The 54972-nt window shown below is 70.6% G+C and carries 54 protein-coding genes and 2 pseudogenes (2 of these 56 only partly in view); 27 read left to right on the plus strand and 29 right to left on the minus strand.

Features of this window, described 5'->3' with window-relative positions; translation table 11 throughout:
- The 4 genes from ACFYOB_RS00305 to ACFYOB_RS00320 all read right to left on the minus strand — a co-directional run.
- On the minus strand, positions 1 to 456 hold the 5' portion of the coding sequence (locus ACFYOB_RS00305) for a potassium channel family protein (protein ID WP_388552302.1). It extends 57 nt beyond the left edge of the window; the window shows 456 of its 513 coding nt (coding positions 1-456); it begins with the start codon at positions 454 to 456; its stop codon lies off the left edge, out of view.
- Between the two features lie 259 nt (positions 457 to 715).
- Entirely contained in the window at positions 716 to 1666 is a 951-nt protein-coding gene (locus ACFYOB_RS00310; protein ID WP_388552305.1) for a DUF4344 domain-containing metallopeptidase, read from the minus strand.
- 328 nt (positions 1667 to 1994) lie between these two features.
- Positions 1995 to 2561, minus strand: coding sequence for a hypothetical protein (locus ACFYOB_RS00315; protein WP_388552308.1), 567 nt, complete (start codon positions 2559 to 2561; stop codon positions 1995 to 1997).
- A 269-nt stretch (positions 2562 to 2830) separates the two neighbouring features.
- A complete protein-coding gene (locus ACFYOB_RS00320; RefSeq protein ID WP_388552311.1) occupies positions 2831 to 3403 on the minus strand; it encodes a TetR/AcrR family transcriptional regulator in 573 nt (190 codons plus the stop codon).
- 141 nt (positions 3404 to 3544) lie between these two features.
- Here ACFYOB_RS00320 and ACFYOB_RS00325 point away from each other — a divergent pair, with 141 nt between their 5' ends.
- Both ACFYOB_RS00325 and ACFYOB_RS00330 read left to right on the plus strand, forming a co-directional pair.
- On the plus strand, positions 3545 to 4336 hold the full coding sequence (locus tag ACFYOB_RS00325; RefSeq protein WP_388552314.1) for an SDR family NAD(P)-dependent oxidoreductase: 792 nt from the start codon (positions 3545 to 3547) through the stop codon (positions 4334 to 4336).
- A 150-nt stretch (positions 4337 to 4486) separates the two neighbouring features.
- On the plus strand, positions 4487 to 6958 hold the full coding sequence (locus ACFYOB_RS00330) for a CehA/McbA family metallohydrolase (RefSeq protein WP_388552317.1): 2472 nt from the start codon (positions 4487 to 4489) through the stop codon (positions 6956 to 6958).
- A 116-nt stretch (positions 6959 to 7074) separates the two neighbouring features.
- On the opposite strand, the pseudogene ACFYOB_RS00335 reads toward ACFYOB_RS00330, so the two are convergent.
- Positions 7075 to 7236: pseudogene (locus tag ACFYOB_RS00335) on the minus strand (capsule biosynthesis protein CapD); the annotation flags it as partial.
- A gap of 247 nt (positions 7237 to 7483) precedes the next feature.
- On the opposite strand from ACFYOB_RS00335, the gene ACFYOB_RS00340 reads away from it, so the two are divergent.
- On the plus strand, positions 7484 to 9106 hold the full coding sequence (locus ACFYOB_RS00340) for an alpha/beta hydrolase (RefSeq protein ID WP_388553953.1): 1623 nt from the start codon (positions 7484 to 7486) through the stop codon (positions 9104 to 9106).
- A gap of 25 nt (positions 9107 to 9131) precedes the next feature.
- Here the strand turns inward: ACFYOB_RS00340 and ACFYOB_RS00345 are convergent, their stop codons facing one another.
- Positions 9132 to 9941 carry an NAD(P)-dependent oxidoreductase gene (locus tag ACFYOB_RS00345; protein WP_388552320.1) on the minus strand — a complete coding sequence of 270 codons (810 nt, stop codon included), beginning with the start codon at positions 9939 to 9941 and terminating at the stop codon, positions 9132 to 9134.
- Between the two features lie 49 nt (positions 9942 to 9990).
- Between ACFYOB_RS00345 and ACFYOB_RS00350 the strand changes: the two genes are divergently transcribed.
- Positions 9991 to 10899: a LysR family transcriptional regulator gene (locus ACFYOB_RS00350; protein WP_388552323.1), complete on the plus strand. Its 909-nt coding sequence runs from the start codon at positions 9991 to 9993 to the stop codon at positions 10897 to 10899.
- 16 nt (positions 10900 to 10915) lie between these two features.
- Here ACFYOB_RS00350 and ACFYOB_RS00355 read toward each other — a convergent pair whose 3' ends face one another.
- Positions 10916 to 11548, minus strand: a complete 633-nt coding sequence (locus ACFYOB_RS00355; protein ID WP_388552326.1) for a hypothetical protein — start codon at positions 11546 to 11548, stop codon at positions 10916 to 10918.
- A gap of 178 nt (positions 11549 to 11726) precedes the next feature.
- On the opposite strand from ACFYOB_RS00355, the gene ACFYOB_RS00360 reads away from it, so the two are divergent.
- Together ACFYOB_RS00360 and polX are read left to right on the plus strand one after the other, a co-directional pair.
- Entirely contained in the window at positions 11727 to 12029 is a 303-nt protein-coding gene (locus ACFYOB_RS00360) for a hypothetical protein (protein WP_388552329.1), read from the plus strand.
- Between the two features lie 227 nt (positions 12030 to 12256).
- Positions 12257 to 13972, plus strand: a complete 1716-nt coding sequence (gene polX, locus ACFYOB_RS00365; RefSeq protein WP_388552332.1) for a DNA polymerase/3'-5' exonuclease PolX — start codon at positions 12257 to 12259, stop codon at positions 13970 to 13972.
- A gap of 8 nt (positions 13973 to 13980) precedes the next feature.
- Here the strand turns inward: polX and ACFYOB_RS00370 are convergent, their stop codons facing one another.
- Together ACFYOB_RS00370 and ACFYOB_RS00375 are read right to left on the minus strand one after the other, a co-directional pair.
- Positions 13981 to 14442, minus strand: a complete 462-nt coding sequence (locus tag ACFYOB_RS00370; protein WP_388552335.1) for a DoxX family membrane protein — start codon at positions 14440 to 14442, stop codon at positions 13981 to 13983.
- Between the two features lie 151 nt (positions 14443 to 14593).
- Positions 14594 to 14983 (minus strand): VOC family protein, encoded by a 390-nt coding sequence (locus ACFYOB_RS00375; protein WP_388552338.1) that lies wholly within the window; start codon positions 14981 to 14983, stop codon positions 14594 to 14596.
- Positions 14984 to 15087: 104 nt separating this feature from the next.
- Between ACFYOB_RS00375 and ACFYOB_RS00380 the strand changes: the two genes are divergently transcribed.
- On the plus strand, positions 15088 to 16149 hold the full coding sequence (locus tag ACFYOB_RS00380) for an Lrp/AsnC family transcriptional regulator (protein WP_388552341.1): 1062 nt from the start codon (positions 15088 to 15090) through the stop codon (positions 16147 to 16149).
- Between the two features lie 506 nt (positions 16150 to 16655).
- Positions 16656 to 17429 (plus strand): CAP domain-containing protein, encoded by a 774-nt coding sequence (locus ACFYOB_RS00385; RefSeq protein ID WP_388552344.1) that lies wholly within the window; start codon positions 16656 to 16658, stop codon positions 17427 to 17429.
- Between the two features lie 240 nt (positions 17430 to 17669).
- On the opposite strand, the gene ACFYOB_RS00390 is transcribed toward ACFYOB_RS00385, so the two are convergent.
- Positions 17670 to 18107 (minus strand): hypothetical protein, encoded by a 438-nt coding sequence (locus ACFYOB_RS00390; RefSeq protein WP_388552347.1) that lies wholly within the window; start codon positions 18105 to 18107, stop codon positions 17670 to 17672.
- Between the two features lie 398 nt (positions 18108 to 18505).
- Between ACFYOB_RS00390 and ACFYOB_RS00395 the strand changes: the two genes are divergently transcribed.
- On the plus strand, positions 18506 to 19471 hold the full coding sequence (locus tag ACFYOB_RS00395; protein ID WP_388552350.1) for a glycosyltransferase family 2 protein: 966 nt from the start codon (positions 18506 to 18508) through the stop codon (positions 19469 to 19471).
- Between the two features lie 10 nt (positions 19472 to 19481).
- On the opposite strand, the gene ACFYOB_RS00400 is transcribed toward ACFYOB_RS00395, so the two are convergent.
- The gene (locus ACFYOB_RS00400; protein WP_388552353.1) at positions 19482 to 20690 is read right to left on the minus strand and encodes a hypothetical protein; all 1209 of its coding nucleotides are present in this window, start codon (positions 20688 to 20690) and stop codon (positions 19482 to 19484) included.
- Between the two features lie 106 nt (positions 20691 to 20796).
- Positions 20797 to 20934, minus strand: coding sequence for a hypothetical protein (locus ACFYOB_RS00405; protein WP_388552355.1), 138 nt, complete (start codon positions 20932 to 20934; stop codon positions 20797 to 20799).
- Between the two features lie 193 nt (positions 20935 to 21127).
- On the opposite strand from ACFYOB_RS00405, the gene ACFYOB_RS00410 reads away from it, so the two are divergent.
- The 3 genes from ACFYOB_RS00410 to ACFYOB_RS00420 all read left to right on the plus strand — a co-directional run bounded on the left by ACFYOB_RS00410 (position 21128) and on the right by ACFYOB_RS00420 (position 23532).
- Positions 21128 to 21478, plus strand: coding sequence for a hypothetical protein (locus ACFYOB_RS00410; RefSeq protein ID WP_388552358.1), 351 nt, complete (start codon positions 21128 to 21130; stop codon positions 21476 to 21478).
- Between the two features lie 254 nt (positions 21479 to 21732).
- Positions 21733 to 22164, plus strand: a complete 432-nt coding sequence (locus tag ACFYOB_RS00415; protein WP_388552361.1) for a VOC family protein — start codon at positions 21733 to 21735, stop codon at positions 22162 to 22164.
- Between the two features lie 165 nt (positions 22165 to 22329).
- Positions 22330 to 23532: an FAD-dependent oxidoreductase gene (locus ACFYOB_RS00420; protein WP_388552364.1), complete on the plus strand. Its 1203-nt coding sequence runs from the start codon at positions 22330 to 22332 to the stop codon at positions 23530 to 23532.
- A gap of 42 nt (positions 23533 to 23574) precedes the next feature.
- Here ACFYOB_RS00420 and ACFYOB_RS00425 read toward each other — a convergent pair whose 3' ends face one another.
- Together ACFYOB_RS00425 and ACFYOB_RS00430 are read right to left on the minus strand one after the other, a co-directional pair.
- The gene (locus tag ACFYOB_RS00425) at positions 23575 to 24630 is read right to left on the minus strand and encodes a CorA family divalent cation transporter (RefSeq protein WP_388552367.1); all 1056 of its coding nucleotides are present in this window, start codon (positions 24628 to 24630) and stop codon (positions 23575 to 23577) included.
- Between the two features lie 280 nt (positions 24631 to 24910).
- The gene (locus ACFYOB_RS00430) at positions 24911 to 25507 is read right to left on the minus strand and encodes a GNAT family N-acetyltransferase (protein ID WP_388552369.1); all 597 of its coding nucleotides are present in this window, start codon (positions 25505 to 25507) and stop codon (positions 24911 to 24913) included.
- Positions 25508 to 25678: 171 nt separating this feature from the next.
- Between ACFYOB_RS00430 and ACFYOB_RS00435 the strand changes: the two genes are divergently transcribed.
- From ACFYOB_RS00435 to ACFYOB_RS00455, 5 genes and pseudogenes are all read left to right on the plus strand, one after another.
- Positions 25679 to 26530 (plus strand): GNAT family N-acetyltransferase, encoded by an 852-nt coding sequence (locus ACFYOB_RS00435; protein WP_388552372.1) that lies wholly within the window; start codon positions 25679 to 25681, stop codon positions 26528 to 26530.
- Between the two features lie 593 nt (positions 26531 to 27123).
- Positions 27124 to 27486, plus strand: a pseudogene (locus ACFYOB_RS00440) (alpha/beta hydrolase); the annotation flags it as partial.
- Positions 27487 to 27682: 196 nt separating this feature from the next.
- Positions 27683 to 28360, plus strand: coding sequence for an alpha/beta hydrolase (locus tag ACFYOB_RS00445; RefSeq protein ID WP_388552375.1), 678 nt, complete (start codon positions 27683 to 27685; stop codon positions 28358 to 28360).
- A gap of 62 nt (positions 28361 to 28422) precedes the next feature.
- The gene (locus ACFYOB_RS00450) at positions 28423 to 28977 is read left to right on the plus strand and encodes a YbaK/EbsC family protein (RefSeq protein ID WP_388552378.1); all 555 of its coding nucleotides are present in this window, start codon (positions 28423 to 28425) and stop codon (positions 28975 to 28977) included.
- A gap of 53 nt (positions 28978 to 29030) precedes the next feature.
- Positions 29031 to 29381 carry a hypothetical protein gene (locus ACFYOB_RS00455; RefSeq protein WP_388552381.1) on the plus strand — a complete coding sequence of 117 codons (351 nt, stop codon included), beginning with the start codon at positions 29031 to 29033 and terminating at the stop codon, positions 29379 to 29381.
- Here ACFYOB_RS00455 and ACFYOB_RS00460 read toward each other — a convergent pair.
- Positions 29332 to 30201, minus strand: coding sequence for a MurR/RpiR family transcriptional regulator (locus ACFYOB_RS00460; protein ID WP_388552383.1), 870 nt, complete (start codon positions 30199 to 30201; stop codon positions 29332 to 29334). The two genes, ACFYOB_RS00455 and ACFYOB_RS00460, sit on opposite strands and share 50 nt — an antisense overlap.
- Before the next feature lie 179 nt (positions 30202 to 30380).
- On the opposite strand from ACFYOB_RS00460, the gene thrC reads away from it, so the two are divergent.
- Entirely contained in the window at positions 30381 to 31466 is a 1086-nt protein-coding gene (gene thrC, locus ACFYOB_RS00465) for a threonine synthase (RefSeq protein WP_388552386.1), read from the plus strand.
- An 18-nt stretch (positions 31467 to 31484) separates the two neighbouring features.
- On the opposite strand, the gene ACFYOB_RS00470 is transcribed toward thrC, so the two are convergent.
- Positions 31485 to 31835, minus strand: a complete 351-nt coding sequence (locus ACFYOB_RS00470) for a carboxymuconolactone decarboxylase family protein (RefSeq protein ID WP_388552389.1) — start codon at positions 31833 to 31835, stop codon at positions 31485 to 31487.
- Between the two features lie 143 nt (positions 31836 to 31978).
- On the opposite strand from ACFYOB_RS00470, the gene ACFYOB_RS00475 reads away from it, so the two are divergent.
- Positions 31979 to 32926, plus strand: a complete 948-nt coding sequence (locus ACFYOB_RS00475; RefSeq protein ID WP_388552392.1) for a LysR family transcriptional regulator — start codon at positions 31979 to 31981, stop codon at positions 32924 to 32926.
- 45 nt (positions 32927 to 32971) lie between these two features.
- Here ACFYOB_RS00475 and ACFYOB_RS00480 read toward each other — a convergent pair whose 3' ends face one another.
- Both ACFYOB_RS00480 and ACFYOB_RS00485 read right to left on the minus strand, forming a co-directional pair.
- Positions 32972 to 34336 (minus strand): SMI1/KNR4 family protein, encoded by a 1365-nt coding sequence (locus tag ACFYOB_RS00480; RefSeq protein WP_388552395.1) that lies wholly within the window; start codon positions 34334 to 34336, stop codon positions 32972 to 32974.
- A gap of 76 nt (positions 34337 to 34412) precedes the next feature.
- Positions 34413 to 34682, minus strand: a complete 270-nt coding sequence (locus tag ACFYOB_RS00485) for a hypothetical protein (RefSeq protein WP_388552398.1) — start codon at positions 34680 to 34682, stop codon at positions 34413 to 34415.
- 441 nt (positions 34683 to 35123) lie between these two features.
- On the opposite strand from ACFYOB_RS00485, the gene ACFYOB_RS00490 reads away from it, so the two are divergent.
- A complete protein-coding gene (locus tag ACFYOB_RS00490) occupies positions 35124 to 35315 on the plus strand; it encodes an antitoxin (protein ID WP_388552401.1) in 192 nt (63 codons plus the stop codon).
- A 111-nt stretch (positions 35316 to 35426) separates the two neighbouring features.
- Here ACFYOB_RS00490 and ACFYOB_RS00495 read toward each other — a convergent pair whose 3' ends face one another.
- On the minus strand, positions 35427 to 35630 hold the full coding sequence (locus tag ACFYOB_RS00495; RefSeq protein ID WP_328929665.1) for a cold-shock protein: 204 nt from the start codon (positions 35628 to 35630) through the stop codon (positions 35427 to 35429).
- A gap of 251 nt (positions 35631 to 35881) precedes the next feature.
- Complete coding sequence (locus ACFYOB_RS00500) at positions 35882 to 36388, minus strand: GNAT family N-acetyltransferase (RefSeq protein WP_388552404.1); 507 nt, start codon at positions 36386 to 36388, stop codon at positions 35882 to 35884.
- A 73-nt stretch (positions 36389 to 36461) separates the two neighbouring features.
- On the opposite strand from ACFYOB_RS00500, the gene ACFYOB_RS00505 reads away from it, so the two are divergent.
- Positions 36462 to 37088, plus strand: coding sequence for a TetR/AcrR family transcriptional regulator (locus tag ACFYOB_RS00505; protein ID WP_388552407.1), 627 nt, complete (start codon positions 36462 to 36464; stop codon positions 37086 to 37088).
- A gap of 115 nt (positions 37089 to 37203) precedes the next feature.
- A complete protein-coding gene (locus tag ACFYOB_RS00510) occupies positions 37204 to 38016 on the plus strand; it encodes an amidohydrolase family protein (RefSeq protein ID WP_388552409.1) in 813 nt (270 codons plus the stop codon).
- On the opposite strand, the gene ACFYOB_RS00515 is transcribed toward ACFYOB_RS00510, so the two are convergent.
- On the minus strand, positions 37959 to 38393 hold the full coding sequence (locus ACFYOB_RS00515) for a cytidine deaminase family protein (protein WP_388553956.1): 435 nt from the start codon (positions 38391 to 38393) through the stop codon (positions 37959 to 37961). The two genes, ACFYOB_RS00510 and ACFYOB_RS00515, sit on opposite strands and share 58 nt — an antisense overlap.
- 203 nt (positions 38394 to 38596) lie before the next feature.
- Here ACFYOB_RS00515 and ACFYOB_RS00520 point away from each other — a divergent pair, with 203 nt between their 5' ends.
- Together ACFYOB_RS00520 and ACFYOB_RS00525 are read left to right on the plus strand one after the other, a co-directional pair.
- A complete protein-coding gene (locus tag ACFYOB_RS00520) occupies positions 38597 to 39415 on the plus strand; it encodes a class I SAM-dependent methyltransferase (RefSeq protein WP_388552411.1) in 819 nt (272 codons plus the stop codon).
- 168 nt (positions 39416 to 39583) lie between these two features.
- The gene (locus tag ACFYOB_RS00525; protein ID WP_388552413.1) at positions 39584 to 40681 is read left to right on the plus strand and encodes an aromatic acid exporter family protein; all 1098 of its coding nucleotides are present in this window, start codon (positions 39584 to 39586) and stop codon (positions 40679 to 40681) included.
- A 26-nt stretch (positions 40682 to 40707) separates the two neighbouring features.
- Here the strand turns inward: ACFYOB_RS00525 and ACFYOB_RS00530 are convergent, their stop codons facing one another.
- Positions 40708 to 41253, minus strand: coding sequence for a DoxX family protein (locus ACFYOB_RS00530; protein ID WP_388552416.1), 546 nt, complete (start codon positions 41251 to 41253; stop codon positions 40708 to 40710).
- Between the two features lie 231 nt (positions 41254 to 41484).
- Between ACFYOB_RS00530 and ACFYOB_RS00535 the strand changes: the two genes are divergently transcribed.
- The gene (locus ACFYOB_RS00535; protein WP_388552418.1) at positions 41485 to 41724 is read left to right on the plus strand and encodes a hypothetical protein; all 240 of its coding nucleotides are present in this window, start codon (positions 41485 to 41487) and stop codon (positions 41722 to 41724) included.
- Positions 41725 to 41747: 23 nt separating this feature from the next.
- Here ACFYOB_RS00535 and rox read toward each other — a convergent pair whose 3' ends face one another.
- The 4 genes from rox to ACFYOB_RS00555 form a co-directional block, all read right to left on the minus strand.
- Positions 41748 to 43175: a rifampin monooxygenase gene (gene rox, locus ACFYOB_RS00540; protein WP_388552421.1), complete on the minus strand. Its 1428-nt coding sequence runs from the start codon at positions 43173 to 43175 to the stop codon at positions 41748 to 41750.
- A 91-nt stretch (positions 43176 to 43266) separates the two neighbouring features.
- On the minus strand, positions 43267 to 45195 hold the full coding sequence (locus ACFYOB_RS00545; RefSeq protein ID WP_388552424.1) for a glycoside hydrolase family 5 protein: 1929 nt from the start codon (positions 45193 to 45195) through the stop codon (positions 43267 to 43269).
- 72 nt (positions 45196 to 45267) lie between these two features.
- Positions 45268 to 47334 carry a beta-galactosidase gene (locus ACFYOB_RS00550; RefSeq protein ID WP_388552427.1) on the minus strand — a complete coding sequence of 689 codons (2067 nt, stop codon included), beginning with the start codon at positions 47332 to 47334 and terminating at the stop codon, positions 45268 to 45270.
- Between the two features lie 88 nt (positions 47335 to 47422).
- The gene (locus tag ACFYOB_RS00555; RefSeq protein WP_388552430.1) at positions 47423 to 48406 is read right to left on the minus strand and encodes a LacI family DNA-binding transcriptional regulator; all 984 of its coding nucleotides are present in this window, start codon (positions 48404 to 48406) and stop codon (positions 47423 to 47425) included.
- 345 nt (positions 48407 to 48751) lie between these two features.
- Here ACFYOB_RS00555 and ACFYOB_RS00560 point away from each other — a divergent pair, with 345 nt between their 5' ends.
- Complete coding sequence (locus tag ACFYOB_RS00560) at positions 48752 to 49735, plus strand: extracellular solute-binding protein (protein WP_388552432.1); 984 nt, start codon at positions 48752 to 48754, stop codon at positions 49733 to 49735.
- A gap of 163 nt (positions 49736 to 49898) precedes the next feature.
- A complete protein-coding gene (locus tag ACFYOB_RS00565; protein ID WP_388552435.1) occupies positions 49899 to 51371 on the plus strand; it encodes a glycoside hydrolase family 31 protein in 1473 nt (490 codons plus the stop codon).
- A gap of 34 nt (positions 51372 to 51405) precedes the next feature.
- Here ACFYOB_RS00565 and ACFYOB_RS00570 read toward each other — a convergent pair whose 3' ends face one another.
- The 3 genes in view from ACFYOB_RS00570 to ACFYOB_RS00580 are tightly spaced (at most 2 nt apart) and all read right to left on the minus strand, a layout consistent with a single transcriptional unit that may run on beyond the window.
- A complete protein-coding gene (locus ACFYOB_RS00570) occupies positions 51406 to 52419 on the minus strand; it encodes a LacI family DNA-binding transcriptional regulator (protein WP_388552438.1) in 1014 nt (337 codons plus the stop codon).
- Positions 52416 to 54200 carry a glycoside hydrolase family 36 protein gene (locus ACFYOB_RS00575; RefSeq protein WP_388552441.1) on the minus strand — a complete coding sequence of 595 codons (1785 nt, stop codon included), beginning with the start codon at positions 54198 to 54200 and terminating at the stop codon, positions 52416 to 52418. Before ACFYOB_RS00575 ends, ACFYOB_RS00570 begins: the two co-directional genes overlap by 4 nt.
- A gap of 2 nt (positions 54201 to 54202) precedes the next feature.
- On the minus strand, positions 54203 to 54972 hold the 3' portion of the coding sequence (locus tag ACFYOB_RS00580; protein ID WP_388552444.1) for a carbohydrate ABC transporter permease. Its footprint extends 61 nt past the window's final position; the window shows 770 of its 831 coding nt (coding positions 62-831); its start codon lies off the right edge, out of view; it ends in the stop codon at positions 54203 to 54205.

Consider the following 54972-nt stretch of genomic DNA (forward strand, 5'->3'; position numbering starts at 1 on the left):
TTGCCGACCCCGCTCAATCGCGTTGGCCAGGAGCCGGGCCGCCACACTGAGCAGCAGCAGATTCAGCGTGATCTGTCCCGTTGTCAGCAGGCGGGCCGACTCGCTGCGCGCAGTGATGTCCCCGAATCCGACCGTACTGAACACGGTCATCGCGAAGTACAACGCGTCCGTGCGCGACAGAGGTTCGCTGAAACTGCCCGACGCGCTGTGCTCCAGCAGGAAGCATGCCGTGGCGTACAGCAGGACGAAGAGCGGCACCGTGATCGCCATGGCCTCCATGGCCTTCAACCCGGGCCGCGGAGACAGTGTGATCCTGTAGATCTGCCAGGACAGGAGCGCAGCCACGACCACAACGCCGCCGAAGAGCGCGAGGAAGGTCGTAACCGTGAAGGCCGAGTCCATGGGCAGCAGAAAATAGGCGGCCACGAGGAGCGTCGCCGTCACCAGCGAACGCACAGAGGCAAGCAGTACCTGCCGACGATGACCACCCAAGTTCCCGTTCACGACTCCACCCCGACGCAGCGCATGCCCTGACCCCAGCCTCTCCGGTGAAGCGGGTCGCTGCGCGGCAGGCGCACCAGGAAGTCACCGGCATGGTCCCACGCGCGGGTCGCGCCTTCCCGGTCCGGCCGGTCGGGCCTCGCGGCGCAACCGGACACTCTGAGGCCCAACCGGCCGTTCAGGCGTACAGGCCGTGACAGATGGCTCGGGATGCTCATTCCTCGCTGCGGAGCTTGTCGATCTGCTTCTCGATGGCCTTCGTCTCCGCGATGAGGTCGTCGCGCGCGTTCTTCTGCGACTTGTCGCCCTGCTCCTTGAACGCCTCGGTGAAATGTGGCTGAAGCTGGGTCCACCAGCCGTAGTCCAGCATCGACCAGGCCTGCGGACACAGTGGGGCGCGGGACTTCGGCAGGTAACCCGCATCGACCAGGGTCCCGTAGAACTTCTTCGGGTCGCTTCCCTCCAGGTAGCAAAGGTAGTTGAAGACCCTTTGCTGGGTGACGGGGTGATCACTTGCGAACCCCTCCAGCGTCAGCTTGCCCTGCGCGCGGGCGATCTCGTCGAAGAGGATTGCGGTTGCCAGCGTCGGGCCCGGCCCTACCTCGTTGATGGTGTAGAACGACGCGAACCCGTCTGCGGCGTCCTCCTCGAGGCCGAGGTTCGCGAGCAGAAGCTGGCGCTGCAGGGCATGGCCCAGCTCGTGGCCGAAGATGAACTGGGTCGACAGCGCGGTCAGGTCGTCAGCGTTGAACTCGGCCTCGGGCAACAGCGCGGGCCGCTTGACGGTCTTGACCACGTTGGTGAGGGTCTCTTCGATCTGGGTCAGGAACGCCGGAGGCATGAAGATCGTCCTGCCGTCGGGCTGGGTGACCGCATCCGTGACTCCCGGTGGGACCTTGTCAGTGACCTTCACGACCAGGTCATGCGGAAGGTCGACCGACTTGTTCACCCAGTCGGCGGCCTGCTCGAGCACTCGGGACTTCCGGATCACCTCTACGGCATGCCGGTTCTTCGGCTTGATCGCGTCGTCCTCGTAGACGACCGTGACCTCGCCGCTCGCGCCAACCGCGTCGCCGCCGCACGAGACCACGGCGAAGCCGGCAAGGAGCATCGTCCCCGCGAAAACCGCCTTCAGCTTGGCCGAGTACCCACTGCTGCTCAGCACCCCGGCTCCTTTCCTCGGTCAAGGCGTTGCGGCCGGCGGTTGCACCGGCGTGGTCGCCGGAGCCGTTTCCCGATGCCGGAGCAGACCTCGAAGCTGACTCGCGGATTATGATCGACGAGCCCTTTGCCCACAAGAACCCGGTTTGGGCGATTTCATCCCATCAGTCCGGGCGGAAGGGCTGGGCATCGACCAGCGGCGGCCGCCTCCTGGTACGGGAATCTCCGGCTCGCCCTGCGCGCTGCGCGTCACCCAGATCTCGGGAGTCGCTGACGGGGGCGCGTGCCGCCGGAACCGGCCCAGGAGGCGGCCGTCGTGAGGAACGGTCGGATCAGCGGAACAGCATGGACGCGTCCCCGGCCGGGGTGGTGACCGAGCCCGGACACAGGAAGCTGCCCGAGGCCTTGGCGGCGGTGAAGGCCCGGTTGATGTACTTCCGGCTCACCCCGTCGCGGTCCCACACGATGTTCGTCGCCTTGTAGCGACAGGAGATGAAGCTCTGCCTGCCGGTGATGTCGATCAGATCCGTCCGCGCGGTCCCGGCGGCGTCGTCGAAGGTGAAGGCGGGGTTGTTGTTGAGGGTGGCGGCGATGCCGCCACCACAGGCCAGATTGCCTCCGGGGGCGTTGATCGTGGTGCGGTCGACGGTGAGGGCGTCCGGGGCAGCGGCGCTGGTGCTCGCGTTGGTCCAGCTGCAGCTGTTGCCGGCGACCACCATCACGCCGTCGACCTTCTGTTCGGCGGCCGAGACTCCGGAGCCCTGCGCGAGGGCGGTGCCGGTACCGGTGAAGGCCGCGGCGACGACCAGCGTCGCAATGCCGACGACGCGTGAGATGCGGGTACGGCGGGTGCTGTGCCCCGCGTGAATTCCGTGCGTGATGGGCGCGATGTGCCTCATGATTCGCTCCTCCATGCCACGTACTGGTGGGGGTGGGCGAGGCGCTGGGCCTCTCAGAGGGTGCGGAGTGCGTGCCGGGAGCGTCCCACAGCCACCTTGAACTGTCAGGAGCCTGTCAGGGGCATGGCAGGAATTGGCTGGAATTACCGGTCGGTACAACATGGCGCCGGGGGCTGACGGCCGGGCGTCGCACGGCCGCCACCCCGCTGGGATGTCCTCCGCCCCCACATCACGGACCGACGCCCCTGGTCCCGGCGGGCCGCCGACGCCTACGGGGTCTGCGTCGGGGTGAACTTCGTGAGGATCAGCAGGGTGTCGACGAGGTCCTCGGCGGGGGCGCCGGTGGCCAGGCGGCGCAGCTGCTGCCCGAAGACCAGGGCAACGGCCACGCCGGCCAGGCGTTCGGGGTCCGGCACGCCGAGGTGGGTCAGGATCCGGGTGGCCAGCAAGTCGTAGGCGGCGAAGCACTCGGCCGCGGCAGCACGCAGCCGTTCGTCGCGGCCGGCCTGGACGTAGAGCTCGAAGGGCGCGATGTGGCGGCTGTCGAAGGCGTTGCCGCCCGCGACCTGCGCCACCACCTCGGCCGCCTGCCCGATGTCGAAGCGCTCGTCGGAGCACGCGTCGGCGAGCGCCGTGAAGTGCCTGGTCTCCTCGGCCACGAAGTGCAGCAGGCTTTCGCGCAGCAGCTCGTGCTGGGTGGCGAAGTGGTAGGTGACGGAGCCGAGGGAGACTCCGGCCTCCTTGGCGATCCGCCGGTTGGTGACGGCCGCGATGCCGTCCTGCCCGATGATCCGCAGTACGGCGTCGATGATGCTCTGGCGGGTGTCGGAAGCATGGGGCATGTCGACATTCTGCCCCATCGGCCCACGTGGTCGCCCGGGCAGGGCTGGGGAGTTGGGGACAACGGAGGTGTGGACAGGGGGCGGAGCGATCTCTACTGTTCGTTCGAACGAACAGTAGCGGGACGTCGCAGGGGAGTCGTAGTGGACATATCCGGATCGAACGTTGTGCTCACCGGGGCCACCGGAGGTATCGGTTCCGCCCTGGCCGCGCGCCTGACCGCGCAGGGGGCCCGCCTCACGGTCACCGGGCGGCGCGAGGAAGCGCTCAAGGTCACTGCGGACGCGTGTGGCGCCCGCGCCGTGGTCGCCGATCTGGCCGTCCGGTCCGACGTCGTCCGCCTCGCCGAGACCTGCGCCGAGGCGGACATCCTCGTCGCGAACGCAGCCCTGCCCGCCAGCGGCGACCTCCTGGACTACACCGAGGAGCAACTCGACCGCGCCCTCGACGTCAACCTGCGCGCGCCCGTCCTTCTCTCCCAGCTGCTCGCCGCGCACATGGTCGCCCGCGGCCGCGGCCACATCGTGCTGGTCGGTTCCATTTCCGGCAAGGCGGCGACCAAGTCGACCTCCCTGTACAACGCGACGAAGTTCGGGCTGCGCGGATTCGCCCTCGCCCTGCGCCAGGAACTCAGGGGCACGGGGGTGGGGGTGTCCCTGGTCCAGCCCGGCTTCGTCCGCGACGCCGGGATGTTCGCGGCCACCGGCGCCGCCACACCGAACGGCATCAGGACCGTCACGCCCGGCCAGGTCGCCGACGGCGTCGTACGAGCCGTCCGCCGCGACCGGTGCGAGGTCAACGTGGCGCCGCTGGAGCTGCGGCTGCTGAGTGCCATCGCCGGGCAGTTCCCCGGATTCGCCGAGCGGGTCCAGGCCCGGGCGGACGTCGACGGCTCCGTGCGACAGATCGTCGAGTCCCAGCGCTCACGCCGCTAGGGGCGGCGGTCCCGCACTCAGGGCGGGACCACCGCTCGCCCCATCTCCCCACCTTCGTGCGGATCCGTCCGCGCCCGCACCCGCACGCCTTCGTACGTCCTCGCACCTGCACGCCTCCCATGCCACCTCACGTGAACGGAGAGCACCGCTGTGCCGAGTGAACACCTCCCGAACGCCGTGCCCGGCCCCGGCCCCGGCCCCGGCCCCGGTGTCGAGCGCAGGTCCCTGCTCCGATTAGGGGCTCTGCTGGCCGCGGGCGGAGCCGCCGCGCTGGTTCCCGCACCCATCGCGCGAGCCGCGACGAGGCGCCAGGGGACCGACGCGGTGACCACCACCTACCAGGGCCGCTCCCCGTACGGCAACGACCAGTGGGCGTACGTCGCCTTCGACGTCCCCGCCGGGGTGCAGCGGATCTCCGTCTCCACCTCCCACGACGCCGCCGCCGGCATCCTGGACCTCGGCATCTTCGGCCCGTCCGGCTTCCGCGGCTGGTCGGGCGGCGAACGGTCCGGGTTCTCCCTCTCAGCGGCGGACGCCACTCCCGGGTACGTGCCCGGGCCCGTCGAGCCCGGCGGCTGGTCCGTCATCCTGGGGCCGATGGTCGGCGCCGCCGGTGGCATGGCCTGGCAGGTCGACGTCACCCTGCACCACGGAGACCCGCTGCCCCGGACCCCGTACGACAACCTGCCGACCACGGTGGCCGGGCGGGGACCCGGCTGGTACCGGGGCGACCTGCACCTGCACAGCGTGCACTCCGACGGGAAGCGCACGGTGGACGAGATCGTCGCGGCCGCCCGCCAGGAGGGGTTGCACTTCATCGCCACGTCCGACCACAACACCAGCTCGACCGGGGTGACATGGCGCGGCAACGTCCCGACCGACCTGCTCGTCATCAACGCCGAGGAGGTCACCACCCGCCACGGCCACTGGCTGGCCGTCGGCCTGCCCCAGGGTGAATGGGTGGACTGGCGCTACGGCGCCGCGGACCAAGGGGTGTTCGACGGACACGCCCGGCGCGTGCACAGTCTGGGCGGACTCACCATCGCCGCCCATCCGCTCACTCCGGCCGTTGGATCCTTCTGGGAGTTCGGCCTCGACCGCGTGGACGCGCTGGAGGTGTGGAACGGACCGTGGACCCTGGACGACGCGGCCAACATCGCCGCCTGGCACGTCATGCTCTGCCTCGGCAAGCGGGTCGCCGCCGTGGGCAACAGCGACGCCCACAGCCCCGCGGACGCCGTCGGCCGGCCCCACAACGTGGTGCGCGCCACCAGCCTGTCGACGCCCGCGGTGCTGGACGCACTGCGCCTGGGCCGGTCGTACGCCGTCGAATCCGCAGCCGTGACCGTGGACTTCACCGCCCGCAGCGGCGGTGCGGTCGCAGGACCCGGCGAGGAACTGCCCCTCTCGTTCTTCGACACCGTCGACGTGACCTTGGACGTCACGGGCGCCCCGGACAGCATCGCCACGCTGTACACCGAGTGGGGCATCATGGCCGCCACCTGTATCGACGGCAGCGGCAGGGGGCAGCTGCGCTGGCGCGGCTGGGGCAAGGCCTCCCTGTTCGCCCGGGCCGAGGTGCGCAGGCCCAAACCCGCCTCCACGACTCTGGACCAGCTGGTGGCCATCACCAACCCGGTGTGGTTCTACTCCGCGCAACTGCCCCCGTACGACGTCGAGCGGCGCGCGCTCTTCCACACCGAGCGCCGCCCCGACGGGTCGTGGAGCAGCATGCGTCCGCTGCCGGGTGCCGCCGTCGGCGCCGCCTCGTTCGCGGGGGTCCAGAGCTCCGTGGCCGGCATGGCGGACGGCTCCGTCGTGGTGCTGGGCATCGCTCCCGACAACGGTCTGTGGCTGACCGCCGTACGGGGTTCGGCCACGCTCCAGCCCTGGCAGCGCGTCGCGGGACCGGACGGCTCGACCGGGTTCACCGTCCGGGAGGCGGACATCGCCGCCTTCCCCGACGGTACCTGCCAGATCGTGGTGACGGCCATGGACGGAGCCACCTTCCACCAGCAGCGCCGCCCCGACGGCGGACTGCCCGGTTTCCGGGCCCTGCCCGGCTTCGCCGCGAAGGGCCGGTGGGGTGCGACGAAGATATCGATCACCGCCATGCCCGACGGGTCCGCCCAGCTGCTCAGTTACGGCACGGACGGAGCCATGTACCACTGCATTCACGGGCGTGACGGTGCGTGGACGGCCTGGGGGCGCCTGGCCGGCTACAACGGGGCCCCGGCGTTCTCCGGCCCCGCCCTTGCCATCACCGGCATGCCCGACGGTTCCTCCCAGGTCCTCGCGATCGGGCTCGACGGGATGGTGTATCACCAGCAGCGGAGGCCCGACGGCTCCTGGACCGGATTCCGGCCCTCTCGGGGCGTCACCTCCGCCACCATGGGGGCCAGCGCCATCGGCATCGCGGGGACGCCCGACGGCTCCGCCCAGGTCGTGGCGGTCGGGCTCGACGGGCGGATCTGGCACAACGTCAGGAAGCCGGACGGCTCCTGGACGCCGTTCTCGCAGATACCCGGCCCGAACGGGAGGGACCCCTTCCCCGCGGGGCAGGTCCGCATCACCGCCATGCGAGACGGCACCACCCACGTGTCGGCCATCAGCGCCGGCTAATGCTGTGGCCGGAACCTTAATACTGTGCCCGCATAGGTTCGCCGGGAGGTGTCGGGGTACTCCTGAAAGTGCGTACCTGAGTACAAAGAAACATGCTCAGGCCCGGGCGGCTCAACGGAATGTGTTGACGGTGCAACCGTGTCGCGCACCATCAGCAGCTCGTCGTTCACGTCTCCGCCCGTGACGTCGAGCACCGCGTCCGCGGCGTCGGCCCCGAAGACCGCGGACATCTGTGCGCGTGCCTGCCGGCGGCTGATTTCGACGAAGGCAACCTCCCGGCACGCTTCAGGTCAAGGAAACGCCTGGCCGTCCCGGCAGATGGGCACGTTCATCCGTACTCGGCTGGGCACGTCCAGAGATGTACGCCGACGTCACCACACATGCGACCGCCACGACCACCAACTCGGCGAACCTACGCGGTCACAGCGCTAGCCGAAGCCGTCCGGCGGCTGCCCCTGGCGGCGGGCGGCGGGCGGCGGCTACGTTGTCGCCCGTACCCCGACGCCCATGACGGAGGATCGCCACATGCTGACCGGTTTAGCCGATGGCCCTCGCAAGCGGGTGGTGTGGGGGACGACCCTCGTCCTGATCGCGGTCACCGCGCTCCTGGGGACCGCGCGCGGGGCCGCCACGGCGGCCGCCCTCGCCGCCCCACCCGTTCCCGTCCTGTCCTGGGGCCCCTGCGACGGCGCGGGCGCCGACGCCCCGGGGGACGGCTTCGAGTGCGCGACCGCCCAGGTACCGCTGGACTACCGCCGGCCCACCGGGCGTACGATCCCGCTCGCGGTCACCCGGCGGCTCGCGGCCGACCGGGCCCACCGCACCGGTGTCCTGGTGCTGCACCCCGGGGGACCCGGCAACTCCGGCGTGGACTTCGCCCGTAACAGCTACGCCGCGCTCCCCGCCTCCCTCCGTGACGCCTTCGACGTCGTCGGGTACGACATGCGGGGCGTGGCGCGCAGCGGTCAGGTGGAGTGCTGGAACGACAAGGAGTACTCCGCCGCCGTCGACGCCGCACGCGGCGTACCCGGCCCGGGAGCCCTGCAGGGCGCCATCCGTCAGGGCCTCGACTTCGCCGCCGCCTGTCGGCAACGGTCGGCAGATCTCGTGCCCTTCATCGGCACCGGCTCGAACGCCAAGGACATCGACCTGCTCCGCCAGGCCCTCGGCGAGGAGACGCTCACCTTCTACGGCCGTTCCTTCGGCAGCTACGTCGGCACCGTCTACGCCGCACAGTTCCCCCGACGCGTCCGCGCCATGGTCCTGGACGGGGCCTACGATCCGCGGCACTACGCCGACGTGCCGTACGCCTACGACGCCGGGCAGTTCGTCGCCCTGGACGCGGCGGTCGGCCGGTTCCTGGACTGGTGCGCGCAGAACGCCACCACCTGCGGATTCGGCGACGGTCGGCCGCGGCAGGCCTTCGAACAGCTCAAGCGGGCGCTGGACGCCGATCCCGTCATCACCGCGAGCGGACGCCCGGCCACCGGCTACACCCTCGCCTACCGCCTGATGTTCAACATCAACGCGGGCAAGGTGATCTGGCCCGAACTCGGACAGGCCCTGCGGGCGGCCCAGGCGCACCAGGGTTCGTTCCTGCTGAACCCGCCCTCGCCCGCTTCCTTCGACTTCCTCAACGTGAACATGGCCGTCGAATGCGCCGACCGCGTCTATCCGACCAGCCCGCTGCTCCTGGGCGCGCTGGTCAGTGCCGAGGTCTCCGCCGCTCCGCTGCTGGGACCCCCCATCGGCCTCGGGCCGCCCACCTACGACCACAACCACGCGCCCACCTGCGCCCAGTGGCCGGCGGAGCGCCCGAGCCGCTTCGAGGGCTCCTACCGGGCGGCCGGTTCTGCGCCGATCCTGGTCCTCGGCACGACCGGGGACCCGGACACCCCGTACCAGGATGCCGTGGCCCTCGCCGGGACGCTGGACAACGGACGGCTGCTGACCTTCGCCGGCGAAGGACACACCGCGTACAACCGGAGCGCCTGCGTCAGCACCCTGGTCTCGGACTACCTCGCCACCCTGGCGCTGCCCGCACGGGGCACCGTCTGTGCGGACGAGACACCCCCCGAATCGCTCGGACGCCACACTGCCGGCATCGAGGTCGACGAGACGCGCGATGTGATCCCCGCCCTCCGCTGAGCGCCTTTGAGCACCCGTGCCACGTCTAGGGCCTGATGCGGGAGAGGTCCTGGTCCGCGAGGTCCGGTCGGGCGGTGAGCGTGGCGTGCACCGCCTCCAGGATCGGGAGCGGGGCGTGGCCGGTGGCCAGGGCCACGTCCTTCGCGGCCAGGTCGACCGGGAAGTGGGAGGCGTCGGCGTACGTACGGGCCACCGCGCCGGCCAGCGGTCCGCGGGCCAATTCGGCGCGGACCAGCTCCTGCGGCAGGCCCAGGACCTGACCCAGCCTCAGGGCCTCCGCCACCAGTCCGACTCCGCCGACCACCGCGTTGATCAGCACCAGCTTGAGCGCGGCACCGGAGCCCACCGGGCCGCACACGGTGACCTCGCCGAGGGCGTTCAGCAGTTCGCGGACCGGGCCGGGCAGCGGGTCGCCGCCCGCCAGCACCCACAGCTGTCCCGTGGCGGCCCGGTCCACGCTTCCCATCACGGGCGCGTCGGTCAGCGTCACGCCCGCCGGCAGCCGCCCCGCGAGCGCCCGCACCGCGTCCGGCCCGACCGTCGAGGTGTCGATCCAGTGGACGCCGGGCCGCAGGGCCGCCGAGTCCGACAGGATGGGGTCGGAGACGGCCCGCAGGGCCGCCGGATCGGCCAGCATCGTGACGACGAGCTCCGCGTCGCGGACCGCACCGGCGGGCGTGGCGGCGACCTCCGCCCCGGCCGCCACCAGTGCTTCCGCCTTGTCCGGCGTCCGGTTCCACACCGTCAACGCGTGCCCCTGGGCGAGCAGGTGACGGGCCATCGGTGCGCCCATGTGGCCGAGGCCGAGGAATGCGACCTTCTTCGCAGTGTTCATGCGACGACGCTAGGCTCGCGCCCTGGCATGCGACAAGCGAATGTCTAGCATGGCTGCCATGCCCACACCGCATGAGTTGTACGAGGTCTTCCTCCGCGTGGCCCGCCTGGCCTCCTTCACCGCCGCCGCCCGCTCCCTCGGCTACACCCAGTCCGCGGTCTCCCGGCAGATACAGGTCCTGGAGGACGAGTGGGGCGCCCCGCTCTTCGAACGCCTTCCGCGTGGGGTGCGCCTCACCGAGGCCGGCCGGATCCTGCTCCCGCACGCCGAGGCCGTCGGCGAACGGCTGCGTACCGCCCGCGCCGAACTCGACGCCCTGCGCACCCTCGGCGCCGGGCGGCTGCGGATCGGTGCCTTCTCCACCGCCGACGCCGCGCTGCTGCCGCGCGCGCTCGCCGCCTTCCGGACCCGCCACCCCGCCGTCGCCGTCACCCGCACCGAGGGCCCCTCCGCCAAGCACCTGGCCCTCCTCGCCGCCGGGGACCTCGATCTCGCCGTCGTCGCCGACACCTCCGGGCGGCCGCCACAGGGCTGCACCGCTCACCACCTGCTCGACGAGCGGATGTACGTGGCCCTGCCGCCCGGCCACCGGCTCGCCGGGCGCACCGACGTGCGACTGGCCGAACTGGCCGACGAGGAGTGGATCGCGGGCGGCACCCGCCCCGAGGAGACCCTGATGCGCTCCGCGCTGGAGGGGGGCTTCCGGCCCCGGACGGGCTTCGTCGCAGCCGACTGGATCGCCAAGCAGGGCTTCGTCGCGGCCGGGCTCGGCGTCACCCTGATCCCGGCGCTCGCCGCCTCCTCCGTGCGGGCCGACCTCGCTCTCGTCCCTCTGCATCCGGACGACACCCCGCGCCGCCAGGTCTACGCGGCCACCGCGCGCGGGAGCGCCCCCTCCCCAGCAGCCCTGGCCTTCCTGGCCCTCCTGAAGGAGGCCGCGCGCGGGCTGGCGTCCTGAGCCGGGTGAAGACCGCCTAGCGCGGGTAGCGGGCAGCAGCCTCGACGAAACCTGCGGCGTTCCGGGGTACCGAGGCGACAAGGGCGACCCAGGAGCCGTCCGTGAACTCGATGTCCATGCGCCCCTTCTGGAGCACACCCGTCGGGTTGGCGCGCAAGGCGGAGACGGCCGACCGGGGCGCTTCCCAGGACTGCTTCATCACCGGTGTCATCTGCCACAGCTGGGAGACGTCGCTCAGGCCGAACCAGCGCCTGTCCGTGACGGCCAGTACGCCCGTGACCGAGCCGCGCGCGTTGGCCCGGCCGATGACGAAGTGCCCGGCCGCACTCTGCCAGCCGCCCTCCATGCTCTTGCCGTGCATCAGCCGCGTGCCGAGGTTGTCCACCGCGTCCGGCATCCGGTCGATCGCGTCCGCCGCGGCAGCCGGCCTCGACCGGCGGGGGTCGAGCGCGCGGGCCCTGACCAGCTGCCTCAGCGGCCCGGGCAGCCTCCCCTCGATCCGCCGCTGGAGCGCGGACGGCTCCGGCGGGGCGAGCAGCGACTCGGGAGGAGTCGGCACGCCCGGCCCGAGTTCGAAGGAGCACGAGGCGATGAGCCGCTCCCCCGGTCGCAAGAACTCCTGGGCTTGTTCGCGCCCCTCGTCGGTCAACGGACCTGCTCCTGTTCGTCGTTCGGGCCGGCGTGTCCGGCCACCCGGATTCTCCCTCACGTGCCGACCTTCATGATCACCGGGTCGCCGGTCTGACCGGCGCAGGCCCGCTGGTCAAGCCACTTGAGGCGACCACTTATCGTCTGCCGAGGAGTATCGAGACGAGGGGGATCCCGGAATGTTCGCAGTGGTCTATCGATGGCGCCTCCAGGAAGGCAAGGAGCAACTGTTCGTCGATGGTTGGCACCGGGTGACGGCGGCGATCCACTCCCAGTGCGGCAGTTACGGCTCGCGCCTGCACCAGGCGGATGACGGCACGTGGGTGGCCTACGCGCGGTGGCCGGACTCGGAGACCCGCGAACAGTGCGCGATGCCGGATCCGCAGGGAGCGGCCATGATGACCGAGACGATCGCGGAGCGCTTCCCGGAAACCCGGCTGCACATCGTCGACGACATGCTCGCGGAGCCGACCGGCCTCTGAACTCCGCAGGTGATGCAGCGGTCCGCTCGCGCCCGGCGGGACCGGCACGGACCGGAACGTTCAACCCTTTCCGGCATCCGGGAACTACCTGGTCGAGGGCGTGCGGGAGCCCGGCGCCCCTTCCGGATGGCCCCGGTCAGCCTGAAGTGCGTGCACCGGTGCCGTGCTCTAGCGTCAGCGTTCCCGGGTTGCATGCGGCTCTCCGCGGCCGGGGGCACCCTGGAGACATGACCCGGGTCAACGACAAGGTCGAGGCGTTGCTCCAGGAGTACGCCGACCTGATCGCGATCAGCGGCGGGGACGCCTTCAAGGTGCGCGCCTACGAGAAGGCCGCCCGCTCCATCGGGGGCAGTCCACTGGATGTCGCGAAACTCGACGCGAAGGGGCTCAAGGAGATCCCGAACGTCGGCGCGTCGATCGCCGAGAAGGTACTGGACTACCTGCGCACCGGCCGCGTCCCGGCCATCGACGAGGTCAGGGCGGCCGTCCCGGCGGGCGTGCGGGAGCTGACCCGGATCCCGGGGCTCGGCCCGAAGCGCGCCATGCTGCTCCACGAGCGGCTCGGAATTTCCACGGTGGACCAGCTGCTCGACGCGATCCACACGGAGCGGCTGCGCGACCTGCGGGGTTTCGGGGAGAAGAGCGAGGAGAACATCCTCGCCGGCATCTCGCTGATGCAGAAGGCGGGCAGCCGCATCCTCATCGGCGCCGCGACCGAGATGGCGGAGCAGATCACCGGTGAGCTCTCGTCGGTTCCGGGCGTCGTACGGTGCTCGTACGCCGGGTCGCTGCGGCGGATGCGCGAAACCATCGGCGACATCGACGTGCTGGTGGCGTCGGAGCGGCCCGTCCCGGTGATGGAAGCCCTCGTGCGGCTGCCCGGTACGGCGGAGGTCCTGGCGCACGGCGCGAAGAAGACCTCCGTCCGCACGACGAGCGGGCTCCAGGTGGATCTGCGGGTGCTGCCGCCCGAGTCCTGGGGAGCGGGCATGCAGTACTTCACGGGGTCGAAGGCACACAACGTACGCACCCGGGAGCTGGCGGTACGGCACGGGCTCAAGCTCTCCGAGTACGGGCTCTTCGACGCCGAGAGCGGTGACCGGCTGGCCTCCGGGACGGAGGAGGAGATCTACGCCCGGCTCGGCCTGCCGTGGATCGCGCCGACGCTGCGCGAGGACCGGGGGGAGATCGCGGCCGGGCTGCGCGACGAGCTGCCCGTGGTGCTGGAGGAGGGCGACCTGCGGGGTGACCTGCACACGCACACCGACCTCACCGACGGTCTGGCACCGCTCGAGGAGATGGTGGCGGCCGCGGCCGCGCGTGGGTACGCGTACTACGCCGTCACCGACCACGCCCCGAACCTCTTCATGCAGCGGATGACCGACGAGAAGGTCCTCGCCCAGCGGGAGCAGGTGCGCGCTCTGGACGGGGCGCACCACGGCATGCGGTTGCTGCACGGCACGGAGCTCAACATCGGCCCCGACGGGGAGCTGGACTGGCCCGATGCGTTCCTGGCCGGCTTCGACCTGTGCGTGGCCTCGGTGCATTCGCATTTCGGGCTGGACCCGCGCGCGCAGACCCGTCGCCTGGTGCGGGCCTGCGAGAACCCGTACGTGCAGGTCATCGGGCACCCCACCACGCGCCGGATCGGCCGCAGGCCGGGCATCGAGGCCGACTTCGACGAGGTGTTCCGGGCCTGCGCGCGGACCGGCACCGCCCTGGAGGTCAACTCGCACCCGGAGCGGCTCGATCTGTGCGACGAGGACATCCTGCGGGCCAAGCGCTTCGGGGTGCGTTTCGCGGTGGACTCCGACGCGCACTCCCCCACCCACCTGCCGTACGTGCGCTACGGGGTGGGCACCGCCCAGCGCGGCTGGCTGACGAAGGACGACGTCATCAACGCATGGCCGCTGGCCCGGCTGCGCCGGTTCCTGCGCCCCTGACCCTGCGCTCACCCCCGCGCGGTCCCCGCGACCGCCCGGCCGTGGCGGACCAGCACGGTCACGGTGGCCGCGAGGAAGAGGGACTGCATGGCCGTCCGGGGGCCGAGCCGGTCCCACCAGGGCACATCGCCGCCGGAGGCGTAGATGTTGGCGGGGAACATCAGGACCAGCAGCGCGGTGAGTACGGCGGCCGAGGCCCGGGCGGTCCGCGACCACAGCAGCCCCAGCGCGCAGGCGAGTTCGGCGACGCCGGTCAGCGTGACGAGCAGCTCGGGGGCCGGCAGGGCCGGTGGCACCATGGCGATCATCTCCTCGCGCATCCCGACGAAATGCGCAGCCCCGGTGAGCGCGAACATGGCCGCCAGACCGCCCCTGAGGGCGACGGTCGGCCGACGGAACCGGACGGCGCCGAGCGCCCCGGCGAGCAGCAGCAGGCCTGTGACGGTGACGAGTGTGACGAGCGGTTCCATGTCAGGACCTCCCTTGCGTGACGATGACGACGGCGGGTCTCATCGGAAATGCGGGGCGGCCGGGTGCGGCCGGGTACTCCCGGGGCACGGGGCACGCCGTGACGGCCGTGGCAGCCGAGTCCCCGTGCTCTCGGTGTCTGCCGGGCCCCGGTCAGGCGCGGTCGCCGGTCATGGCCTCGGTCGACCGGCGGACGGTGTCCGGGTCGATCTGCTGGATCTGCACGACGACCCCGTCCGGGTCGGTGACCCGGATGCTGCGGCCGAAGTTCTCCTCGACGAGCTCGTACGGGTAGTCGCTCCGCTGGAGCCGCTGCGCGACCTCCTCCAGCGGCTCGTCCGTTGCAAAGCCCAGTTCGGTGGCGCCGGGCGGCCGCCCCTGCGAGACGGCGGCGGCGTGGACGCCGACGGCGCCCGCAGCTGCGGTCAGCCGGACCCAGACGGCCGCGCCGGGCTCCTGCCGGACGGCGAGCCCCAGCCCGGCATAGAAGTCCCGGGACGCCTCGACGTCGGCCACGTACCTGATGGGAAGGACGGTCAACATGGTCTGCCTTTCTCGTTCGGTCGTCATCAGCGTCCTGTCCGGTACTCCCGTGTGCGCTGTACAGTCGCCGCAATGGACGCAATCAGACGCATCGATGCACTGTCATGACGCAATCGGTCACGCTCGACGCGCTGGACCGCCGTTTGATCCATGCTCTGCAGATCGACGGGCGCGCCTCGTTCAGCAGGATCGCCACCGTGCTCGGGGTCCCGGAGCGCACCGTCGCCCGCCGCTACCACCGGCTGCGGTCGGCCCTGGTTGTCCGGGTCGTCGGGCTCGTCGACAGTCGGCGGATCGGCATGCTCGACTGGTTCGTCCGCATCGACTGCACGCCTGACGCCGCCGACGCGCTCACCGCCGCCCTCGCACAGCGGGACGACACCTCGTGGATCGCTCCGCTCGTCGGCGGAACACGGCTGACCTGCATGGTCCGCACTCCGGCCTCGGGTACGGACGGCGGGCGCGCGCTCTTCGACCATCTGCTCCGAACCCCGGGGGTACGGGATGTGGAGGCAGGCTGCGTGCTGCGCCAGGTTGCCGGTGTCGGCGGCTGGGCGGGCCGGACGAGCGCGCTGGAGGCGTTCGAGCAGGCGGCCCTGCTCAGTCCCGCGCCGGAACCACCGGGCGACCAGGGAGCGCCCGATGAAGCGTCGGGCTGGGGCGAGGCGGAGGCACGGCTCGCCGGCGAACTGGCCCGGGACGGCCGGGCGGACGTGGTACGGCTGGCCGCCGTCACCGGTTGGTCTGCCTCGACCGTGCGCCGCCGCGTCGCCGGACTGCGGGCCGCCGGCGTGCTCCACTTCGAGGTGAACGTGGACCCGTCCCACTTCGGCTTCCCCGTGGAGGCGCTGCTGTGGCTGGAGGTGGCGCCGGCCTCGCTGGTCGAGGTGACGCAGGCGCTGTCACGGCATGACGCGGTCGCCTTCGCCGCCGTCACCACGGGCCGGGCGGCGGTCTTCGCCATGGTCCAGTGTCGTGACACCGGTGCCCTCTACGACTACCTGGCCGACGAGTTGGCCGCGCTGCCGGGCATTGGCCGCATGGAGACCGCGCTGGTCCAGCGCCGCGCAAAACGGGCGGGACCGCTCCTCGTGCCGGCGATGGCGGACCGGCCGGAACGGCGCGGCACGGGACGGTACGGTCCGGGACGCGAACAGCGGCACTGACCCGCGGGCCGGCGGCCGGCCGTGGGGGCCGCTACATCACCCTGTTGCGGGCAGCGGTGGGCCGGGCCGCCACCCCTTGGGCCGGGGTGCAGGGCGCGACCCTTGGCAGCACCTCCGGTTCCACACGAAACAGTGACATGCATCACAGCGACTTGGCGGGTCACGGAAGCATTACGTCCACCAAGGGCTCACCGACATGTCGAGATTTGTCCAACCGGGGTCGACATTCCCCCTGTCCACCGTAATGAGCACGTCAGGGAATGGGGCGACCCACTGCAACTTGCCACGTCACAGGTGTTTCTGATGGCCGCTACTTGCTTCACGCAGCCCGCCGAGCGCGCGGCGAGCATGACTGTCCGCCCATTTCAAGTCCGTCGCACGGCGCCGCCGCACGTGCCGGCGGCGAAACTTGCCAGCCCGTTCCAGGGCTTTTAAGAATGGCGGCCCGCCCGGCGTTCGGACAGCTCAGGCGCAGGACGCTTCGCAGAAACCAAGTGAGGCCACGTATGCAGAAGCACCGCAAGAGGAAGCAGTACAAGAAGATATCGATCGCCGCCGTCACCCTGGGCATCGTGGGCATACCCACCGCCGCGATCGCGTGCTGGGACGCCCAGGAGACGGCTACGACGAGGGCCTCCGAGAGGCAGGACGCGCCCGCCTCCCCCATCGCGCCCACGCCCGTCGCGTCGATCCAGAACGAGGCGGCACCCGTGGCCACCCCGACCGTGACGCCCGAGCCGCCCGGGCAGCCGACGGAGGATCCGCAGACGGCGAAGCCCTCCACCGCGGTGACTCAGCCGCCCAGCCAAACGCAGTCCGCCAAGCCTGCCCCGGCTCCGGCCCCGGCCCGGCCGACGCCCCCGGTCGCCACGAAGCCGCCGAGCCCGCCGACCGCTGCGCCCTCCGGCCCGGCCGCCGAGGTGGTGGCCCTCGTGAACAAGGAGCGCGCCAAGGCCGGGTGCTCGGCCCTCACCGTCAATGAGAAGCTGACGGCTGCCGCGCTGAACCACAGCAAGGACATGGCCGCGCACTCCAACATGTCGCACACCGGATCCGACGGCTCGGACCCGGGCGGGCGCATCACCCGCGCCGGCTACGCCTGGATGACCTACGGCGAGAACGTCGCCTACGGCTACAGCACGCCCGAGCAGGTCATGATCGGCTGGATGAACAGCCCTGGGCACAGGCAGAACATCCTCAACTGCGCGTTCAAGGAGATCGGCGTCGGCCTCGCACAGCCGAACTCCTACTGGACCCAGGACTTCGGCGCGGCCCGCTGACATCGACCGCCCGGCCCGAGTGCGGCGACGAACCGGTCGGCGCATCTCGCGGAGACGTGTCCATCGCCTGAGTGCGCCACATGGCGCGGACGGATCACTGGCAGGTGCTCGGCCGAGCCCTGCAACTACCTCGCCCTTCGTACAAGCAGATGCCGGAGAGGCTGTGGGCCTCTCCGGCATCTGCTGCGTGGGGCGGCTCGCCGGGACGGGATCCCGGGGGCTGCGGGGCTGTCAGTGCCCTCACTTACCGAGCTTCGCCTTCAGGTCCTGCTTGATCTGGTTCTTGATGACCTGCTTGTTGACCTTGCTCACGGTGCCGCCCTTGCCGCTGCCGTCACCGCCGACGGACGTGGCGTCGCCCAGGTTGGTGGCGTCGGCGCTGGCGTTGCCGCCGGTGGCGCTGCCGGTGGTGATCACGCACTTGCCCTTGCAGTTGCCGACGCCGGAGTTCGCGGCGCCACCGGTGGCCGTACCACCGACCGTGGTGTTCTCGGCGTTGGATTCACCGCCGGTACCGATGCCGTCGGCGCTGTCGTCGCTGTGGGCGAGGGAGACAACCTGCTGCGGGGCGGCGGCCGTGGCGGCCATCGCGGTTGCCGGCAGGGCGATACCGCCACTCACCAGCGCCAGGGAAGCTCCGGCCAGAACGACACGACGGGTCGAGAAGAGCTCGAACATGGGAATTCTCCATTCGGTGTAAAGAAGAGGGGTTCTGTACCGCCCCGGGGAAACGGGCCGGAATAATATTTCGACCTCATTTCCTCCGGGGATTCCCCGGTGAGGGCGTGCTTCAAATAAACCCTGCCGAGGGATGTGCGTCACGCCACTTGAACACGTGACTAGACGTCCAGAACCGATCTTGGTATAAGGCTGCCGCAGGGCACCGCCGAGAAGACCTCGCCCCGCCGGAGCCGGCACACCGGGCTCATCAGTGCACCCGTGCCGTCCGCGGGCCCCTGCCCGCCCTGCCCTTCACAGGCAGCTCGGCCTCACGATGGTCCCGTCGGCCTTCGCGGCCGCGATGCGGGCGATTTCGCCGGTCTCCCAAAATGCCGGCTTCAGGCGCTTCCCACATCATGAGTGCTGTGTATGACACACGCCGGAGATCGATCGCTCTGTCGATCGTGGTTCCCGTCTTCAACGAGGAAGAGGTCCTGCCCGTTCTGGCGGCCCGGCTCCGGCCGGTCCTGGACGGGTGCGGCGAACCGTACGAGGTCCTCGCCGTCGATGACGGCTCGACCGACAAGACTCCCCGTCTGCTGGAAGATTTGCGCACTGAGTGGGCCCAGCTGCGCGTCGTGACCCTCCGGCGGAACAGCGGCCACCAAGCCGCCCTTACCGCCGGATTGCGCCGTGCCCGCGGCGCCTATGTGATCAGCATCGACGCAGACCTTCAGGATCCGCCGGAAGTCATCCCCGAAATGCTCGCCCTGGCCCGGGCAGATGGTCTGGACATCGTCTATGCCGTCCGCGCCGACCGCTCCACCGACACCGGATTCAAACGCCGAACAGCCGCCGTCTACTACTGGCTCATGCGCCGCCTGGCCGGCTCCTTCGTCCCCGCCGAGGCCGGCGACTTCCGCCTGCTGTCCCGCCCTGTCGTGGAAACCCTCAAAACCCTTCCCGACCAGCAGCAGATCTATCGTCTGCTCATCCCTTCGCTCGGCTTCCCCTCCGGACAGATCACATACCAGCGCGGAGAACGAGCGGCCGGCACCACCAAATATCCCTTGCACAAAATGACCCTATTGGCACTGGACAGCATCACCAGCTTCTCGGCAGCCCCACTGCGCCTGGCCACGGCAATCGGCGCCATCAGCATCCTCGTCTGCCTCGCTTTTCTCACCTGGACCCTCACTGTCTACGCCACGGGCAGCACCCCGCCCGGCTGGACCTCCTTGATTATCACATTCCTGTTCTTCGGTGCTGTTCAGCTCTTCTGCCTGGGAATGCTCGGCGAGTACGTGGCCCGCATCTACACTGCCGTCCAGGCCCGGCCCACCTATTTCGTCGCTCGCGACACGGACGAAGAACAGCAATGAAGATCGCCAGTCACACGAGCACGCCGGCGAAAAACATCGCCCCCAAAAAGACGTACTGGATCGCGCAAAACATCAGCAGCGGCACCTGAATCCATCGGGACATGCGCCTGACCAGCACGAGCCCGACAAACATTTGCGCATGATTGCGATACCATGACATTTCCGCGCCGGCGAAGAACGGCAGCCAGAAGATTTCTACAGTCAAAATCAAGGCGGCCCACTCCGCGACGTCGAGCCGACGGTTCCGGACGAGTCGCACTGCGGCCGTCGCCAGCACGAGCAGCATGAAGGCGATATTCAGCCAGAGCTGGGTCCTGTGCGCGGCCAGACTGTGCTCCACCAGCCACGGCAAGTGCGCTTTGGGCCTGTACCAGTCGCTGAACGGAAAACCGTAGGCCATCCGCATCTCGTCGAAGGGCTGACGCAGGCCACCTTGCCCGTAACTTGATTGCTGGATGGTCTCGTACGCGTCCCAGTGGCTTGTCGCCTGCCACATCAGCCACTTCGCCCAGAGCACGCCGCAGCCGGCGATAGCTGCTGACGACCCGGCCTTCGCGAACCGTATCGGCCGCGTGTCCCTTTGCCACGCGAAGAACGCGCTCAAGATCAGCATGCCGACAGCGACGGCGCCGACAGGATGACAGGAGGTCGCCACGAAACCACCGGCAGCGGCAATTCCCCAGGATCCGCGCCGCAGCCCGACGATACAGACGAGCAGCGCCAGCGTTGCGGTGGCGATCGGGAACATCGCATGCAGATAGATACCACCTGGGAATACCGTACCGATGGCGAGGGTGAGACCGGTGGCCCAGGTGAGCCGGGCGCCGAGCAACCACCACAACACCGCGAACATGCCGAACAGAGACATTTCAGTGACGACAACAGCAGCTGTCTCATAGGAAAGCCCGCTGGCAGAAACCACCCGGACCGACATGGGGTATCCGGGGAACCAGGCAACATTTCCGCACATGACATCGGGAAAGTTCGCGTAGCGATCCCGGCACCAAAACATTTCGTAACCGGTCTTGGCGATGGACAGGTAGTGTCCGGAATCCCAGCGATGGCGAGCAGCTGTGGACCAATAGGCCACTTTGGATCCGTCGCCGGCAACGGATTCTTTCGCGACCAGCCAGGTGACGAGGTTCGCGATCAGCCAGGCGACGGCTGGCGGCAGCAAGCCACGGCGCCAATCGCGACGCTCCGGCCGGTTGGGTTCCACCGGTGCGGCGTCAGGCATCAGGAGCCGTGCCGATCACGGGCGTGTCACCAGAAGTGCTCGCGGGCCCGGCCTCGCTGTCGATACAGGAGCGCACGGACATGGGAATTCACTCATCTCCAGCTCCGCGCTCGTCTCCCCGGACCACAGCCGACGGCAGAGTCCCGATGGCTGCGGGCTTTTCGACGACCTCCGGTACGGTGCCCAGCTTCACGATCAGTTTGGCGAACGCCTCGTGGAGCTGCATCTGGAAGTGCTCCTACGGCCGGGCTGCGGGCCTGCCGACGGAGCCACCGTGGTTCCTCCTGTCCTGGCGCCAGCACACCCGCCTTACCGGACGCGCCCCGGCGTGTCTGCGCGGTTCCGTTCCGGTCGGGCGGTACGGGTGGCGCGCGGGGCTCACCTGGCCCCTGCCGGAGAGACGAAGGCGGGAATGGGCCGTGGCGATGGTCGGACTGTTCTGGGTGGCTCCGGACGCGGCGTACGTGGGATCGCCGCCGACCGCCATCGGGAGCTGCGTCAGGTTGACCGCGGGCGGACTGGAAGCCGTGGACCCCGACGGCTCCCGGACGTGGACCTGGGAAGGACTGCGTTCCGCGGTCGTCGAAGCCGTGCCCGTCGAGAGTCGGCCGGGCCTCGCGTCGAAACTCTTCGGGTCGGTGGTCTCGGCCGCGGCCGGCATCTTCCTCGGGGAGGGGCCGCCCGAGATGACGCTGCGGCTGGAGACGGAGTACGGGCCGGAGGCGGTGACGGTGTACTCGGCGGCGGCCGGAGGGTACGGCGCCGAGTAGGCAGCACTCTCGCAGGACCTGCTCGGGCGCTTCGTGGCGGGAACCGCGAGGCCGCAGGCCCTTGAGGTGTGGGGCCGTGAGCACGGCCTGGAAGGTACACCGAAGCCTCACGTGCGGGAGGCCTTGCTGCGCACTTGGGCGGAGGCGTGAGCCGGCCCAGCGGCGAGGCGACGCAGTCCCCCTCCCTCCCGGCCACGCGGTGAGGCCCCGCCTGCCTGCCGTGCGCGGCCGTGCCCGGCCCTTACGGTGGCACGATGGAACAGCGGATCAGTTTGGTCACCCTGGGCGTCGCGGACCTCACCCGCGCCAAGGGCTTCTACTCGGCGCTGGGGTGGCGCGGCACCGAAGTCGAAGAGACGGTCTTCCACCAGGCGGGCGGTCTGGCCCTGGTGCTGTGGGACCGCCGGAAACTGGCTGCCGACTGCGGTCTTGCCGACGCCAAGGCGACCGGTTTCGGCGGTATCGCCCTGGCTCACAACGTGCGCACGGACGCCGAGGTCGACGCCGTCCTCGACGCTGCCGCCCGGGCCGGCGGCACCGTCACCCGGCCCGCCGCCGTCAACGCGATCGGCTTCTACTCGGGTGTCTTCACCGACCCCGACGGCCACGCCTGGGAGATCGCCCACAACCCCGGCTTCACCCTGGCCGAGGACGGCTCCCTGATCTTGCCCGACTTCGACCGCTAGCGGACAGCGACGCCCGCCGCTCCCGTCGTCTGAGACTGTCGCCCATGCGTCGGTAGCGGGCTGCTTCGGGGTGCGGCGGTCGTCAGGGCGGGGGCCATCTCTACAGTTGTGGAGTGAGGGCGCTTCAGCCGTAGGGATCGCCCGAACCGAACGGAGAGGCGTTCCATGACACAACGTCACGCGGTGGTGGTCGGGGCCGGAATCGGCGGTCTCACGGCCGCCATCGCACTGCACCGGCGCGGCTGGCACGTCACCGTCTGCGAGCGCGCCCCCGAACCCTCCGTCACCGGCGCCGGCATCGGCCTCGCCCCCAACGCCCTGCGCGCACTCGACGCCATAGGCGTCGACGCCGCCCGCGCCGCAGGCAGCGCCGTACCCACAGCGATGGGCGTACGCCGCTCCAACGGCCAGTGGCTCACCCGGACCGACACCGCGGACATGGCGGCCCGCTACGGCATGGCCCCGATCGCCGTCCCCCGCCCGGCGCTCACCGCCGCCCTGGCAGCCACCCTTCCGCCGGAGGCCCTTCGCTACGGCACCGAGGTGACCGCCGTCGACGACGACGCGGGCCGCCCGACCGTCCGTACGGCGGGCGGCCCGGACCTTCCCGCCGATCTGGTCGTCGCCGCCGACGGCATCCACAGCCCGCTGCGCCGCGCGTACTTCCCCGCCCACCCCGGCCTGCACTACATCGGCGAGACGGCCTGGCGAACCATTGTGGATGCCCCGGACCTGCGGATACCTGACATGAGCGAGACATGGGGGCGGGGCGAACGGTTCGGCGTGACACCGCTCTCCGACGGCCGGCTGTACCTCTACGCCACCGCGATCGTCCCGGCCGGCACCCGGTCAGCCGACCCTCGCACCGAACTCCGGCACCGCTTCGGCTCGTGGCACGACCCGATTCCGGCCCTGCTGGACCGTGTCAGTCGCCTCGACCCCGCCGACGTGCTCCGGAACGACCTCTACGACCTGGCTGCCCCGCTCCCACGCCTGCACCACGGCCGGATCGCCTGGCTCGGCGACGCCGCCCACGCCATGGCCCCAAACCTCGGCCAGGGCGGCTGCCAGGCCATCGAGGACGCGGTGGTCCTCGCCCACCTGCTTCCCGCCGGAGACGGCGGAGGAACCGACGGAGGCGACGGGGACGGCACGGACCTCGTCCCGGCCGCCCTCGACGCGTACACCGCCGCCCGCCGCGACCGCACCGACGCCGTGCGCGTCCGGGCCCGCCGGGTCGGCCGCCTGGGCGCCCTCCGCAACCCGCTCGCGGTGGCGGCCCGCGACCTCGCCGTCCGCGCCACCCCCGCCCGCATTGCCCTGCGCGGCATGGACGACCTCTTCAACGGCTTCCGCCTCCCCGGGTAGCAGGGACCCGCTGGGGTCTGCCATCGAAGTGATCGGTCGTCGTCACCTCGTGAAGGCTGCCGGGGCTCTCGGGACGGTGTTACCCACTTCCGGCATCGGCGGTGCGGGCTGGCTGCGCCGTCGGCGCAGCCAGACGTAGAGCATCAGGCACGGCAGCAGCAGTCCGACGACGGTGAGGGTGAGGAACGCCGTGAAGCTGCTGATGTGGCTGGCGAGCCACGCGAAGTTCTGCCCGAAGAAGCCGACCACGAAGGACAGGGGGAGGAACACGCTCGCGAGGATCGTGAGCCTCTCCATCGTGGCGCTCTGCCGAAGGTTGATCTTGTTCTGCTCGACGGAGATCACCGCGATGTTCGCTTCCAGGACAGTGGTCAGAAGGTCGCGTTGGGCGGCGACCTCCTCATTGACCAGCAGCAGATGGTCGTGCACGTCCCGGAAGTACGGCAGGAGCGCGGGCGGTGACTTGCCGGGCTGCAGCCGCCGGGCGAGCACGGCGAGCAGCGGGTGTACGGCGCGGTAGAAGTCCGTGGCCTCGCGGCGCAGGCAGTAGATCCGTTCGGTCTGGGCGATCGCCCCGGAGAACACCGTGGCCTCGATCTGCTCGATGTCGCGTTCGAGTTCGCCGACGACGGGAGCGTAGCTGTCGACGACCTGGTCGAGGATCGCCCACAGCGTGGCGGCACTGCCGGTCTTGAGCAGTTCGGGGCGGCCTTCGAGTCGGCTTCGGGCACCGTGCAGCTCGCTCGCGATGCCCTGGCGGACGGTGATCACGAAGTGTTCGGCGAGGAAGATGCTGATCTCGCCGGTGTCGATCTCCTCGCGCTCGTCGTCGTAGCGTGCCGTGCGCAGGATGATCAGTTCGGTGCCGTCCTCGTACTGCTCGGCCTTCGGCCGCAGGTGGAAGGTACGGGCGTCCTCGACGGCGAGCTCGTGCAGGCCGAAGATTTCACGGACCCGGGCCAGCTCCTCCGGCCCCGGTTCGAAGATGCCCAGCCACACGAATCCGCCCTGCCTGCAGCGGGCGGCGGCCTGCTCCAGCGGCATCGCGCCCTCGTCCTGCCGACGCCCGTCCCGGTAGTGTGCGCAGTCGACGATCATGGCCATCCTCCTCACGGTCGGCCGGGGTGCGCCACTCTTGCCCACCGGCGGCGTAGCGCGCCGTACAGGCCTCACATCACTAGATGCTCCTCCGACTCATCCGGAATGTCCTCGCGTGCGGCCCCATCACCCTCCGGCTCACCGAGAGCCGGGCGGCGTCACCGTCGGTCTCGACAGGTCTCCGGAGAGTAACGCCGCTTCGACGGCGTACGGGTGACACCCGCCGCCCCGCAGTCCTCGTACGAGCGGGCACGCCCTCATCCGCCGCCGACGGCACCCGTCAGAGGTCCCAAGACCTCGGGCGTTCCAATGCCTCCCACTCGGCACGGAGCAGGGACAGGACGGCGACGTCGAGGCGGCGCCCCCGGTGCAGGCAGGCCGAGCGGCGCACTCCCTCGTGGACGAATCCCGCCTTGCCCAGGACGTTGAGCGCGGCTGTGTTGCTGGTGTGGGTGACTGCCTGGAGGCGCTGCATGGGCAGTTCACCGAAGGCGAGGTCGGTCAGGGCGTCCAGGGCGTCGGTGCCGTAGCTCTTCCCGCGGTATTGCGGATCCATCACCTGGAAGACCTCTGCCGTGCCCTCGACGATGTCCTGGTTGGTCAGGGCGATGTGGCCGATCGGCGTAGCGTCGGGCAGCAGGACCATGAAGTCGTCCCGCTCGTGATCATCCCTGTCTCGCTCCATGCGCTCGCGGAGCGAGGACAGGGAGCGTGGCCAGAATCCGATCTCGTGGGCTGCGACCGGGTCGGACCTCCAGCCGTGTATCAGATCGGCGTCTTCGGCGTCGAGTGGTGCGAGGCCGACGGTCCTTCCGCGCCAGCATGTCACTCGTCGGTCCGATGCCCTGGCCGCGTCTTCCAACTCGTTCTCAGTCACGGGCGGATGCTACGGGCCCACGGAGCGGAAGAACCAGCGAATTGAGGCGATCGCCCGTCGCCGTCCGAGGACCCGGCTGAAGCCGGGATCGGGCGCATCATCCCGAGTGGAGGGAGCGTTGACCACCGGAAATGGGGCGGCTCTGTCGGTGCCACTGCCTAGGGTGGGTGGATGAACGAGATACAGATCGTCTCCGGCCACGGTGCGTGGCGAGGTGGGTTCGAGGAGCGGGTGCTGGCCGGGTACCGGGCTGCGGGGTGTTCGGAACCATTGGCCCAGGCCCTGCTGGAGCGGGCGCTGAAGGGAATCGACGACTGGACGGTGGCCACGGACGGCACCGGGTGGATCGCGGTCGGGGTGACGGAGGACAACGGGGCGACCGTGGGCCGGATCCACGACCTGACGGTGCCCCAGGGGCGCGAGTGGGCAGAGCGGTGGTGCGCCGAGCACGGCGCGCAGCGGGTGGAGGTCCGGCTCACCGGCGGAGCGGGAGCGTTCGCCGATTATCCGGTACGGGGACAGAACCGGATGCGTGCCGCGGCCGAGCAGCCCGAGCTGCCACCGGGCCTGACGGTTCGCCGGCTCACCGAGGAGGAGTACCCGGGCTGGTATGCCGGTGAGGAGGCCGCGTACATCGCGGACATCGTCCGGGCCGGAGCTCTGACCCCGGAGCAGGCCAAGGAAAAGTCCGACCGGGACTTCGCGCGCCACCTCCCGCAGGGATACCTGACCCCGGGGCACGCGTTCTACGCGCTGGAGGCCGACGGCCGGGTGGTCGGCACCGGCTGGGTGAACCACGGCTTCCTGCCAGGCGTGACCTTCGGCTTCTCGCTGGAGGTTTACAAGGAGCACCGCGGCAAGGGCTACGGCCGGGCTGCGATGGCCGTCGGCGAGTGGGCAACCCGGCAGGGCGGCGACGAGGCGATGATGTTCAACGTCTTCGGCGGCAACGAGGTCGCGATGAGCCTGTACGACAGCACCGGCTTCGCCGTGTTGGACGAGTTCCGCTCGATCGAGCTCTAGCTCTAGCTCTGGCACGCAGTGCGGAGCCGCCCGGCCCGCACTGCACCCGCCCCCACCAGGTGTTCCGTCTGCCCGTGTGCGCGCGTTCGAGGCGCCCGGTATCGTCCAATAGGTGCGATCCGCCCGAACTACGGCCCCTGCCGGTCGGGCAGCCGTGGTTGCCGGCAGAGGGACGCGATCACACGGCACACCACAGCACCAGACCGAAGGGCAGAAGTCCGGACGACGGCTGGTCATCCGCACCGGAACCGGGGGACCCCGGACGGCGGTCCGTCGGCACGTTCTCCGGGATGAACAGGGCCGCCGCCACAGCTGCCTTGGTCCTCCTGGCGGGGGTCGGCCCGGCACCGAGCAGCACAGCGGCACAGGGTGCCCGCGCAGCCACGGCCTGGAGCGACGAGACGTCCACGGCACGGTTCGTGCCCGGCCCCTGCCCCAAGACGTCCGAGCCGGTCGCCGCACTCGACGACGCACGGTGCGGCTTCCTGGAGGTCCCCGAGAACCGCGCCCGCCCAGCCGGACGCATCGTCCGGCTGGCCGTCGCGGCCCTTCCGGGCACGTCGGCGAAACCGGCCGCGGACCCCGTTGTGTACATGGCAGGTGGTCCCGGAGGCGACGCGTTCGGTGACATCCCCTTCCTCGTCGACGCCGGTCTGAACCACGGCCGTGAGCTGATCATCATGGCCCAGCGCGGGAACCTCCACTCACAGCCGAACCTCGCCTGCCCGGAGATCGACCGGTCCTCCGCGCAGGCTGTCGGCCGCCGCTACGACGATCCGTCCGCCCAGCGGCTCCTGCTGCGCGCGACGAAGGAGTGCCGGGACCGCCTCACGACCGACGGCACCGACCTGAGCGCCTACAACACCGCCGAGAACGCGGCGGACTTCGCCGATCTGCGCACCGCGCTCGATATCCGCGAGTGGAACGTCTACGCGTACTCCTACGGCACCGACCTCGCCCTCACCTACCTGCGTCAGCACCCCCAGAAAATCCGTTCGGTGGCACTCGACTCGGTCACGCCTCCGCAGACCGTGAGCCTGCCGTGGACGTGGATCAGCGCCCGGGAAGCATCGGCACCATCCTGCGGGCGTGCCAGGCGCAGCCGGGCTGCAAGAGCCGCTATCCCGAAGTCGCCCGTACGCTCACGAGCAGGTGCGCCGACTGGAGGCGCGGCCGCTGACGTTCAACGCCGCTCCTCCGGGTGGCGGGAAGCCGGTGAAGGTCGTCCTCGACGGCGCGGCGCTGGTGAACCTGCTGGTCGGCAACGCCGTCCCGGCCGCCGATGTCCCGGCGGCCCTCGACGGGCTCGCCCGCGGACGTCCGGAGCGCTTCGCGCGGGCGCGCGCCGCCGGGGCGAATCCCGTCGTCGGCGAGACCGCGTTCGGCCTGACGCAGTCGGTGGCGTGCAGCGAATGGGTGCCGGGGCACGGAAAGTCCGACGTGTCGGACGCCGGCCGCATGGCCTTCCCCGGCTGGCCGGACACGGTCCTCGCCCAGGCACCGCAGCTCCCCTTCCAGCACGAGGTGTGCCGTGTCCGGAACGTTCCCGACCGGACCGCCTCCCAACGGGTGGCGGCCGTCAGCTCGGTGCCGACGCTCATCGTCTCGGGGACGTTCGACGGGAAGACCGGGGCGAGTTGGGGGGCCCGTACGGCGCGTGACCTGTCCCGCTCGACCGTCGTGCAGATCCCCGGGACCGGGCACTTCGTCGTTCCCCAATCGCCCTGCGCGCAACGCGTGCTGGCCTCGTTCCTAGCCCGCCCCAGCGAGCCCGACACCAGCTGCGCGGCCGATGTCAAGCCGAAATCGTTCACGATCGTCCCGAAGTGACCGGGAGGCCCGATGTCAACGGGACGTGCGGACGGCTCCGCTGACGGTGTTAGCGTGCCGGCATGCGCGCTCCCATCGGTCCATTCGACAACGCCGTGCCCGCCCCCGACTGTCTCGCCGAGCTCAACCCACCCGTGGCGCGAGCGGTCGCCGGCTGGCAGGGAGACGTACCCGCCGGGCAGATCCTTTACGTCGACACCGACCCGGCCATCGCCGACACCGCCGACTTCGTGGCGCACTTCGGGCAGGAGCTGCTGGACCAGTCCGCGAACTGCGTGGTGGTGGCCGCCAAGCGCGGCGGCCAGACCACCCTGGCGGCCTGCCTGGTGCCCTCCGCCGGCCGGGTCGACGTGAACGGCGCCGTCCGGCGTCACCTGGGGGCGCGCAAGGTGTCCTTCGCCCCGATGGAGACGGCCGTGGAGGTGACGGGCATGGAGTACGGCGGCATCACCCCGCTGGGGCTGCCCGACGACTGGCCGCTGCTCGTGGACGCGGCAGTCCGTGACATGCCGTACGTACTGATCGGCAGCGGGCGCCGCCGCGGGAAGCTCATCGCGCCCGGGAAACTGCTCGCGGAGCTCCCCGGCGCCGAACTGCTCGAAGGACTCGCCATCTGACGCGCCGACCGGTGGAGCGGCGAGGTTGCCAGGATCCCTGCGGCTGAGAGCAGATGGCCGACCGCATCGGCAAGCCGGTCGTCGCGGGGCCGAACAGCCCGATCGCGGCCGCACCGACGACGGACGCGTCGCACGCGAGCCACGTGGCGAACGTGCTGACCGCATGCGCCGCCTTCGTCGTCGCGGACGCGTGGCAGTTCCAGGAGGCCGCCGCCGAGCCCGTCGGCCACGGCCTGCGCCGCATCCCGGTCACCGGCCCGACGTCCGTCTGCCCGCTCACTGATCTGGCGCCGCGACAGCGACAGCGACACGGCGGTGAGCAGCACCGCGTCAACGATCAGGCTTGCGCTTCGATCAGGAGCCTGTGCTGCTGCCCCGCGGCTCCGGTGTCAGTTCCGCCGTGAGTTCATCCAGTGCTTCGAGCCGTCGGGCCGAGTCGGCCATGAGCGCGGCCGCCGCGACGAGGATGAGTTCCGTGACGGCGACTTCGTGGGTGAGCGGCGCGATGGGGCCGGCGGCTTCGCGGGGCAACCGGACCAGGACCTCCGCCTGTTCGGCGAGTGGGGACTCCCAGGCATCGGTGACGAGGATCAGCCGGGCACCGCGTGAGCGGGCCGCGTGAACGAACCTGGCCGTGCTGTCCGCGTAGCGGCGGAAGTCATAGGCCACGATCAGGTCCGATGGGCCCAGATCGACGAGCACCCGGGCCCGGGCCGCCGGGGTGTCCGGAACGCGGGCCACGCCTGGACGCAGGGCCGCCAGCTGACGGACCAGGTAGTCGGCCGCCAGTTCGCTGAGCGAGCCACCCAGCCCCCACACCCGTTCGCCGTCGGCCAGGAGACCCGCGATGAGGGAGAGCAGCGGCTCGTTCACCACCGACAGAGCGCTGTCCAGTCCGGCGCGCAGTTCCTCCGCCGCCCGGTTGACGTTCGGCGGCTCGTCCTCCGGTGACGTCGTGACGAACTCTCGCAGCCGCGACCGCTCGTGCTCCCGCGCGTCCGCACGCACCACGGCCTGAAATTCCGCGAACCCGTCGAAACCCAACCGCCGGAACAGCCTGGACGCTGTCGGCGGGCTGACCTGTGCACGGTCCGCCAACGTCCGCAACGGCCCCAGCGCAGCGAAGGGATAGTCCTCCAGCAGGACGCGCACGATGGCCCGCTCGCCGCGGGGCAGCTGCGGATACATCTCGCCGAGACGCACCTTCACCGAGTCAGTCGCCATGGTGACAAATGTTACGCGACACGCCAGATCCGATGGGAACGTTTCATGGCGCGGCCGCACGGCACGACAACAATAACGAGAAGGTAACGAGATGTAATGGCTGTTTCTCTTAGCCAATCTGTGAGAGCTTTGAGCAACGAACGTTTCTTGTGTCACTCTCTGCGGGATCGGTGAAATCTGTGAGCGTCTCGACGTCGGTGCAGTCCAGCCACTGGCAAGGTCTGATCAGCGCGTACCGGTCCTGGCTGCCGGTCAGCGCGACGACTCCCATCGTCTCGTTGCACGAGGGAAACACCCCGCTGCTGCGCGCCGACCATCTGTCCTCCGTCACGGGCTGCGACGTGTGGTTGAAGGTCGAGGGCGCCAACCCCACCGGCTCGTTCAAGGACCGCGGCATGACGGTGGCCATCAGCAAGGCCCTCGAAGCGAACGAGCGCAACACCATCGTGTGCGCGTCGACGGGCAACACCAGTGCCTCGGCCGCGGCCTATGCCGCGAGGGCAGGACTCGCGGCTGCCGTCCTGGTTCCCAAGGGACGCATAGCCCCCGGCAAGCTGGCGCAGGCCATCCGCTACGGAGCTCGGATCATCGAAGTCGCCGGCTCCTTCGACGACTGTCTGCGGATCGCCCGCGAGCTGGCCGAGCATCACCCGGTGACGCTGGTCAATTCGGTCAACGACCACCGGCTCGCAGGCCAGCAAACGGTTGCCTTCGAGATCGTCGACGCCCTGGGGTGGGCCCCGGACATCCACTGCCTGCCCGTCGGCAACGCCGGCAACATCACCGCCACCTGGCGCGGGTACACCGCGTACGCGGCCGCGAAACGGTGCACGGACCGGCCTCGGATATGGGGCTTCCAGGCGGCGGGCGCGGCGCCGCTCGTGCACGGTTCTGTGGTCGCCCGCCCCCGAACAGTGGCCAGCGCCATCGAGATCGGCAACCCTGCGAGCCGGAACGGAGCCCTGTCCGCGCGTGACGACTCCGGCGGCCTCATCTCCGCGGTCACGGACGAACAGATCCTCGACGCCTACCGCCTGCTCGCCATGCGTGAAGGCGTCTTCGTCGAACCCGCTTCGGCAACAGGAGTCGCCGGTCTGCTCGCGGAACACGGCCGAGGACGGCTCGACGCCGGCCAACGAGTCGTCGTCACACTCACCGGAAACGGTCTCAAGGACCACGAGACCTCGATGGCCGGCGGCTACGATTCCATTGAGGCCTCGCCTCACACGGCAGATGTCGCACGCACGATGAAGCTGCTGCCGTGAGAGCGGGCGGCGCGCCGGCTAGCCGTGGGCAGGTGCCGAGGAGTGGGCGTGCTGCTCGTAGAGGCGGTCGGCGAGCAGTGCGTGCGCGAGTGTGCCGCCCGCGCGGACGGAGGCGGTGACGAAGGCGGTCTCGGCGAGCTCCTCGGCGGTGACGCCGTGCCGGCGGGCGGCGGCTGTGTGGACGTCCAGGCAGTAGGAGCACTGGGTGACCAGCGCGACCGCCACCGAGATCAGCTCGCGGTAGCGGCGCGGCACTGCCCCGTCCTCCCGGTCCACGGCCTGCTGGAAGGCGATCCAGGCGGCGAACTCCGCCGGGGCGTTGCCGCCGACCGAGCGGGCGCGGTGGAGGTCTTCGGGGTGTGCGTACATGGGCGGACTCCTGAAGCGGTGCGTGGGAGGCGGGGGCGGCGGGCCTGTTGTCCGGCGCCTGGCACCACCTCACCGCGGGTGCCGCGGTGCCGTCCAAGACCGGTTTCGGGTGTGTGGGTTCGTTCTCGGTATCGTGGCCGGTCATGGACCTGCGGGCATTGCACTGTTTCATCGCCGTGGCCGAGGAGGGCCACTTCGGCCGCGCGGCCGTACGCCTGCATCTGGCCCAGCCGCCGCTGAGCCGCCGGATCCGGGAGCTTGAGGCCGACCTCGGGTGCCGGCTGTTCGACCGGATCCCCACCGGGGCACGGCTCACCCCTGCCGGTGAAGTGCTGCTGGCTGAGGCGCGCGACCTCCTGGAGCGCGCCGAACGCGCCCGCGAGCGGGTCCGCGGCGCGGAGGCCGACCGGGTCCTCGTGCTGGGCACGGTCGCGGGCGCGGGCGTGGAGGTCGGCCCGGCAGCGCTGGCTGCCTTGCGGCGGAACCGCCCCGGAGTGCGGGTGCGGCTGCGCGAAGCGCCGGTCACCGATCCGACTGCCGGCCTGCGCGAGGGCCGGGTGGACCTCGCGCTGACCCGCCTGCCGTTCGACACCACGGGTCTGACGGTTCGACAGCTCGGCGAGGAGCCGGTGGTCGCGGCCGTCCCGGCGGACGATCCACTGGCGGCCCGCCCGAGCCTGCGTGTCGCGGAGCTGGCCGGCCGCCCGCGATTCCGCCTGCCAACGGGCACCGACGGCCGGTGGCGCGCCTACTGGCTGGCCGCCGAGGAGGACGTACCCGGCCCGGTGGTGGCGTCCGTAGAGGAGTGCCTGCACGCTGTTCTGTGGGAGGGCGCGGTCGGCCTCCTCCCGGCAGGGGCCGTGCTGCGGCACGCGCGTCCCGGCATCGCTTTCGTCCCCGTCGACGGCTACCCGCCGAGCCGAGTCGTCACCGCCCGCCGGGCGGCCGTCACCGACCCGCTCGTCGATGCCCTCGCAGACGCCCTCGACGCCGCCGGGGAGGCGCGGGTGCAACAGGGGCGGCGCGCGGGACTCCGGCCCCCGACACCAGTACCCGCAGAACCGGACGTGCCCGGGCCCGACCGCGAGTAGGTGCCGTTGCGGCGGTCAGCGCTTGACTCCCGGGGCCTCACGATGTCATGCCACGGGGCCGAGGTCGCCTTCGAGGAGCGTCTGGATGATCTGGGGCCGGTCCCAGAGGGCCAGGATCTCGTTGGCGACGGCCACGGCGGGCAGGTGGCCCTGGCCGTGCATCTTGATGGCGGCGGCCAACAGGGTGCGTGGGACGGCCCCGGCGTCCAGGAGAACGCGCCATTCCTGCAGGCCGAGTTCCAGGAACTCCGGTCCGGCGAGCTCGGCGATCTCCAGGGGGTCGGCCAGCGTGCCGGGACGGGCCGTGAGGGTGCGCAGGCGGGGCAGTCCGGTGACGGGGGCGAGGCCGAACGGCGTGCCGTCGCACTCGCCGATGGACAGGACTTCCAGGGCGGGGTGGGCGGCGGCCTGGACGGTCTGCAGTCCTCCGCTTCCGACCGAGGCCACGACCGGGAGCTGATCCTCGCGACGGTCACGGCGTTCCTCCCTCACCCGGTTCAGAACCAGGTCGGTGAGGGAGTCGGCCACGAGTTCGGCGCCGATGCTCTGTTCGTGGTCGACCAGGATGACCTGGCCGACGTGTCCGCGCGGCCCAGGTGTCAGGTCGACCGCGATCTCGTCGCCGCCGTTGCTCCCGAAGACGATCCAGCCGGGTGATCCGGCCAAGCCCTGTACTGCGGACTCGGGAGGGGTGATGACCGCCTTCGTAGCCCCGAACTGCCAACGGGGGTGAGGGCTCGCCCCGTCGACGCTGTACAGGTCTTCCAAGGCGGAAAGTTCGTAGCCGACCGCGTCGGCGACACGATCCGCCGCTGCGTAGTCGTCGCCCCGGTCCTCCCGCCGTGCCCGGGTCACCCGGTAGAGGACCTTGAGCTCGTCGGGCAGCGTGACGCCCAGACGCTCTTCCGCCGCGGTGATCTCCTCTTCCGTCGCACCCCTGGCGTCGGGCAACCGTTCGCGGAGCGTCCGCTCCAGCAACTCCAGGTCCGCCGAAGGGGCCGGCACCGCACCGGGCACCGGATCGGGAAGTCGGCGCCAGGGCTCGGGAAGGGAGCCCTCGACCAGGACGAGCACCCCCAGGTCCGGATAACGGATGGCGGCCTGCACGGCCGGGCCGGGCTCGACCAGGCTGAGCGTGGTCCTTCCGGTCGGCTGGATCTCCGCCGTGAACGCGACCTCCTCGGCTCCGCCGCGCGCGAGCGCCCGTTGCACGTGCTCCACCGTGCCCCGCTCTGCCGGCGACATCCGACCCCGCAGCGCCAGACTCCAGCCATGTCGGCCGATGCGTCCTCCCACACGGGCGGGCCGCCCGGCACCCCGATCCGTGTTCCCGGCCAACAGGAGCCGCAGCACGGGCTCCCAGGTGGCGAAGTCGCGCACCGATGACACGTGCGGTCTCTGATCAACCATGCGCAGACGGTACTCGGAACCACTGACGCTCAGGGTTCCGTGCCGCGTGCATCGCTCGCAGGGAGCGTCAGCAAGGCTACTTGGCCACCCGGCAGGCGCTCACCGCGGTCCCGTTGGTCACACCGCCCGCTGTCAGGCCGGACACGCACTTGGCGTGGTCACCGCCCAGCCCGACGGAACACGCCGTCCTCACGTACTCCGGGGCCTCGCCACCTCGTAGCTCCCGCTCGACCTGGTTGATGCAGGCCCTGACGTCCGCGTGGGCGGCGGGGGCCGCGAGGACCGCGCCACCGAGCGCGAGGGTCAGGCCGGTGAGAACACCTGCCGTACGGGTCGTCGTGCGCATGGGACGTACCTGCTCTCGGGATCGTCGCGCGGCCCCGGGCCTGGGTATGCCGGAACCCCGCGGAAACGGCGCCGAGCGCACACGGCCGACGTACGGCCACTGGCCCTGGCCCCCGCACCAGACCGGCTCGGCAGGGCCTCCCCCTCCTTCGACGCTAGAGCAACCCCCTGCCGCGCGCACCCGCTACCCCGCGGGCCATCTGAGGCACTCCCCCCGCCGACCGGAGAGACAGGTGGCCGATCAGCTCATCACACTGCATCACGGCCCCAGGTGACGCTGCGTCACCACGACAGGCATCGGTTGCACGACCGCCGCCTCGCACGGGCGCCGATGAAGCTGCCGGCGGCAGGCAAGGGTGCTCCCGCGACCGGGTCGAGATGCGGATGCCCCGGCGGCGGATCATCCTGGCATGGCCGGAATCCCACGCCGAAGGAGAGAGCCATGTCCGCACTGGACAAGCTCAAGAAGATGCTCAAAGGCCACGAGGAGCAGTCGGGCCAGGCCATCGACAAGGCCGGTGACTTCGTCGACGAGAAGACCCAAAGCAAGTACAGCCCCCAGGTGGACACCGCCCAGGAAGCACTGAAGCGGCAGCTCAGCCAGGACCGGGAGGAACGGCCCCCGCAGACCTGACACAGCCGAGGTGACCGCCGCTCATCGAGCACCGGGCGCCGAAGGCTGGGAAGCGTCGGTCCGTCTCCGCCCCGGAACTCGTGTCCGGGGCGGAGCGGTGTGGGCTGCCGGTCAGGCGGCGGTGATGTTCTCCGCCTGCGGGCCCTTCTGGCCCTGCGTGATGTCGAAGGTCACGGCCTGGCCTTCCTGGAGCTCGCGGTAGCCGGTGGAGTTGATGTTGGAGTAGTGGGCGAAGACGTCCGGTCCGCCGCCGTCCTGCGCGATGAAGCCGAAGCCCTTTTCGGAGTTGAACCACTTCACGGTTCCGCTGGCCATGATCATGCCCTCTCAGTCGATGTCGGATCCGCACCGCGCGGACCCGGAGGTGATCGCCCTGGTCCGGCACTGCACAGCAAAACGCCCACGCCAGGGCGCGGGCAGGAACTGCGAACCACGACAGCTGGAGCTGAAACTACACGCCGAAACGGTCCGTCACCAGAGAGCAACGATCCCAAGGTTGTCATGACGTTCTCCTGGGCCGCTTCCGCGGTGCCCGAAGAGCCCGAAGAAGACGTGTTTGGTGCAGCTCATAGATCGAGGGTCCAGTTCTGGCCGACGAGGTCGTGGCCGAAGCTGTGGTGGGGCTCCTCGTCGGCGAGTGTGAATCCGAGGCCCTGGTAGATCTTGCGCGCGGACACCAAAACGTCGTTGGTCCACAGCGTCACCTGCCGGTAGCGGGCCTGCCGCGCGAAGGCCAGGCATTCTTCGACCAGGCGGGTGCCCAGGCCGAGCCCCCTGGCCTTCGGGGTGACCAGCAGGATGCGCAGCTTGACCACCCCTGGTTCGTCGCCGGCGACGAGGAAGACGCAGCCCGCGCGCTCGTCGTCGACCTCGGCGATCCACGCCGCCTCCGTCGACGGGTCGTGGCCGGTGCCGTAGTCGGCGACGATCTTGGCCACGAGGGCCTCGAAATCGGTGTTCCAGCCGAATTGCCGATCGTAGATCTCACCGTGGGCCATCACCACCCAGCCCAGATCCCCCGGGCGGTCGGCGCGGCGCACGACGACGTGCGGCTTACGTTCCTGCTGTGACATGGCTTTTTCTCCTGGACCGTCGACTGCATCCCGACCACTGACACAACTGTTTCAGTAACGCTAGGCTAGCCCCGTGCCTCAGGAAGCGACAATCCCGTCCGCCCGGCAGGTCGAGCTGCTGGAAGCGGCCTACCGCTATGCGCTCGCCCACGGCCTGGCGGACCTCTCCCTGCGTCCGCTGGCCACGGCCATCGGCTCCAGCCCCCGCGTCCTGATGTTCCTGTTCGGCAATAAGGACGGCCTGGTCAGAGCACTGCTGGCGCGGGCCCGGACCGACGAACTGGCGGTCTTGGAACAACTTGAGCAGGCCGACCAGCCCATCGGCCTGACCCCTGCGACGGAGCAGATCTGGTCCTGGCTCGCCGCCGAGGCGCATCGTCCGCTGCTGCGGCTGTGGGCCGAGGCGTACGCGCGGTCCCTCGTCGAGCCCGACGGCGCCTGGGCCGGCTTCGCCCGCGCCACCGTGAACGACTGGCTCGAAGTACTGGCCACCTGCCAGCCGGAGCCGGAACGCGGCAGCGAGGACGGCGCCACCCGCCGCACCCTGGCCCTGGCGGTGCTCCGCGGCGCCCTGCTCGACCTCCTCGCCACCGACGACGAGTCCCGCACCACCGCCGCCGTACACCACCAACTCGCCCTGCTCCGGGGCTGGGACACAGGCGAGACAGAGGACGGAGGACCCGTATGCGACCGACCCTGAAGCCGGGACTGAGAGCGCGAACGGAACACCAGGTACCCGCGCCACGCACCAGGGCGCAGCTGCTGGACCGAAGCGAGTCGGATCCGTCCGCCCGCACCACCCGGGAGGTGCCGGCGTGAGCGATCATGCCCTGCTGCCGCGTCCGGTCTTCGACGCGCACCTCCACATCATCGACCCGCGCTTCCCGCTGATCGGAAACGACGGCTACCTACCGCCCGCCTTCACCGTCGAGCAGTACCGCGAGCGCGTCACCGGACTCGGTATCCGCGGCGGCGCGGTGGTCTCCGGGTCCTTCCAGGGCTTCGACCAGGACTACCTGCGCGACGCCCTCGCCACGCTCGGTCCCACGTACGCGGGGGTCACACAGGTGCCGGCCACCGTGACGGACGAGGAGATCACCAGCCTCGACGCCGCGGGGGTGCGCGCGGTCCGTTTCAACGTTCGCCGCGGCGGATCGGCCACCCTCGACCAACTGGACCGCCTCGCCCGCCGCGTTCACGACGTCTCGGGCTGGCACACCGAGCTCTACATCGACGCACGCGACCTGCCCGACCTGGCCACGACGCTGGCCGCACTGCCCGCCGTCAGCATCGACCACCTCGGCCTGCACCGCGACGGACTCCCCCACCTGCTGAAGCTGGTCGAGCGGGGCGTCAAGGTCAAGGCAACGGGCTTCGGGCGCGTCGACCTCGACCCTGCCGAGACCATGAAAGCCATCATGAATGCCGACCCGACCGCCCTGATGGTCGGCACGGACCTGCCCTCCACCCGAGCCCGCCGCCCGTTCACGGACGCCGACTTCACCCTCGTCGCCCAGACCATCGGCGAGGAACACCTGGACGCCGTGATGTGGGACAACGCCGCCGCGTTCTACCGGATCCCCACCGGCCCCTCGTCGGCGTCGAGCTGGTGGTCGGCCCAGACGTAGCTTTCGGGAAGCAGGTCGGTGATCAGGACGGTTCGGACGTGCTCGTCTCCGCCGACGATGACCTTGAGGTCCGGGAAATAGTCGAGGAGGACCTGACGGCATCGGCCGCACGGTGGAACAACCCCCCGGTCGCGGTCGCCGACGGCGACGATCGTGTCGAGCTCGTACACGCCCTGGGCGGCTGCGGCGCCGATGAGGACCAGTTCGGCGCAGGGGCCTCCGGTGAAGTGGTAGGCGTTCACCGCGGTGACGATGCGGCCGTCACCGGTTCGGGCTGCGGCTGCCATGGTGTGGTCGTCGCCCCGGCACCGAGTGCGCGCGACGTGGGTCGCGGCCTGGATGAGTTCGTGGTCGACGTGTTCGGTCTGCGTGGTCATCTTCTCCGCCTTCTTGAGCTGCCAGGCGACGTTGCCCCGGACGGCGGCGGCGCGCAAGCGGATATCGGCGGTGTGGGGTTGGAGCACGCGGTGGTGTCGGCCTCCGCGTCGTCCCGTCCTGCCCGCGCCATCGCCCGTATCGTCCGGTCGGCCGCCGGACCGCACGACATGTGGCATCCGCTTCCGCTTGCCACAATGGCCACATGGCCGGTGCAGGGCCCTCGATCGAGGGCCGTTACGGTGAGCGGGTCTTCCGCCCCGAGGACCGGGGTGAGGACGACCGGATCGACCTCGGGGCGCTCACCTACGACGAGACGACGATGGCCCGGCTGCGACAGCTGGGCGTGGGTCCCGGCTGGACCTGCCTGGAGGTGGGGGCGGGAACGGGCACGGTGGCGCGGCGGCTGCTCGGCGAGGCGGGAGTGGCGCAGGTCCTCGCGGTGGACCGCGACGTACGGTTCCTCGCGGCGCACCCCGTACCGGGACTGACCACTCTCCAGGCGGACATCACCGCCGGGGACTTCTCCCCCGGGCTGTTCCGGCTGGTCCACGCCCGGTTCGTCCTCATGCACCTGCCCTCCGCGCAGCAGATGGTCTCCAGGCTCGCCGGGCTGCTCGCACCGGGCGGGGTCCTGGTGGTCAGCGACGCGGTCGACCTGACCACGGACTCGGCGCCCGTGACTCCGTACACCCGCGCCATGCGGGCCATGTGGCAGGGGCTGCGCGACAGCATCGGGACCGATGTCTCCCAGGTGCCCCACCGAACCGAGCTGCTGAGTGCGGCCGGGCTGGAACCGGTGGCGGCCGAGATCCACGTGCCGCCGCTCCTGCCCGGGAGCGCGATCAGCCGGTTCTGGGCGGACACCTGGGGCCGGGCACGGGCGGCCATGGTGGCGACGGGGCTGGTCGACGACGCCCAGCTCGACGAGGCCGTGCGCTACCTGGACTCCCCGCAGTGCACCGGATTGTCGCCGGGGATGCTCACGGCGTGGGGGTGGAAGTCCGAGGACGCGTCCCCGTGACCCCCTCCCTCCCAGGGCATGTCGGCGTGTGACATGCCGCTTTCGGTGTAATGGCGGCGTTGGGCGGCCGGGCCGCCGCACGCTGTCGCCGAGGAAGCAACGGCGTACGACCGCGCGGACCCCGGAGCGTGCGACGGGCGGGCACGGACGCCTCACCGAAAGGCGCGGATGACAGACCTCGCCGACGCCCGGGCACCCCGGGTCTCCCAGGACTCCCGAGCGCGCCGGGCTCGGGACCGGTACCGGGAAATCGCGCGGACCGAAGGCCCGGCCGCGGCACGGATCGTGGTCACCGTCGCCGTCGCCTGGCAGGTCGCGCTGTGGCTGGGAGCCGACCAGCCACCGGTCTTCGCGGCAATCGTGCCGCTGGTGGCCCTGCGCGGCGACCCGATGACGGCCCTGGGCACATCGCTGCAGCGGGCCCTGGGTGTGGTGGCGGGCGTGCTGATCGGGCTCGCCGTACTGAACGTGCTGCGGCCCTCGACCGCCACGCTGGCCCTGGTGGTGGCCCTGGGCCTGGGCGTCGGAATGGTCCTGCGGGCCGGCGGTGGGCTGAACATCCAGGTCGCGGCGTCGTCGCTCCTGGTCTTCGCCAACACTTCACCCGATGCCTACGCGCTGGACCGGGTGTGGGAGACCGTTGAGGGAGCGGCGGTGACGATCCTGCTCGCCCCGCTGCTGTGGCCACCCGCCCCTCACCGGGTCCTGGCAGTCATCGCCGACGACTGCCGTGCGCGCCTGATCCGGTCCCTCACCGGCACCGTGGCGGCCCTGGGCACCGGCCCAGCCGCCGCCCGCGAGAACCTCACCCTGGTGGATGCCCAGGTCGAAGCAGTACACGCGAACGCGGCACGCGCCCGCGAAGCCGAACGCGCCATGAGGTTCAATCCCCTGCGCCGACGTCATCGCGACACCGTACGACTCCGGGCGCGGCACGTCGCCGTCGCCGACAGGCTCAGCGCACACCTGGCGACCCTCGCCGGGGAGGTCGCCGCGCTCACCGGCCGGGAGGACCTTGCTGCAGACCTCGCCCGGGCGGGGCGTCGGCTTCCCGAACTCGCCGCGCTCACCGCGCGGGCCATCGGACACACCCTGTCCGGGGAGGATCCCCGCCCCGCCGTGGCCACGGCCCGGAACTGGCTGACCGCCTACGATCGCGCGGACTCCCGGCCCCTCGCCGTTGCCCTCCGCCGGCCATTCCACCGGATCCTCGAAGAGCTCGACCAGGCATCCGCCCCCAGCGGGGAAACGCCGTCGCCGAGGTGACGGCGAGCTGTCCGTACTCGCCCGCGTCAGTCCCTCAACAGCAGCACGGCGGCCGCCAGTACGACCCCCAGGACGAGGGCCATGACGCCGTAGACCGGCCGGTGGTCGCGGAGCACCGGCACGAAGTGGTCCAGGGCGAAGCGGCCCGGGCCGGCCAGGGCCAGGGTGACGGCCGCGGCAATGATCAGGGACTCGAATTCGACGCCCTGCATGCCCAACACGGCGCCGGTCCATTTGACGCAGATGGCGTTGATCATGACGCCGACGATCGCGGCGGCGGCGAGCGGCGTGAGCAGGCCGAGGATCAGGCCCAGGCCGCCCAGCGTCTCGGTCAGGCCCGCGATCGTCGCCATGGTCTCGCCCGCCGGGTAGCCGGCTTTGCTGAAGAACATGCCTGTGGTTTTGGTACCGACGCCGTCGAACCACCCGTACAGCTTCTGGGTTCCATGGACGACCATGATCACGCCGAGCACGACGCGGAGCACGGGCAGGCCGATGTCACAGGGGGCGATTCTGCCGGTACTGCCGGTCACGGTGCGGGGAAGGGTGAGGAAAGGGCTCTCAGCCATCATGGCGCTTCCTGTCGGAGGTGAAAGAGCGGGGGAAGAGAAGGGTCAGCCGAACCGGAGGGTTCTCAGGCGGGCGCCCACCTCACCCAGGGTGACGAAGAGCGGGGCGACATGCCCGGCATGCGGATACGCGAGTCGGCCGGTCGGGGACGCACGTTCCGAATCGAGCAGGGACGTCGACACCCCCGCCGACGCCACTGGCCCCAATATTCGAACATTTGATTGAATTAATGGATGACGTCCATCCACTTTCCCGACGACCTGATCAGCCTCCAGACCGCATGGATCCGCACCTACACCGACCTGGCCCGGCTACCCGCCCAGGCCGGCACGACAGCGCTCCGACGCAGGCTCATCACCCTCTCCTGCCGCATCGCCGCCCACCCTTTCTGGACGGCCCCGGGCCGCTCCGCGGCCGCCCGGGTCGAGCTGCGTCGCCAGGCCCGGACCCGCGCCTGGGTGACCGCGGCGTGACCGGTGAGCACGCCGGAGGTCGCTCAGCGGGCGGCAGTGCCGAACCACTCGGTCAGCCGGCCGAGCAGCTCCTGCTGATCCTCGCCGACCCACGCCACGTGGCCGTCCGGCCGCAGCAACAACGCGGGCAGGTCCAGTTCCTCGCTGACGTCGACGACGTGGTCGACCCGGTCCGCCCACCCCTCCACCGACAGCCGGCCGGTCTGGTCGAGCAGGAGCCCGCGACCGCCGTGCATCAACTCGTAGAGACGGCCCCGCTTCAGCCCCACGTCCCGCATCCGCCGGCCGAGCAACTCGTTGCCCTCACCGATGTCGTAGCGGACCCCGACCGCGGTGACCGTCTCGGTCATGTACCGGTTCACCTCCTCGAAGTCCAACAGCTTCGAGAACAGCTCCCGCAGCGCCTTCGCACCGGGATCGGCCTCCAGCAGCAAGCCCTGTGCGCGGGCTTCGGCCAGTACGAGGGCGCCCACCGGGTGGCGTTCGGCGTGGTAGCTGTCCAGCAGTCCCTCCGGCGCCCAACCGCCCACCTCGGCGGCCAGTTTCCACCCGAGGTTGAAGGCGTCCTGGATGCCGAGGCCGAGTCCCTGCCCCGCGGTCGGCGGGTGGATGTGGGCCGCGTCGCCGGCCAGGAGCACCCGGCCGACCCGGTAGCGCTCGGCCTGCCGGGTGGCGTCGCCGACCCGGGACACCCAGCGCGGTGAGTGCGCGCCGAAGTCGGTGCCCGCGAACGCCCGCAGCCGCTGCTTGAACTCCTCGAAGGTCGGCGGGGTCTCACGCTCCTCGGCCAGCCCTTCTGCGGGCACGATGATGCGGTACACCCCGTCCCCCATCGGCACGGCACCGAACCGTACGTGGGTCTTGCGGATCTCGGCCGTGACGGCGGCCAGTGCCGCCGGGTCCTCGGTCACCTCCACATCGGCCAACAACGTCTCGACCTTGGAAGGTTCACCGGGGAAGCCGACACCGAGCAGCTTGCGCACCAGACTGCGGCCACCGTCGCAGCCGACCATGTAGCGGGCCTGCAACCGCGTGCCGTCGGCCAGTTCGGCGGTCACGCCGCGCTCGTCCTGGCTCAGCCCGACCAGTTCGCAGCCGCGACGGATATCGGCCCCCAGTTCGACGGCGCGCTCGGTCAGCAGGCGCTCGGTGACCGGCTGCGAGACGGCGATGCCGTAGGGGTGTGCGGTGTCCACCCCTACGGGCCACGGCTTGACGATGCCGGCGAAGAAGCCACCGGCCTGGAACTTCTCGCTGACGGCGAGGAACCGGTCGAGCAGGCCGCGCTGGTCCAATATCTCCACGGTGCGCGCATGGAGGCCTCGCCCGCGGGACTGCCCGGTCGGCTCCGTCAGCTTCTCCAGTACGACCACGTGCACACCATGCAGCCGCAATTCGCCGACCAGCATCAGCCCGGTCGGTCCACCACCGGCAATGATCACGTCAATCAACACAACCCCCATGCATTTCCGCAAGTCCTGGCTTCGACGGACAATTCTGCGGCATGCTCCGGGGTCTTTCCTCAAGCCGTGGCTGCGGCCGTTACAGCTTGCGGCACAACAGGGCGTCCGGCGTCTTCCCCTTGGCCCATGCCCCCGTGAAGGCGATGCCCGCGGCGTACTCATCCGCGGCGCACTGCCCCTTGTAGTTGCCGTACGCGAACTCTCCCCCGGGGCCTGCGGCCGGCCGGTTGTCACCCCGGTCGAACCAGACGGTACGGCCGTTCGCCCCCAGGTTCCTGCCCGCCTGGGCGCACAGGACCGCGGAGACAGCCTGGCCGCGCACGCTGTAGCCGATCATGAACTGGTTGGGCCCGCACTGGTACTTGGTGTAGCCGCCCGCCCAGTCTCCCTGCTGTACGTACCGTTCGTCGCTCACCACGGTCGGCACCGAGCCGGTGGCCGGCAGACCGGAGGACCCGGCATCGGTGCACAGCCCGCGCCCGTCACGGTGTGCCAGGCCGACGAGCCGCTGTCCGTCGGGGCACGTCCCCTTGCGAGCGCCCGGATCCCAGTCCGCGAGCGTCCGCATGTGTGCCGACTGGACCGCATCGGTGTGGTCGAGGTTGAGCATGTCCCAGGTGTCGGAGAGGGCGACCTGGCCGCTCTTCTGTGGCGAGGAGACGAGCCGGTTCCAGTTGGCGGCGCGCCAGTCACCGTTGTCCAGGATGCCGGAACGGTGGCCCGCCGAGTCGAAGTTGAGGATCGACCAGGTGCCGTGTCCGGCCCATCCGACCAGGGGCCAGTAGGCGAAATCGGTGTCGTTGGCGATCAGATAGTCCACGAAATTGCCGAACCAGGCGCGTGCCTGCGGGCTGGTCTCGTCGCTGCCGATGCCGAACTCGCTGATCCACAGGGGTGCGGTGAAGTGGCGGCCGGATTCGGCGGTGACGTAGAACGCCTGGCGCTGCAGGGTCGCGAACAGGTCTTCGCGGGAGAGTTCCTGGTAGCGCGGGTCGTGGGTCTCACCCATGCCGGTCGCGCCGGTGTGGTTCGGCCCGGTGTAACCGTAGAAGTGCGCCGCGTACACCAGCTTGTTCGAGGCCACGAGGGTGTGCGAGAGGGTACGTACCGGTTCGAGCGTGGGGCGCCAATGGGGCAGCCCGTCGGCCGGGATGCCTTGCCAGTTGATGCCTTCGACGATCACCAGCAGGTCGGGGTTGGCCTCGGTGAGGAGCCGGTCACCGAGGCGCTGGGAGGCGGCCCACCAGTCGTGGTCGTTGCCCCAGTTCCAGTTGGCGTCGTCGGTGACGGTGCGGCGGACCTCGTTGTAGAGGTCGGCGCCGACGACGCGCTTGTTGTCCTTGTAGCGGCGGGCGAGGCTGATCCAGTCGTTCTCCCACTGCGCGGTGGACTGGCTGGTGTTCCAGCGTTCGTTGCCGTCCAGGCCGCAGCAGAAGCGTGAGGTGTTGGTGTGGTTGTTGAGGACCACCGCGAAGCCGTCCGCCGTGGTGGCGGCGATGACGGCGTCGAAGACCTGGAGCGGGGTCTTGCCGCGCAGTTGGGGGTTGGCGGCGACCGAGGCGTCGGAGACCGGGCGCTGATCGTGCAGCATCTCGTTGGAGAACGGCAGCCGGATGCTGTTGATGCCGAGTTCGTGGAATCCGGCGAGGACCTGCGGGATCGGGGCGCGGTCCAGGCCGAGCGGCATCTGGTCGGCCTTCTCGCCGTCGTGGTGGGCGGCCGGGTCGTTGATGTCGCCGGAGCCGTTCCAGGATCCCTGGGCGCCGTGCCAGTTCGCGGACTTGAGCTTGAAGCGGTTGCCCTCGGCATCGACGATGTAGCGGCCACGGGTGCTGAGGGGCGGACGCCAGGAGTCGGACAGGACGGCCGGGGTGCCGGCCGTCACAGGAGTCGCGGCAGTCGTGGACCCGGTCGCGGACGCGGTCCCGGACGCGATGACCGGGGAGGCGCCGAGCGCTCCGAACAGCAGCGCCGCGGCGAGTATCGCCGGTCGCAGGGGTCTTCTCACAGTGTCCTCCGAAAGTGGCTGGGGGTGGACGTGCGTGGTGGAGCGGTTTCGGGCGACGGAACGGTGGCTCGCTCAACTGCCGCCGCTGCCGAGGACCGCGACGCCTCGCGGTTCGAGGGTCACGTGGCGGACGAGAGGCCTGCGATCGTCGAGGAGGTCCCGGCGGTCGGCCGGCAGCGTCACCTCGTGTTTGTCCTCGGTGTGGTTGAGCAGGATGAGGACGTCGTAGCCCGCGCCGTGCCGGATCGTCGCCTGGACGCCTGTGCGCAGTCCGGGCAGAACGGGGGCGACTCCCGCGTCGGCCAGTGAGCGGTCGACGATGGCCCGCATCGTGACGGGATCGGGGCGGGTCGCGACGTAGCGGGCAGTCCCTGTGCCATGGGTGTGCACCGTTGCCGCCGGGCGGTCGTCGTCCCAGTCGGGTCCGGCGAAGAAGAGTTCGGGGCGTGCCCCGGTGAGCTTCACGTCCTCGCGCCACAGCGACGCCGGCGCGGGCACGGGCACGGGCGCCGCACGGTCTGCTTCCGGGGCCCGGAGAGGGACCGCCTCGCCTGCTGCGGTCGGCCAGAACTCCTCGACCCGTACCCCCAGTACGTCACCCAGCGGAGCCGGATAGCCGCCCGTGTGCACGCGGTCGTGCTCGTCGACGATCCCGGTGAAGAACGAGGCGAGCAGGGATCCCCCGTCCGCCACGAACGTGCGTATCCGTGCGGCGTTCTCGGCCGACAGCAGGTAGTGGCTGGGCAGCACGAGCAACTTGTACGGGCTGAGGTCCGCGGAGGGATGGACGACGTCGATGCCGACACACGCTTCGAACAGAGGTGCGTAGTGGTCGAGGACGCGGTCGAGGCAGCGCACGCCGTCCGAAGGATGCGAGTCGAGTTCGAGCGCCCACCAGTTGTCCCAGTCGAACATGACCGCGACCTCGTTGTGGACGCGCGTGCCGGCCAGCTCGGGTACCCGGGCCAGTTCGCGGCCCAGCTCGCGCACCTCGGCGTGAACCCGGGTCCCGGCCCCCGCGTGCGGGACCATGCCGGAGTGGAACTTCTCCGCGCCGCCACGGGACTGCCTCCATTGGAAGTACATGACGGCGTCCGCGCCCTGCGCGACGGCCTGCCAGCTCCACAGGCGCATCCGGCCGGGGCTCTTGGCCCCGTTGCGGCCCCGCCAGTTGACGGCGGACGGGGCCTGTTCGGTCAGCAGCCACGGCTTCCCGCCGGCCGCACCGCGCAGGAGGTCGTACGACAGCGCCGCAGCGACGTGGGCCGCCTCCCAGTGCGGGTCCGGGTAGCTGTCGAGGGCGAGGACGTCCATCTCGGGTGCCCAGGCGTGGACGTCGACCGCCTTGTGTCCGGCGAGGAAGTTCGTGGTCACCGGCGTGTCGGGGGTGATGCGGCGCAGCACGTCGCGTTCGAGGGTGAAGCAGGTGCGCAGGGCGTCGCTGCTGAACCGCTTGAAGTCGAGCTGCTGGGAGGGGTTGGGGTACGTCGGTGCGGTGCGCGGCGGCAGGACCTGGTCGAACGAGGTGTAGCGCTGCGACCAGAAGTCCGTGGACCACGCTTCGTTGAGTGCGTCGACATCGCCGTACCGGGCCGCGAGCCATTGCCGGAAACCGGCGGCGGAGGTGTCGCAGAAGCATTCGGCGACATGGATCCCGTACTCGTTGCCGACGTGCCAGAGGCCCAGCGCCGGATGGTCGCGGTAGTGGGTGGCGACGGCTTCGACCAGGCGGACGGCCCGGTCGCGGAAGACCGGGCTGGAGGGGCAGAAGTGCTGGCGGCCCCCAGGGGACAGAACGCCCCCGGAGGCGGTGACCGGCAGGATCTCGGGATGCTCGACTGCGAGCCACGGGGGTGGCGACGCGGTCATGGTGGCCAGGTCGACGGTGATGCCGTGCGCGGCCAGGTCGTCCATGACGGTGTCGAAGAAGCCGAAGTCGTAGGCGTCGCGGGCGGGCTCGACGCGGGCCCAGGCGAAGATGGCGAGGTTGACGAGGTTGACGCCCGCCTCGTTCATCAGGCGCAGGTCCTCGGCGCGGGTGGCCGCGTCCCACTGCTCGGGGTTGTAGTCGCCGCCGAATCCGAGGCCGCCCAGTCGGGTGCCGAGGGCTCGGGCACGGTCGTGTGCCGGAGAGTTCATCTTCCTTACCCCTTCAGGTACTTCAGGTACTGCAGCAGGGCGTTACGTCTCATGTGCGTGCACCGGGAGGCCGCGTCCGCCTGACACCTCAGGCCCGTGGCGGCGCCGTGCTGTCCCGCTCCACCAGCGTGGGCATGACCGACACGATGGACGAGTCCGTCGACGCGGCGCCCTCGATCTGGCTCAGGAGCCGGTCCACGCAGGCCGCGCCGACCCGGGAGAGGTCCTGGTCCACGGTGGTCAGAGGCGGGAGGAAGTAGGCGCATTCGGCGATGTTGTCGAAACCGACCACGCTCACGTCCTCCGGGACCGAGCGTCCGGCGTCGCGGAGCGCACGGACCATCCCGAGCGCCATCTGATCGTTGGCGGCGAACACCGCGGTGACCTCCGGGCGGCCGGCGAGCTCCCGGCCCGCCCGGTAGCCGCTCTCGGCGCTCCAGTCTCCGTGGACGGCCGGCGGGATCGGCGCGCCCGCCGCCCGCAGCGCGCGCTGCCAGGCCTCGGCGCGGCGGCGCGCGGGGTGGGAGTCCCGCGGGCCGGCCAGGTGCCACACCGTGGTGTGGCCGAGTCCCAGCAGGTGGGTCACGGCGATCTCCGCACCGGCCGCGTGGTCGGTGTGGACGCCGGGGTAGCGGTGGTCGTCGCCACCGTCGACGACCACGACCGGCAGCCCCGAGGGGAGCACCAGCGAACCGCTCAGGATCTGCGCCTCGTTCACGATGACCCCGTCGACCGCATGACCGCTCAGCCTCCGGAACGCGTCCAGCACCGCCTCCTGGGTCTGCGCCTGGGGGACGACGACGTTGACCGAGTACTCGGTGGACTGCACGGCGGAGACGATCGACTCCAGCGTGCGCGCGTTTCCGTGCGCCGTGAGATCGAAGCTGATGACACCGATCATCCGGAACTTGCCGGTGGCCAGCGCCCGGGCAGCGGTGTTGGGGCGGTACCCGAGCATGCGTACGGCTCGGACGACCCGGTCTCGGGTCGCATCGTCGACGCGGGCAGTCGCGTTGACCACGCGGGAGACGGTCTGCGCCGAGACTCCTGCCATGGCCGCGACGTCGGCCATCGACGGGGGTCTGGGGCGATCCGCAGCCGGGGAACGGGGCTTGCGTGGCCGCTGCCCATCCTTCGCCATGGTGCAGTTCCTCTCGCAACTGTGACGCCCGGGCGCCTCCTGACCGCCATCATGTTTGTGCGAACATGCCGCGTTGGTCAACAGGTTGCCGCGCGTCTCCGGGTGACCGGCATACCGAACGGAGGCCCTTCCAAACCTTGAAACCCCTTGAAATACACGGCAACTGACGGTTCGACAGAATGCTGCGCCAAAACCCTTGACACCCTCCGAGAGCGATCGACACACTTCCGAACCGCGCCCCCATGTTTGCGCTAACACGCATCGGAGGTCATCGCGATGAGCAAATCACTGGTCAACCTCGCCGACTACGGCGCGGCCGGCCTCAAGGAGAAGTTCGCCGACTCGGCCTGGTCCCAGGTCAGCGTCGCGGACGGGATCTACGGCATACCCCAGGACTCCGGGCCGATGGCGATGTTCTACCGCAAGGACATCCTCGACAGGTTCGGTGCCGCGCCGCCGAGCACGTGGGAGGAGTACAGCGCACTGGCCAAGGAGATCCGCGACGCCGATCCGAGCATCCACATCACGTACGTGGACCCCGGGGACGCCGGCACGTCCAACAGCCTGATCTGGGACTTCGGCGGCAAGCCGTACACCGTGGGCGGCACCACGGACGTCGCCATCGACCTCAAGGACGACACCGGCGCAAAGGCCTACGCCGACACCTGGGGCCCGCTGATCGAGAACAAGCTGGTCGACTCCACCGCGAGCTGGAACGAGGAGCGGTGGAAGTCGATGGCCTCCGGCAAGTACGCGACCTGGCTGGCCGGCGCGTGGGCACCGGCGGTTCTGGAGCAGAACATCCCGCAGAGCAGGGGCCAGTGGTCGGTCGCGCCCATGCCGGGCGGTGTCAGTGCGGAGAACGGCGGCTCGTCGGTCGCGGTCACCACGCAGGCGAAGAACAAAGAAGCCTCGATCGCCTTCGCCCAGTGGCTGAACTCCGACCCGGAGGCAGTCAGGTCGCTCAACTCCGAAGTCGGCCTGTTCCCCGCGACCAATCTGCTGCTCGACAACCCCGGCTTCCGCAGCGCCGAAGTTCCCTTCTTCCCCGGCAGCAGGCCGAACGAAACCTTCGCCGACATGTCGAAGGCCGTGCGGCCGGGCTGGCAGTACCTGCCGTTCCAGGTCTACGCGAACAGCGTCTTCAAGGACTCGGTCGGCCATGCCCTGCAGCCCGGCGGAAACCTGCCCGGCGCGCTGGCCACCTGGCAGGAACGACTGAAGGCGTACGGCAAGGAACAAGGTTTCACCGTGAAGTAGTCCGAGGCTGCCCATGTCACTCAGCGGCGGGCCGCCGGGGCCCGGGACCGTCCGGCCCGCTCGTCCACCAGACCGGGAGAAACCCCCCAGGTATGACGACATTCGAACTCCCCTCCTCGACGGGGAACACTGGTGGGGCGGAGCTGTCGCCGAAGGGCGGCACATGCCGTACCCCGACGGCTACACCTTCGACCTGCGTGACGTGCTGGCCAACCAGGGCATGCCGCTCCTGCTCTCCGACCGCGGCCGCTGGGTGCACAGCGAGCGCACCTTCACCTTCACGATCTCCGACGGCCGGCTGACCGTGCACACGCACGAACCGGACGCGATCATCGAGCACGGCGAGGGGCACGGCGGTCTGCGCGGGGCGTACCGCCACGCGATCACCCACCACTACCCTCCGTCCGGCACGATGCCGGACCCCCTGCTCTTCGCCGCACCGCAGTACAACCTCTGGATCGAGACGGTGTTCGAACCGACCCAGGCGAAGGTGCTGGCGTACGCGGAGCGCCTGCTCGCGGAGGGCTTCCCGCCCGGCGTCCTCATGATCGACGACCGGTGGAGCAACGACTACGGGGACTGGACCTTCCATCCCGGCCGCTTCCCCGATCCGGCCGGCATGGTCTCCCGGCTCCACCGGCTCGGCTTCAAGGTGATGCTGTGGCTCGTGCCGTACGTGACGCCGGACTCCCCCACCGCGCGACAGCTGGGCGACCGTGGCCTGCTGATCCGTGACACCGGCAGCGGCGCGGACGGGCGGGCCAAGGTCGCTTCGTGGTGGAACGGCTGGAGCGCCGGACTCGATCTGCTCGAACCGCGGGCACGCGCGTGGCTCACCGGCCGTCTGGAAGCCCTGCGTGACGACATCGGCATCGACGGGTTCAAGTTCGACGGCGGAGACGCGCCCTGGTGGCGCTCGCTCGGGTGCGCGGACCCGGAGGCGTACACCCATGCGTGGAACCGCTTGGGTGCGAACTGGCCGCTCAACGAGTTCCGTGACGCGTGGCGCGCCGCCGGCCTGCCGCTCGCACAGCGCCAGCAGGACAAGTACCACCTGTGGGAGGGACGCTTCGGGCTGGAGAGCCTGATTCCGAACGGGCTGGCCCAGGCACTGACCGGCCATGCGTTCACCTGTCCAGACATGATCGGCGGCGGCGAGTTCCGCTTCGTCCCGGGCGAGGACGGCGAGGGTTTCGACGAGGAGCTCTTCGTCCGCTACTCCCAGATCGCCGCGCTGTTCCCCATGATGCAGTTCTCGGCAGCGCCATGGCGCGTGCTCTCCGCCGACGGCCTCGCCGTCGTCCGCTCGGCCGCCCGCCTTCACACCGAGCTGGCCCCGGAGATACTCGCTCTCGCCGCGCACGCCGCGGCCACGGGCGAACCGATCCAGCGCCCCCTCGAATGGGCCTTCCCCCACCAGGGCTACGCGGCGGTCACCGACCAGTTCATGCTGGGCGACACCCTGATGGTGGCTCCGGTGGTGACGAAGGGCTCGGTCGGGCGTGAGGTCCTCGTCCCGCCGGGCACGTGGCTGGCCGACGACGGCCGGTCGTACGTGGGACCGGCCACGGTATGGATCGACGCGCCCTTGGCCCGGCTGCCGTATCTGCGGAACACGGCCGCGCCGGACGGGTGAAGCGCTGCCGGCGGTGCCGTGGCCGCCGCCCGGATCAGGCTCCGGGGCCCGGTTCCCCCGGAGCCGGTCCGGTGGTGGCCCGGATGACCAGCTCGGGATCGAACAATAGTTCTCCGACCGGTACGTCCCGGTTGCTGACCAGTGCCAGCACACTGCGGCCCACCTCCAGCGCGAGTCTGTCGGCCGGCTGCCGGACCGTGGTCAGGGGCGGGTCCGTGAACTCGGTGATGGCCGAACCGTCGTAGCCCACCACCGACACGTCGCCGGGCACGGAGCGCCCCTGGCGCCGGACGCCCCGGATCGCTCCGAGAGCCATGTAGTCGCTGGCCGCCACGATCGCGGTCGCGCCCAGTGCGAGCAGCGGGCCGACGGCGGCCTGGCCGCCCTCCACCGTGTAGGACTGCCGCACCACCCAGCGCTCCGGGTCCTCGATGCCCCGCTTGGCCATGGCCTCCAGGAAACCCCGCACCCGGCGGTCCGCGGGCTGGTTGCCCGCCGGCCCCGAGGCCATCCCGATGCTCCGGTGACCCAGCCGGTAGAGGTGGTCGACGGCCAGTTCGGCGGCGAGCGCGTCGTCCGTGGAGAAGACCGGGGTGGGCACTCCGTCCGCGAACTCGCCGTTGATCCCGACATAAGGGACCCGGCGCTGGCGCAGCAGTTCGTACGTCTCGGTGTCGGCGCCCTCGACGGTGTTGGAGGCGGACAGGAAGACGACGGCCGCGACACCCTTGTCGACGAGCGCGGAGATGAAGTCCCGCTCCTGCACTCCGCCCGGGAAGGCGGGGCACAGCACCGTCTTCAGTCCGTGCGGGGCGAGAGCCGACTCGATGCGCTCGGCCACATCGGCGAAGAACGGATTGGAGACGAACTCGGTGATCACCGCCACCAGTTGGCCCTGCGTCTGCCGTTCGTAGCCGAGCTCCGCCATGGCCTGTTCGACCGCGTCCCGGGTCTTCTTCGACACGCCCTGGCGTCGGTTGATCACCCGGCTGACGGTCGCCTCGCTGACCTGGGCGCGAGCTGCGACCTCGGTGATCCCGACCTTCATCGCGGTCCTTCCGTGATCGTGAGCGATGCCAGACCGCCGCGCGGCACGGCCAGCGAGCGTGCTCCCTCCGGCAGATACACCGGCGGACCGTCCATGATACGGCCGTCCGGCCCGTGGACCGTGCCCCGGATCCGGCCCCCGCCGCCCTGCACCTCGACCATCACCCGGTCTCGGTCCGAGCCGTTGACCAGGTGGAAGTGCCGGTGTGCGGAGAAGTCCAGCGGGACGACCCGGTCGCCGTGCACGCTCACCAGGCAGTGGTCACCGGCGCTCACCCGCACCAGCGGGTAGAGCTCGTCGGGCCGGCCGGGCTCGACCTCCCCGTCCAGCAGCAGCTCGCGGCGCAGCCGCCACTGGCGCAGCCAGAAGCCGACCGTCTCCCGGTGCGCCGCCGGTACGCGGTCCAGCCGTACGGAGATCTGCGGCACCGCGTGCAGGGCCCCGATCAGCTGCCGGGCCACCGCGGTCACGGGCGCGTCCGGCGACCACAGGAGCATGTCGGAGTGGACGGCGCCGCCGACGGCGAGCAGTGCGGTGTCGAGCGTGCGGACCCGGTTCGCGGTCGCGTCCGCCGGACAGTCGAAGGAGCGCAGCATGTTGCCGAAGGGAGTCATGCCGGGTCCCGTGTAGGGCTGCCGCAGTTCCAGCAGCAGGCCCGGACGCACGGCTTCCAGGGCCGCGCGCAGTTCCGTCAGCAGGATCACCATCGCCCGTCCGACATCGCCCGCGCCGTCCTGCGCGTACACCATGGCCTGGTCGAGGAAGTCGAGCTTCAGTCCGTCGAGCCCGTACGCCCGGACCAGCCGGACGCAGTGGCCGACGACGTGGGCGCGTACCTCGGGGCGGCGCGGGTCGAGCACGTGCGCGCCGGGCACGGTGGCAGCGGCGGGCGCGCAGTGCGACCACCGGTCGTGGCAGGCGGCGTCGGTGCCGAGCAGCAGGGGCGCTACCCAGGCCAGGTAGCGCAGTCCGTGGGCCCGGACGCGGGCCACGTGCCCGGCGAAGTCCGGGAACTTGGCCCGGTCGGGACGCCAGTCCCCGCAGCCAGCGTATCCGCGCCCGTGGCCCAGTTCCTGCCAGCCGTCGTCCAGGATCAGTGCACCGCAGCCTAGGCCCGCGGCCAGTTCGGCCTGGGTCTCGACGGCGTCCGCGCTGACGTCCTGGTTGAAGGCGTACCAGGTGGAGTAGACGGGGGTGCGGGCCGCGTCGGACACCGGCATGGGGGTGAGCGCGGCGGCGAACCAGGCGCGCAGTACCCGCGCGGCCACGGCCACGGACGGTGAGCGGGGGACGAGCAGGAGCCGGTGGGGCTGCCGTGAGGCGGGCAGGCGGAGGTGGACGACGTGGGTGTCGTTCTCCTCGGACACGCCGAAGCGCAGGGCCGCCTCGGGGACCGGGTCGGCGGCGGCGAAGGTCAGGAGGGTGGCGCCGGTGTGGTCGTACAGGCATCCGGCGGCGTGTCCGTCGACCAGCGAGACCCGGGAGCGGCCTTCCCAGTCCGCGAGGAGGGTGCGCCGCCAGCCGCCCTGGGGATGCCAGTACCCGGCGGCGTCGCCCAGGGGCACGGAGAAGCGGATCTCGACGGGGGCGCCGTCGGCCCGTACCTCCAGCACGTGCAGTCCGGCGGTGGGTTCGCCGAGGGACCAGGCGGGGCGGACGCCGGGGGTGTGGGAGAGGACGGCGATCGAGACCCCGTCGAGCAGTGGCTCGTGGCGGGCGGGCGCCAGCCCCGCGGTGGTCACGGCCTCGGTGCCGTCCGCCGGGGCGGTGGTGGTCTGCACAGTCACTCCTTCACGGCGCCGGCGAGCAGGCCGGACACGAACTGGCGCTGGAGCGCCAGGAATACGAGGGCCATCGGGATCGCGGCGGCCGCTGTTCCCGCGAGGATCGCGCCGTAGTCGGTGTCGTCGAGGCCCTGGAGGGAGGCCAGGGCCACCGGGATGGTGTACGAGGCGCTGTCGCGCAGGACGATCAGCGGCCAGATGAAGTCGTTCCACTGGTAGAGGAAGAGGAAGATCGCCAGGGCGGCCAGCGCGGGCTTCATCGGCGGGAGCACGACCTTCCGGAACAGTCGCAGTTCACCGCAGCCGTCGATGCGGCCCGAGTCGAGGAGTTCGTCGGGGAGCGCGGCCATCGACTGGCGCATCAGGAAGATGCCGAAGGGCAGCGCCAGGTTGGGCATGATCACGGCCTGGTAGGTGTTCAGCCAGCGCAGTTCGGCCATCATCTGGAAGAGCGGTACGAGGGTGACCTGGGTGGGGATGACGAGCCCGAGCATGAGCAGCCCGAACAGTGCCTCGCGACCCCGGAAGCGGTACTTGGCGAAGCCGTATCCGGCCAGGGCGCAGACCGATCCCGCGCACAGCGTGTAGACGACCGCGATGAGCAGGGAGTTGAGGACCACCCGGCCGAACTGGGCGGTGTCCTGGAGCGTTTGGAGGTTGGCGGCGAGGTGCCCGCCGGGCAGCAGCGGCGGCGGACTGTCGAAGATCTCCGCAGAGCTGTGGGTGGCGGCGACCACGAGCCAGTAGAAGGGGAGCACGAAGGCGGCGA

Source organism: Streptomyces sp. NPDC006463 (assembly GCF_042870715.1).
Taxonomy (GTDB): Bacteria; Actinomycetota; Actinomycetes; order Streptomycetales; family Streptomycetaceae; genus Streptomyces.

Excerpts from the sequence above, each read along its gene's own strand:
- ACFYOB_RS00315 (WP_388552308.1), bottom strand. The coding sequence starts at position 2,561 with ATGAGGCACATCGCGCCCATCACGCACGGAATTCACGCGGGGCACAGC.
- ACFYOB_RS00320 (WP_388552311.1), bottom strand. The coding sequence starts at position 3,403 with ATGCCCCATGCTTCCGACACCCGCCAGAGCATCATCGACGCCGTACTG.
- ACFYOB_RS00340 (WP_388553953.1), top strand. The coding sequence starts at position 7,484 with ATGCTGACCGGTTTAGCCGATGGCCCTCGCAAGCGGGTGGTGTGGGGG.
- ACFYOB_RS00345 (WP_388552320.1), bottom strand. The coding sequence starts at position 9,941 with ATGAACACTGCGAAGAAGGTCGCATTCCTCGGCCTCGGCCACATGGGC.
- ACFYOB_RS00350 (WP_388552323.1), top strand. The coding sequence starts at position 9,991 with ATGGCTGCCATGCCCACACCGCATGAGTTGTACGAGGTCTTCCTCCGC.
- ACFYOB_RS00360 (WP_388552329.1), top strand. The coding sequence starts at position 11,727 with ATGTTCGCAGTGGTCTATCGATGGCGCCTCCAGGAAGGCAAGGAGCAA.
- polX (WP_388552332.1), top strand. The coding sequence starts at position 12,257 with ATGACCCGGGTCAACGACAAGGTCGAGGCGTTGCTCCAGGAGTACGCC.
- ACFYOB_RS00370 (WP_388552335.1), bottom strand. The coding sequence starts at position 14,442 with ATGGAACCGCTCGTCACACTCGTCACCGTCACAGGCCTGCTGCTGCTC.
- ACFYOB_RS00375 (WP_388552338.1), bottom strand. The coding sequence starts at position 14,983 with ATGTTGACCGTCCTTCCCATCAGGTACGTGGCCGACGTCGAGGCGTCC.
- ACFYOB_RS00380 (WP_388552341.1), top strand. The coding sequence starts at position 15,088 with ATGACGCAATCGGTCACGCTCGACGCGCTGGACCGCCGTTTGATCCAT.
- ACFYOB_RS00385 (WP_388552344.1), top strand. The coding sequence starts at position 16,656 with ATGCAGAAGCACCGCAAGAGGAAGCAGTACAAGAAGATATCGATCGCC.
- ACFYOB_RS00390 (WP_388552347.1), bottom strand. The coding sequence starts at position 18,107 with ATGTTCGAGCTCTTCTCGACCCGTCGTGTCGTTCTGGCCGGAGCTTCC.
- ACFYOB_RS00395 (WP_388552350.1), top strand. The coding sequence starts at position 18,506 with ATGAGTGCTGTGTATGACACACGCCGGAGATCGATCGCTCTGTCGATC.
- ACFYOB_RS00405 (WP_388552355.1), bottom strand. The coding sequence starts at position 20,934 with ATGCAGCTCCACGAGGCGTTCGCCAAACTGATCGTGAAGCTGGGCACC.
- ACFYOB_RS00415 (WP_388552361.1), top strand. The coding sequence starts at position 21,733 with ATGGAACAGCGGATCAGTTTGGTCACCCTGGGCGTCGCGGACCTCACC.
- ACFYOB_RS00420 (WP_388552364.1), top strand. The coding sequence starts at position 22,330 with ATGACACAACGTCACGCGGTGGTGGTCGGGGCCGGAATCGGCGGTCTC.
- ACFYOB_RS00425 (WP_388552367.1), bottom strand. The coding sequence starts at position 24,630 with ATGATCGTCGACTGCGCACACTACCGGGACGGGCGTCGGCAGGACGAG.
- ACFYOB_RS00435 (WP_388552372.1), top strand. The coding sequence starts at position 25,679 with ATGAACGAGATACAGATCGTCTCCGGCCACGGTGCGTGGCGAGGTGGG.
- ACFYOB_RS00450 (WP_388552378.1), top strand. The coding sequence starts at position 28,423 with ATGCGCGCTCCCATCGGTCCATTCGACAACGCCGTGCCCGCCCCCGAC.
- ACFYOB_RS00455 (WP_388552381.1), top strand. The coding sequence starts at position 29,031 with ATGGCCGACCGCATCGGCAAGCCGGTCGTCGCGGGGCCGAACAGCCCG.
- ACFYOB_RS00460 (WP_388552383.1), bottom strand. The coding sequence starts at position 30,201 with ATGGCGACTGACTCGGTGAAGGTGCGTCTCGGCGAGATGTATCCGCAG.
- ACFYOB_RS00470 (WP_388552389.1), bottom strand. The coding sequence starts at position 31,835 with ATGTACGCACACCCCGAAGACCTCCACCGCGCCCGCTCGGTCGGCGGC.
- ACFYOB_RS00475 (WP_388552392.1), top strand. The coding sequence starts at position 31,979 with ATGGACCTGCGGGCATTGCACTGTTTCATCGCCGTGGCCGAGGAGGGC.
- ACFYOB_RS00480 (WP_388552395.1), bottom strand. The coding sequence starts at position 34,336 with ATGGTTGATCAGAGACCGCACGTGTCATCGGTGCGCGACTTCGCCACC.
- ACFYOB_RS00485 (WP_388552398.1), bottom strand. The coding sequence starts at position 34,682 with ATGCGCACGACGACCCGTACGGCAGGTGTTCTCACCGGCCTGACCCTC.
- ACFYOB_RS00490 (WP_388552401.1), top strand. The coding sequence starts at position 35,124 with ATGTCCGCACTGGACAAGCTCAAGAAGATGCTCAAAGGCCACGAGGAG.
- ACFYOB_RS00495 (WP_328929665.1), bottom strand. The coding sequence starts at position 35,630 with ATGGCCAGCGGAACCGTGAAGTGGTTCAACTCCGAAAAGGGCTTCGGC.
- ACFYOB_RS00500 (WP_388552404.1), bottom strand. The coding sequence starts at position 36,388 with ATGTCACAGCAGGAACGTAAGCCGCACGTCGTCGTGCGCCGCGCCGAC.
- ACFYOB_RS00515 (WP_388553956.1), bottom strand. The coding sequence starts at position 38,393 with ATGACCACGCAGACCGAACACGTCGACCACGAACTCATCCAGGCCGCG.
- ACFYOB_RS00520 (WP_388552411.1), top strand. The coding sequence starts at position 38,597 with ATGGCCGGTGCAGGGCCCTCGATCGAGGGCCGTTACGGTGAGCGGGTC.
- ACFYOB_RS00525 (WP_388552413.1), top strand. The coding sequence starts at position 39,584 with ATGACAGACCTCGCCGACGCCCGGGCACCCCGGGTCTCCCAGGACTCC.
- ACFYOB_RS00530 (WP_388552416.1), bottom strand. The coding sequence starts at position 41,253 with ATGATGGCTGAGAGCCCTTTCCTCACCCTTCCCCGCACCGTGACCGGC.
- ACFYOB_RS00535 (WP_388552418.1), top strand. The coding sequence starts at position 41,485 with ATGACGTCCATCCACTTTCCCGACGACCTGATCAGCCTCCAGACCGCA.
- ACFYOB_RS00550 (WP_388552427.1), bottom strand. The coding sequence starts at position 47,334 with ATGAACTCTCCGGCACACGACCGTGCCCGAGCCCTCGGCACCCGACTG.
- ACFYOB_RS00555 (WP_388552430.1), bottom strand. The coding sequence starts at position 48,406 with ATGGCCGACGTCGCGGCCATGGCAGGAGTCTCGGCGCAGACCGTCTCC.
- ACFYOB_RS00560 (WP_388552432.1), top strand. The coding sequence starts at position 48,752 with ATGAGCAAATCACTGGTCAACCTCGCCGACTACGGCGCGGCCGGCCTC.
- ACFYOB_RS00565 (WP_388552435.1), top strand. The coding sequence starts at position 49,899 with ATGCCGTACCCCGACGGCTACACCTTCGACCTGCGTGACGTGCTGGCC.
- ACFYOB_RS00570 (WP_388552438.1), bottom strand. The coding sequence starts at position 52,419 with ATGAAGGTCGGGATCACCGAGGTCGCAGCTCGCGCCCAGGTCAGCGAG.